49 protein-coding genes and 2 pseudogenes (1 of these 51 running past the window's edge) are annotated in these 57,671 nt (G+C 35.1%); 12 read left to right on the forward strand and 39 right to left on the reverse strand.

What is annotated here, in order from left to right; translation table 11 throughout:
• Positions 1-264 precede the first annotated feature (264 nt).
• The gene (locus tag ACI48O_RS16545) at positions 265-1,917 is read right to left on the reverse strand and encodes a glutamate synthase-related protein (protein ID WP_435562953.1); all 1,653 of its coding nucleotides are present in this window, start codon (positions 1,915-1,917) and stop codon (positions 265-267) included.
• A 174-nt stretch (positions 1,918-2,091) separates the two neighbouring features.
• Positions 2,092-2,877 (reverse strand): enoyl-CoA hydratase-related protein, encoded by a 786-nt coding sequence (locus tag ACI48O_RS16550; RefSeq protein ID WP_435562954.1) that lies wholly within the window; start codon positions 2,875-2,877, stop codon positions 2,092-2,094.
• A 252-nt stretch (positions 2,878-3,129) separates the two neighbouring features.
• On the opposite strand from ACI48O_RS16550, the gene ACI48O_RS16555 reads away from it, so the two are divergent.
• Positions 3,130-3,696 (forward strand): FAD-dependent oxidoreductase, encoded by a 567-nt coding sequence (locus ACI48O_RS16555; protein ID WP_435562955.1) that lies wholly within the window; start codon positions 3,130-3,132, stop codon positions 3,694-3,696.
• Between the two features lie 166 nt (positions 3,697-3,862).
• Here ACI48O_RS16555 and sfsA read toward each other — a convergent pair whose 3' ends face one another.
• Together sfsA and ACI48O_RS16565 are read right to left on the reverse strand one after the other, a co-directional pair.
• Positions 3,863-4,546 carry a DNA/RNA nuclease SfsA gene (sfsA, locus tag ACI48O_RS16560; protein WP_435562956.1) on the reverse strand — a complete coding sequence of 228 codons (684 nt, stop codon included), beginning with the start codon at positions 4,544-4,546 and terminating at the stop codon, positions 3,863-3,865.
• A 58-nt stretch (positions 4,547-4,604) separates the two neighbouring features.
• A complete protein-coding gene (locus ACI48O_RS16565) occupies positions 4,605-5,273 on the reverse strand; it encodes a phosphatase PAP2 family protein (RefSeq protein WP_435562957.1) in 669 nt (222 codons plus the stop codon).
• A 198-nt stretch (positions 5,274-5,471) separates the two neighbouring features.
• Between ACI48O_RS16565 and ACI48O_RS16570 the strand changes: the two genes are divergently transcribed.
• Positions 5,472-6,152, forward strand: coding sequence for an NAD(P)-binding domain-containing protein (locus tag ACI48O_RS16570; protein ID WP_435562958.1), 681 nt, complete (start codon positions 5,472-5,474; stop codon positions 6,150-6,152).
• Between the two features lie 294 nt (positions 6,153-6,446).
• Here the strand turns inward: ACI48O_RS16570 and ACI48O_RS16575 are convergent, their stop codons facing one another.
• From ACI48O_RS16575 to ACI48O_RS16620, 10 genes are all read right to left on the reverse strand, one after another.
• The gene (locus ACI48O_RS16575) at positions 6,447-6,641 is read right to left on the reverse strand and encodes a hypothetical protein (RefSeq protein ID WP_435562959.1); all 195 of its coding nucleotides are present in this window, start codon (positions 6,639-6,641) and stop codon (positions 6,447-6,449) included.
• A 219-nt stretch (positions 6,642-6,860) separates the two neighbouring features.
• Positions 6,861-7,655, reverse strand: a complete 795-nt coding sequence (locus tag ACI48O_RS16580; protein WP_435562960.1) for an XdhC family protein — start codon at positions 7,653-7,655, stop codon at positions 6,861-6,863.
• Between the two features lie 17 nt (positions 7,656-7,672).
• Positions 7,673-8,542, reverse strand: coding sequence for an FAD binding domain-containing protein (locus ACI48O_RS16585; protein ID WP_435562961.1), 870 nt, complete (start codon positions 8,540-8,542; stop codon positions 7,673-7,675).
• The gene (locus ACI48O_RS16590) at positions 8,536-9,003 is read right to left on the reverse strand and encodes a (2Fe-2S)-binding protein (RefSeq protein WP_435562962.1); all 468 of its coding nucleotides are present in this window, start codon (positions 9,001-9,003) and stop codon (positions 8,536-8,538) included. The genes ACI48O_RS16585 and ACI48O_RS16590 overlap by 7 nt, the downstream gene beginning before the upstream one ends.
• Positions 9,000-11,162 (reverse strand): xanthine dehydrogenase family protein molybdopterin-binding subunit, encoded by a 2,163-nt coding sequence (locus ACI48O_RS16595; protein WP_435562963.1) that lies wholly within the window; start codon positions 11,160-11,162, stop codon positions 9,000-9,002. The genes ACI48O_RS16590 and ACI48O_RS16595 overlap by 4 nt, the downstream gene beginning before the upstream one ends.
• Positions 11,163-11,412: 250 nt before the next feature.
• Positions 11,413-12,024: a nucleotidyltransferase family protein gene (locus tag ACI48O_RS16600; RefSeq protein ID WP_435562964.1), complete on the reverse strand. Its 612-nt coding sequence runs from the start codon at positions 12,022-12,024 to the stop codon at positions 11,413-11,415.
• A 100-nt stretch (positions 12,025-12,124) separates the two neighbouring features.
• Positions 12,125-12,922 carry a hypothetical protein gene (locus ACI48O_RS16605; protein ID WP_435562965.1) on the reverse strand — a complete coding sequence of 266 codons (798 nt, stop codon included), beginning with the start codon at positions 12,920-12,922 and terminating at the stop codon, positions 12,125-12,127.
• Positions 12,923-14,765: 1,843 nt separating this feature from the next.
• The gene (locus ACI48O_RS16610; RefSeq protein WP_435562967.1) at positions 14,766-15,791 is read right to left on the reverse strand and encodes a hypothetical protein; all 1,026 of its coding nucleotides are present in this window, start codon (positions 15,789-15,791) and stop codon (positions 14,766-14,768) included.
• Positions 15,792-16,159: 368 nt separating this feature from the next.
• Positions 16,160-16,804 (reverse strand): hypothetical protein, encoded by a 645-nt coding sequence (locus ACI48O_RS16615; RefSeq protein ID WP_435562968.1) that lies wholly within the window; start codon positions 16,802-16,804, stop codon positions 16,160-16,162.
• A 235-nt stretch (positions 16,805-17,039) separates the two neighbouring features.
• Positions 17,040-17,165 carry a hypothetical protein gene (locus tag ACI48O_RS16620; protein ID WP_435563078.1) on the reverse strand — a complete coding sequence of 42 codons (126 nt, stop codon included), beginning with the start codon at positions 17,163-17,165 and terminating at the stop codon, positions 17,040-17,042.
• 182 nt (positions 17,166-17,347) lie between these two features.
• Here ACI48O_RS16620 and sleB point away from each other — a divergent pair, with 182 nt between their 5' ends.
• Positions 17,348-18,082, forward strand: a complete 735-nt coding sequence (gene sleB, locus ACI48O_RS16625; protein ID WP_435562969.1) for a spore cortex-lytic enzyme — start codon at positions 17,348-17,350, stop codon at positions 18,080-18,082.
• A 287-nt stretch (positions 18,083-18,369) separates the two neighbouring features.
• Here sleB and ACI48O_RS16630 read toward each other — a convergent pair whose 3' ends face one another.
• Complete coding sequence (locus tag ACI48O_RS16630) at positions 18,370-19,047, reverse strand: phosphatase PAP2 family protein (RefSeq protein WP_435562970.1); 678 nt, start codon at positions 19,045-19,047, stop codon at positions 18,370-18,372.
• 272 nt (positions 19,048-19,319) lie between these two features.
• The gene (gene yppF, locus ACI48O_RS16635; protein WP_435562971.1) at positions 19,320-19,499 is read right to left on the reverse strand and encodes a YppF family protein; all 180 of its coding nucleotides are present in this window, start codon (positions 19,497-19,499) and stop codon (positions 19,320-19,322) included.
• A gap of 240 nt (positions 19,500-19,739) precedes the next feature.
• Between yppF and ACI48O_RS16640 the strand changes: the two genes are divergently transcribed.
• A complete protein-coding gene (locus tag ACI48O_RS16640) occupies positions 19,740-20,039 on the forward strand; it encodes a putative quinol monooxygenase (RefSeq protein WP_435562972.1) in 300 nt (99 codons plus the stop codon).
• Positions 20,040-20,413: 374 nt separating this feature from the next.
• On the opposite strand, the gene ACI48O_RS16645 is transcribed toward ACI48O_RS16640, so the two are convergent.
• Positions 20,414-22,063 carry an NERD domain-containing protein gene (locus ACI48O_RS16645; protein ID WP_435562973.1) on the reverse strand — a complete coding sequence of 550 codons (1,650 nt, stop codon included), beginning with the start codon at positions 22,061-22,063 and terminating at the stop codon, positions 20,414-20,416.
• A 118-nt stretch (positions 22,064-22,181) separates the two neighbouring features.
• On the opposite strand from ACI48O_RS16645, the pseudogene ACI48O_RS16650 reads away from it, so the two are divergent.
• A pseudogene (locus ACI48O_RS16650) lies at positions 22,182-22,771 on the forward strand (aldehyde dehydrogenase family protein).
• A gap of 291 nt (positions 22,772-23,062) precedes the next feature.
• Here ACI48O_RS16650 and ACI48O_RS16655 read toward each other — a convergent pair.
• From ACI48O_RS16655 to ACI48O_RS16685, 7 genes are all read right to left on the reverse strand, one after another.
• The gene (locus tag ACI48O_RS16655) at positions 23,063-23,707 is read right to left on the reverse strand and encodes a hypothetical protein (RefSeq protein WP_435562974.1); all 645 of its coding nucleotides are present in this window, start codon (positions 23,705-23,707) and stop codon (positions 23,063-23,065) included.
• On the reverse strand, positions 23,704-24,285 hold the full coding sequence (locus tag ACI48O_RS16660; protein WP_435562975.1) for a hypothetical protein: 582 nt from the start codon (positions 24,283-24,285) through the stop codon (positions 23,704-23,706). Before ACI48O_RS16660 ends, ACI48O_RS16655 begins: the two co-directional genes overlap by 4 nt.
• Positions 24,254-25,426: a hypothetical protein gene (locus tag ACI48O_RS16665; protein WP_435562976.1), complete on the reverse strand. Its 1,173-nt coding sequence runs from the start codon at positions 25,424-25,426 to the stop codon at positions 24,254-24,256. The genes ACI48O_RS16660 and ACI48O_RS16665 overlap by 32 nt, the downstream gene beginning before the upstream one ends.
• Before the next feature lie 139 nt (positions 25,427-25,565).
• Complete coding sequence (locus ACI48O_RS16670; protein WP_435562977.1) at positions 25,566-26,354, reverse strand: HNH endonuclease; 789 nt, start codon at positions 26,352-26,354, stop codon at positions 25,566-25,568.
• A complete protein-coding gene (locus ACI48O_RS16675; protein WP_435562978.1) occupies positions 26,347-27,486 on the reverse strand; it encodes an AAA family ATPase in 1,140 nt (379 codons plus the stop codon). The genes ACI48O_RS16670 and ACI48O_RS16675 overlap by 8 nt, the downstream gene beginning before the upstream one ends.
• Before the next feature lie 336 nt (positions 27,487-27,822).
• A complete protein-coding gene (locus ACI48O_RS16680; protein WP_435562979.1) occupies positions 27,823-29,772 on the reverse strand; it encodes a DNA/RNA helicase domain-containing protein in 1,950 nt (649 codons plus the stop codon).
• A 42-nt stretch (positions 29,773-29,814) separates the two neighbouring features.
• The gene (locus tag ACI48O_RS16685; protein WP_435562980.1) at positions 29,815-30,123 is read right to left on the reverse strand and encodes a nucleotide pyrophosphohydrolase; all 309 of its coding nucleotides are present in this window, start codon (positions 30,121-30,123) and stop codon (positions 29,815-29,817) included.
• 294 nt (positions 30,124-30,417) lie between these two features.
• Between ACI48O_RS16685 and ACI48O_RS16690 the strand changes: the two genes are divergently transcribed.
• The gene (locus ACI48O_RS16690) at positions 30,418-30,816 is read left to right on the forward strand and encodes a (deoxy)nucleoside triphosphate pyrophosphohydrolase (RefSeq protein WP_435562981.1); all 399 of its coding nucleotides are present in this window, start codon (positions 30,418-30,420) and stop codon (positions 30,814-30,816) included.
• Positions 30,817-30,835: 19 nt separating this feature from the next.
• Here ACI48O_RS16690 and ACI48O_RS16695 read toward each other — a convergent pair whose 3' ends face one another.
• From ACI48O_RS16695 to ACI48O_RS16735, 9 genes are all read right to left on the reverse strand, one after another.
• Positions 30,836-33,649, reverse strand: a complete 2,814-nt coding sequence (locus tag ACI48O_RS16695; protein ID WP_435562982.1) for a DEAD/DEAH box helicase — start codon at positions 33,647-33,649, stop codon at positions 30,836-30,838.
• 267 nt (positions 33,650-33,916) lie between these two features.
• The gene (locus ACI48O_RS16700; protein ID WP_435562983.1) at positions 33,917-35,347 is read right to left on the reverse strand and encodes an excalibur calcium-binding domain-containing protein; all 1,431 of its coding nucleotides are present in this window, start codon (positions 35,345-35,347) and stop codon (positions 33,917-33,919) included.
• Positions 35,348-35,762: 415 nt separating this feature from the next.
• Positions 35,763-39,521, reverse strand: a complete 3,759-nt coding sequence (locus tag ACI48O_RS16705; RefSeq protein WP_435562984.1) for an AAA domain-containing protein — start codon at positions 39,519-39,521, stop codon at positions 35,763-35,765.
• An 885-nt stretch (positions 39,522-40,406) separates the two neighbouring features.
• Complete coding sequence (locus tag ACI48O_RS16710) at positions 40,407-41,438, reverse strand: McrC family protein (RefSeq protein ID WP_435562985.1); 1,032 nt, start codon at positions 41,436-41,438, stop codon at positions 40,407-40,409.
• Position 41,439: 1 nt separating this feature from the next.
• Entirely contained in the window at positions 41,440-44,016 is a 2,577-nt protein-coding gene (locus tag ACI48O_RS16715) for an AAA family ATPase (RefSeq protein WP_435562986.1), read from the reverse strand.
• Between the two features lie 125 nt (positions 44,017-44,141).
• The gene (locus ACI48O_RS16720; RefSeq protein ID WP_435562987.1) at positions 44,142-45,068 is read right to left on the reverse strand and encodes an exonuclease domain-containing protein; all 927 of its coding nucleotides are present in this window, start codon (positions 45,066-45,068) and stop codon (positions 44,142-44,144) included.
• 14 nt (positions 45,069-45,082) lie between these two features.
• Complete coding sequence (locus ACI48O_RS16725) at positions 45,083-45,514, reverse strand: hypothetical protein (RefSeq protein ID WP_435562988.1); 432 nt, start codon at positions 45,512-45,514, stop codon at positions 45,083-45,085.
• Positions 45,515-45,591: 77 nt separating this feature from the next.
• Complete coding sequence (locus tag ACI48O_RS16730; protein ID WP_435562989.1) at positions 45,592-46,317, reverse strand: restriction endonuclease; 726 nt, start codon at positions 46,315-46,317, stop codon at positions 45,592-45,594.
• 31 nt (positions 46,318-46,348) lie between these two features.
• Entirely contained in the window at positions 46,349-47,590 is a 1,242-nt protein-coding gene (locus ACI48O_RS16735; RefSeq protein ID WP_435562990.1) for a hypothetical protein, read from the reverse strand.
• 454 nt (positions 47,591-48,044) lie between these two features.
• Between ACI48O_RS16735 and ACI48O_RS16740 the strand changes: the two genes are divergently transcribed.
• Both ACI48O_RS16740 and ACI48O_RS16745 read left to right on the forward strand, forming a co-directional pair.
• Positions 48,045-48,170: a DUF4240 domain-containing protein gene (locus tag ACI48O_RS16740; protein ID WP_435563079.1), complete on the forward strand. Its 126-nt coding sequence runs from the start codon at positions 48,045-48,047 to the stop codon at positions 48,168-48,170.
• A 67-nt stretch (positions 48,171-48,237) separates the two neighbouring features.
• On the forward strand, positions 48,238-48,645 hold the full coding sequence (locus ACI48O_RS16745; RefSeq protein WP_435562991.1) for a hypothetical protein: 408 nt from the start codon (positions 48,238-48,240) through the stop codon (positions 48,643-48,645).
• Positions 48,646-48,781: 136 nt separating this feature from the next.
• Here the strand turns inward: ACI48O_RS16745 and ACI48O_RS16750 are convergent, their stop codons facing one another.
• The 5 genes and pseudogenes from ACI48O_RS16750 to arr all read right to left on the reverse strand — a co-directional run bounded on the left by ACI48O_RS16750 (position 48,782) and on the right by arr (position 52,316).
• Positions 48,782-49,042: a hypothetical protein gene (locus tag ACI48O_RS16750; protein ID WP_435562992.1), complete on the reverse strand. Its 261-nt coding sequence runs from the start codon at positions 49,040-49,042 to the stop codon at positions 48,782-48,784.
• A gap of 38 nt (positions 49,043-49,080) precedes the next feature.
• Positions 49,081-49,785, reverse strand: a complete 705-nt coding sequence (locus ACI48O_RS16755; protein ID WP_435562993.1) for a GNAT family N-acetyltransferase — start codon at positions 49,783-49,785, stop codon at positions 49,081-49,083.
• A gap of 341 nt (positions 49,786-50,126) precedes the next feature.
• Positions 50,127-50,825 carry a DUF4230 domain-containing protein gene (locus tag ACI48O_RS16760; protein ID WP_435562994.1) on the reverse strand — a complete coding sequence of 233 codons (699 nt, stop codon included), beginning with the start codon at positions 50,823-50,825 and terminating at the stop codon, positions 50,127-50,129.
• 550 nt (positions 50,826-51,375) lie between these two features.
• A pseudogene (locus ACI48O_RS16765) lies at positions 51,376-51,871 on the reverse strand (P-loop nucleotide/nucleoside kinase family protein).
• Between the two features lie 55 nt (positions 51,872-51,926).
• The gene (gene arr, locus ACI48O_RS16770) at positions 51,927-52,316 is read right to left on the reverse strand and encodes an NAD(+)--rifampin ADP-ribosyltransferase (RefSeq protein ID WP_435562995.1); all 390 of its coding nucleotides are present in this window, start codon (positions 52,314-52,316) and stop codon (positions 51,927-51,929) included.
• Between the two features lie 286 nt (positions 52,317-52,602).
• Between arr and ACI48O_RS16775 the strand changes: the two genes are divergently transcribed.
• From ACI48O_RS16775 to ACI48O_RS16790, 4 genes are all read left to right on the forward strand, one after another.
• On the forward strand, positions 52,603-53,274 hold the full coding sequence (locus tag ACI48O_RS16775) for a response regulator transcription factor (protein ID WP_435562996.1): 672 nt from the start codon (positions 52,603-52,605) through the stop codon (positions 53,272-53,274).
• Position 53,275: 1 nt separating this feature from the next.
• On the forward strand, positions 53,276-54,277 hold the full coding sequence (locus ACI48O_RS16780; RefSeq protein ID WP_435562997.1) for a sensor histidine kinase: 1,002 nt from the start codon (positions 53,276-53,278) through the stop codon (positions 54,275-54,277).
• A 126-nt stretch (positions 54,278-54,403) separates the two neighbouring features.
• A complete protein-coding gene (locus tag ACI48O_RS16785; RefSeq protein ID WP_435562998.1) occupies positions 54,404-55,171 on the forward strand; it encodes an ABC transporter ATP-binding protein in 768 nt (255 codons plus the stop codon).
• The gene (locus ACI48O_RS16790) at positions 55,164-57,140 is read left to right on the forward strand and encodes an FtsX-like permease family protein (protein ID WP_435562999.1); all 1,977 of its coding nucleotides are present in this window, start codon (positions 55,164-55,166) and stop codon (positions 57,138-57,140) included. Before ACI48O_RS16785 ends, ACI48O_RS16790 begins: the two co-directional genes overlap by 8 nt.
• 424 nt (positions 57,141-57,564) lie before the next feature.
• On the opposite strand, the gene ACI48O_RS16795 is transcribed toward ACI48O_RS16790, so the two are convergent.
• Positions 57,565-57,671, reverse strand: partial view of an inorganic phosphate transporter gene (locus ACI48O_RS16795; RefSeq protein ID WP_435563000.1) — the 3' end only. The gene runs 1,072 nt beyond the window's last position; only the last 107 of its 1,179 coding nucleotides appear in the window; its start codon lies off the right edge, out of view — the gene reads right to left on this strand; its stop codon occupies positions 57,565-57,567.

Raw genomic sequence — 57,671 nt, forward strand, 5'->3', positions numbered from 1 at the left:
ATGTAGCTCTGATTTGGTTATTTGTTTTTCCATTAAACAGCCTAACCAAGTTAACCTACGAATTTACGATAAGGAGCCAGTTTTGTTCATGATAACTTATTCATATAAAAACCACTGAATAATGCCTATTTTTAATCAAAAAACGGATCTGATGTCCGCATAACTGCTCAAAACAACACTTTTTGTGAAAATAAGGGATCTGATGTCCTCTCACCGCAAAACTTCAATCAAAATGCAGGTCAATGCAATACTTTTTAAAAAAATTTACGAAATCAAAACCCTCTGGTCCTTTATTTCATACTTTGGTAAATCCGCAACATTCATAGCACGAAAATTGCTATCTACATAAACAACATGCTTTGGTTTGAATTGCTTCGGTGAAGTTAGACCGGCAGACGCAGATAATGCAAACAATTCTTCCCGTAAAGTCGTTACATAATTAGTGACACGATAGCGCTTTTCCTCTACCACTAACGCTTTTTGAAGCTTTGGATTGGTTGTCGCGACTCCAACCGGGCAGTTGCCAGATGCACATACACCAGCACTTATACAGCCGGCCGATATCATTAATCCTCTGGCGATAACGACGACATCCGCTCCCATCGCTAAGGCAATCGCGATTCTGTCAGGAGAAAACAATTTTCCGCTGGCAAATATTTTGATTTGATCACGGATATGGTAACCGGTTAACACTTCTTGGGCAATCATCAATGCAGGCTTAATTGGTAAGCCTACAGAATCGGCCATTGCTTGATAAGTGGCTCCCGTTCCCCCTTCACCGCCATCAATGGCAATGTAATCAGGATATCGTTTGTGATAAGCCATATATTGGACGAACTCTTCAAACGTCTCCTGGCTGCCAATCACCATTTTTATTCCTACTGGCTTGCCCGTTACGTTGCGAATTTTTTCGATAAAATCAAACATTGTATCAAAATCATAAAATTCATCAAAGCGGTTTGCTGAATTAATCGTTTTCCATGGCTCCACACCGCGGATTTCAGCAATCAATGGTGTTACTTTTGAACCCTCCAAATGGCCGCCGCGGATTTTTGCACCCTGTCCTAATTTTAATTCAAAGGCTCTAACTTGAGGAATTTCCGCTTTCTTTTGCAGTTCCTCCCAAGAGAAAGTTCCGTCTGGATTTCGAAAACCAAACTTTGCAGGGCCAATTTGGGCGATGAGGTCGACTCCGCTTTTTAAATGATAGGGAGAAATTCCGCCCTCCCCTGTATTCATAAACGATTTTGCATCGTTCAATCCAAATCCGAGTGCTTCAATCGCATTTTCTCCAAGTGCACCATAAGACATTCCCGACATGCCGATTGGACTTTTCAGCACAAAAGGATATCTACATGTCTTCTCCCCAATGACAATCGCCTCATCATCTTTGTATAACCAAGGCTTCATCTCTGATTCTATAAATTTTTCATTTTTTGGAAAAAATAACTCTTGATATTCGGTCAGTTTATTGTGCTTATTGGTAGGTGCATCAATATACACCTTTGTATGAATCGATTCTGCATTATCTGCTTCCAAATCGGTGAGCTGCTTGGCGAAAAATGCATTTCGAAGATAAAATTGATTCGGTTGATCGAAATCCCGTTTGCTGCCAAAGGAAATAATGTTTTTCCCGTATTTCGCCAGTTTCACAATTTGTTGAAAATCAAGGCGGGAAAACGGTTTGCCTTCGTGATCCTCATCAAGTATGTACTGCTTAATTTCAGGGGCAATTTGCTCCATAAAATAACGAATCCTGCTGATAACAGGATAATTTCTTCTAATCGCATGTTGCTGCTGGTTAATGTCCATCCGGTGCGTTTTTCGATACAAAATAAAAAAATAGCCAATAATACCAATCACCAAAGCTAGTAGAACAGCTAAAACAATGATAACAATTGAGCTTAATATATTCATATTCATATCGCCTCTTTTCACATTCAATTTTACCATATAATGTGATTTTTCTCAGTTTGTGAGCACGGGGACGGTTCTAGTGTTTCTGTCTGGAGAGGTAGGCAATTTTCAGTTTTCTTAGGGGCGCGTTTTAAAAATAAAATGGAGACAGTAGAACCGTCCCCATGTGTTTTTCTATAAAACTGGTTTTTTTGTATCATTCCAGACTGGTGGTCTTTTTTCGAGGAAGGCTCGAATTCCCTCTTGGGCATCGGGATGTTTGGTGTTAAGAGCAATGACTTCGGTTGAATAATTGAGTGCTTGGAAATCTTCCATATTAATTTGCTGGTAAAATTGTCGCTTGCCTAGTTCAATAATATTTAAGCTTTGTTTTGTAACCTGTTTCGCTAATCTATCTGTTTCTTCATCTAATAGTTCCACAGGAACCACTTTATTCACCAAACCATGCTGCAATGCTTCCTCTGCAGACATAAAGTTTCCGGTGAATAATAGTTCTACCGCCTTTTTACGCCCGATATTTCTGCTTAAAAATACAGCAGGTGTACTGCAAAATAACCCGCTATTAATACCAGGAGTGGCAAATTTCGCTTCATTACTGGCAATCGCCATATCACTGGCAGCTACTAGTTGACATCCAGCTGCAACAGCCGCTTTTCGAACCTTTGAAATCACAAGCTGAGGAATGTCTCTCATCGTCCGCATGACAAGCTGGCACGTTTGAAATAACTTTAATACTTCATTTTCCGTTTTCGCTTCAATCTCTCTTAGACTATGCCCTGCACAAAATACTTTTTCCGAACCTTCAATGACAACTACTTTGACTTCCCTTTTCGCACCTATTTCTTTCAACAGCTCGTCCATTTCCTGAAGCAGTTGCATTGATAAAGTGTTAAATTCAGCCGGATTTTCTAAAGTGATAAAAGCAATATCCTCAGTCTGCCTAAATGATAAAAATTCCATTTCCCCACTCCTCACCATTTTTAATTGCACTAATTATAGTTTGAATGTTCAGTCAATTGTCGTCAACCAGAAAAAAAAACTATTTTTTGATACATGGGGACGGTTCTAGTGAATCTCAAATTTTTATGTTTTTATCAAAATCCTATGTAAATCTTTAATTTTTTAAAAATTTTGTCAAAAATGCTCGATTTCTGAAAACGTTGCTATATACTTTAATTTGAGAGAAGTAAATTGTATGGGAGTGTTTATTTAATGAAATACGATGTAGCCATTATTGGTGGAGGAATCGGCGGTTTGTCGGCAGCTCTTTTTACTGGTCATGCAGGATTAAAAACGGTTGTCTTTGACAATGGTTCCTCACAGATTAAACAAGTATCTTGTCTAAATAATAATTTAGGGACACCAGGAATTTCTGGTGAAAAGTTACTTGAACAATATCGTGATCAACTAAAAGATTATGCTGAGCTTAAGAGTATAGAAGTAGAATTGCTTCAAAAAGAGGGCTCGGACTTTATTATTCAAGCCAATGGTGAAACATATGAAGCGAAATGGGTAGTGGTCGCAACCAATTTACAAACTAAACTATTAGAATCGTTAGGATTTCAAATCGGAGTCAATGAAAATATCAAAAGCGGAAAGATTAAAAAGGTAATTGGCGTAAACTATGAAGGTGTCACGCCAATTACAAATCTGTATATTGCCGGATTATTAGCCGGTGTACCTAGCCAAGTAATGATTGTTGCCGGACAAGGTGCAGCAGTGGGTGTTCGGATTGCCCAGGAAGCAACTGAGACTAAATATATGTGGCATGATCAATGATTTCAACTAAAAGAGCGGCTCAATGGGGTGATTGTTCTTCTCCCTTAAACTTGAGCCGATCTTTTATATTGGATTTGGGATTTAATGTGAAGTAAATGGAGTCAGCAGAACCGTCCCCTTGCGTTCCCTTGCGTTCATTCGAAAAAATGATACGGGAGAACCGTCCCTATGTAACCGGAATAGGCACGCCGAGAATTAATTCATTCTCTTTCACAATACAATCATATACCAGGATCTCCACACCTTGTTGTGATGCTTGTGATAAGGCATCGGCGAAAGCGCCGTCCATTTCTCTGTTAGGGGCAAAACCGGTGCAGCCTTTCATTTGTACGACAAACAAAATCACACCTCTGTACCCTTCTTGGGCTGCTTTAGCTAACTCTAAAACGTGTTTCGTCCCTCTCGAAGTTGGTGCATCCGGAAACAATGCCATTCCATTGTTCTCAAGGGTTACTCCTTTTACTTCGATAAACCCTTTTTGATGGTCTTTTTCAAAATAAAGATCGAACCTCGAGTCACCATACGTCACTTCTCTCCTTACCGTGTCCACCAAACCAAACTCGGCTATTTTTCCCGACTTGAGCGCCTCAAAAGCAACAGTATTCGTAGCTTGCGAATCAATATTTACCCAACGGCCATTTTTAAGCGCTGCAACCAACGAGTATTTCGTCTTCCGGTTCGGATTATCACTAAATTCCAACAGAACTTCCGCATCCGGTTGAAGCAACTCTTTTAGGCGGCCGGTATTTTTGATGTGTACCTTTTCTGTTGTGCCGTTTATCAGGACCTCTGCAATAAACCTGTTTATCTTTTTTACCAATCGGCCATGTACGACTTTCCCATACTTCATGAGTTCACCCTTCATTTTATCTAATCATTTTGGCTTTCAATTGCCCAATAGATTAATTTTATACATACCCTTTTGATACAGACTTTCTTTCGAACGACTTTTCTTTATACTTCTGGAAAAACCAAATAACACTACAGAGCCAAAATCCACTAGCAAAATATCCAGCGATTATATCGCTTGGATAATGAACACCTAAATAAATCCGACTAATACCAATCATAAGGATGAATACGCTGCTCATTACAATCAGAACAGTTCGCCCCAATCGATTGGGGATGTGACGCCACAATAAGAATGCTATTATTCCATAAACAGCTAACGCATTCATCGCGTGACCGCTTGGAAAACTGTATCCACCAATTTCAACGAGACGATGTAAATCTGGACGCGCCCGTTCAAAAAAGTTTTTTAAAATCCTGTTCAGAATAGGTGTCCCTATAATCACAACCGTGAATAAAACAAGTTCTGAGCGACTTTTCAGCACCTTATATAAAAAGAATAGAACAAATATGCCAATTACCATAATGGAGTCTGTATTTCCAATAAAAGTGAAAAATTTCATAATAGCGGTTAGGGTCAAAGTCTCAAAACCCTGAACGAAAGCTATCACGGTTTTATCAAAAATCAAAATATGATGTGTGTTTATTGCTAAAGCCATTATACTGAAGCCAATAAGTGAACCTACACTTAGTAGAAAAGCCCATAGCAGCTGTATCTTTAAATTCATAGAAAGCCTTACCTCGCATTTTTCATACTTCACTTCAAACATACTCGTCCTTTATTATACCTGATAAGAACTTTAGGAATGTATTGCTTTGTTTTTTCCGTAAAAAAAACAATAATCCCAATCCCGTGATATTGCCGATAAGCTCTAATCATATATATGATAGGGTTAGTAAAAAACTCTGAAATGAGGTGTTCATCAATGTTGCAGTTAAAAGTAGGGTTAGTTGGCATCGGAAAATTAGGTACTGCGATGATGAAGCATTGGATTAAAACCAATATTAAAATAGGCATCTATCATCCTAATGTGGAAAAAGCGCAATGTTTTGCGGAGAAATTCCCAAATAGTTATTGCCTGACAGAAAGTGCACTAAGGCAATTGGATGTTTTGATTTTAGCTTTACCGGCCGTAAGTGTTATTCCTTTTGTCTCGTCTATTTATGAACCAAATTCGCCTTCCCATCCCCTGTTGATTAATATGGCAACCGCTCTTGATACAAAAAAGATTAAAGGAAAGTTTCCAGCGCTAACTGTTTTCGGGGTGAAATATATGGGCCACTCGAAAGACTTAATGGAACAGGGCAATGGCTTGTTTATAACTGAGGCTCCTTTACCAAAAGATATTGAGGAACTTTATCGGGAACTTGGAGAGATAAAAATTGATACTGAACAGGCATTATCTGAAGTGAACAAATTAGCAACCTATCTTGCTATTAAAGCTGCGATTGATATCGAGAGGGAATTTGCAAAAAGAGGATTCCCGCCTGAATATGTGAAAAGAGCTCTTACCTCTTTAGCACCCGAAGTGATACGAGGGTATTGTGAAGGGAATCTAGGACACTTTGCTCAGGAAATCGTTAAAGAAATTAAAGGGGAAGATTAAGATACGACGTTTCCTTTCTTCCTTCATTTTCCTTTAATACCATTTTCTACATTTCACCACAAATACATTAGTCTTAAGTTATTACTGACAAATCGCCGTTTTTTATCCCAATTTTTGAAATTAACGGATATTTAAAAAACTGTTGGTCTTTTGTTTCAAAAACCGTTTTTCTTTTAATGCCTTTTCTTTGTTATCTTCCGGATTAAAAGAGAATATTCCCCAGAGAAACTCTTCCCATTCCGGGCACACAAGCTAGAAAAGGCGGCTTAAACAGCCACCTTTTCACTATAATTATTATTGAGCCGGTTCTTCTTCATTTCCTTCTTCAGTGCTGTCATCTTCAGTGGTGTTATCATCTGTTTCTGCATCTTGATTTTCTTCAGTGTTAGGTTCTTCGTTTTCTTCATCATTATTGGTACATCCAGTTGCAAGTCCTACTAACATCATAGCTGTCATTAATGCCAGTATCCATTTTTTCAATCCACTCATTTCCAAATGCCTCCTTGAATGACGATTTTTGAATTACAGTCTTATCATACAAAAAAATTTTGAAAATAAGAGTGGATTGTCTGTTTTTTTACAATAGTTTGCAAATTATTAATCTTCTGAAGAAATAATTTACGCAGCTTTAAATTTTTTCAAAACCTTAGTCCCATTTCATTTTCTCTTATCCTTCACAAGTCCTATTGATTCAGACGTCCCTTGTTTCTAACTATTTAATTGTTTCACTTTCACAGGCTTTTTTTCTTTGCTTTCTTTTATTATTTCAGCGATAATACTTATCGCAATTTCCTGTGAAGTTTCTGAGCCAACTTCTAAGCCGATTGGGGAATGGACTTGATCCAGCTGTTCCTGGCTTACACCCTCGCCTTTTAATTTTTCAAATATGTTTATGACCTTGCGTTTACTGGCGACCATCCCGACATAGGCAACAGGAAATTGCAGGGCCGTTTTTAAGGCAATTTCATCGCTATCTTTTGTAAAAATAGTAACATAGGATTTTCCATTTAGGTTTGCTGCCATCAGCGCCTTTCCAATATTCTCGTTCACAAAAAGGTTTGTGGCATTCGGAAAGCGTTCCTTCGTGCAATAATCAACACGATCATCGACAACGCAATATGGATATTCAAGGAAATCGGCAAGCTTGGCCATTGCATAGCCTAGATGACCAGCTCCAACGAGAACGAGTTCTGGCCTGGGAGTATAGACTTCAATAAAGACCCGCAACGTGCCGCCGCAATTCATGTGAATTCCATCTTTAGCATGTTTATTCAATTTATATTCAACCGTTTTTGATTGGCCCTTTTGAATCGCCTTTACACTTTCTTCGATGATATAGTGTTCAGCCAAACCCCCGCCGACGGTTCCTTCAATCGAACCGTCACGGTATACAATCATTTTGCCAACATGCCTGGGAGTCGAACCCTTTGATTCTATAATCATTGCTAACGCAAAGGTTTCGTTTTGCCGTTCCAACAGGGCCACTTTTTCCATCAAAAGCATTAATATTTCCCCCCTTTTTAATTCAGTTGATACCGCTTCAAGCTAAGGAAATAACGTAATAGATTTAAGGCGACGGTTCTTCTATATACCGCTGTGGACCGCTGGTCGTCGATCGGTTTAATGATTTTATCAAAGTCCGACACAATCATAGCAATATCCGCATCAGCTAATGGGATCGTTTTTCCAATCAACTTCTTCTCAATATCAATAGAACGCACCATCGTTGGTCCAACTGCTCCGAAAGCAAAGCGTATGTCCTCGATGCGATCGTTGCTGATCTGGATCAAACCTGCAAACGATACTTTGGCAATGGCATCTGCGTTTCGGTTGCCTACTTTTTCAAAAACAACACGAGAACCTTCTTCTAATACGGACGGCAAAATAATTTCAACTAAAATTTCGTTTGGCATCCGTTGAACCCGCCGTGGACCTTGGATAAAATCACTTATCGCAACCACTCGATCACCATCAACTGAGCGTAACAGAAGCTTTGTATTGTATACATATAATAAAGGCAGGGTATCTCCGGCCGGGGAGGCGTTGCAAATATTACCGCCTAATGTCCCTCTGTTTCTGGTCGCCGGTGCGGCAATCGTTTTGATCGCTCGCTTTAATGGCTCAGGTATCAACGGATTTTCAAGTAGTTCACTATAGGTGCAACAGGACCCAATATGGAGATCCTTGTTTTTTTGAACCACCTGCTTAAGTTCAGATAGATGATCTATAAAAACAATCGGTTTGATGATTTTTGGAGGTACTCCCCGTCGACTTTTATGAAGGACCATGACATCCGTACCACCAGCCATAATTAAACAGTCTTCTTGATTTAACTGGCTCAAGGTTTGTTCTAAACGATCGAAACGGTATGCGGTTATTTTCTCTACCATAAGCCGTCCCCTTTTTTCGCTGCTAGGTTAATTGCCTCAACGATCATATTGTAGCCTGTACAGCGGCACAGATTTCCGGAAATGCCTTCGCGAATCTCAGCCTCTGATGGTTGAGGATTTTTCGATAATAACGCAGCACTTGCCATAATCATCCCCGGAATACAATAGCCGCACTGTACTCCCCCGGCAATGGAATAGCTCTCATCCAAAATCTTAAACTGTTCGGTCTCACTTAAACCTTCGATGGTTTGAATATCAGCGCCGGCAATCGAGCCAATTGGAATCAGGCAGCTGTTTTGCAGAAGGTTATTCACAAACACACTGCAGGCTCCGCACTCCCCTTCGCCACAACCTTCCTTTGTGCCGATTAACTCAAACTCATCTCTTAATAAGTCTAGTAATCTTGCTGTGGCAGGAGCGTCCGTTTCGACCAATCTTCCATTTAGATTAAATTTAATCAACCCGCTTCACCTTCTCTCGTCCAAAGACTTTCAATAACGACTTCCGGTGTGATCGGTATTTGCTGAAAAGATGTTTGCAGGGCATCCTCAATCGCTGCTTGGACTGCCGGAGCTCCGCCGATCAAGGTCAATTCACCGGCCCCCTTTGCCCCATATGGACCATCTGCATAAGGATTATCAAACACCTTGCTTTCAATCGTGACAACATCCATGGAGGTTGGCGGTCCATAATCGGTAATACTTTTTTGTTGAATTCGGCCTTCTTTTGAGGTCATTTTTTCGAGATAACCGTACGCCAATCCTTGAGCCAATCCCCCATCAATTTGGCCTTTCATAATCCGTTCATCGATTACCTTGCCGACTTCATAATTACCATATACATTTTCTAGCTTTACATTTCCGGTTAACGTATCCACTTCGATTTCAACAAAATTCACGCCCCAGGAATAAGCAGGATAAGCATCGCCAGTAAAGTTCTTTTCGTCCCAAGGAATCATTTCACGGTGAACATAATGCTCCACCACTTCTTGTTCTACCCCTGATTTCCACTGGGCTTTTAGGTTTTTGGCTGCCCGTTCAAGCAGTTTCCCAACAATCATCGTCGTCCGGGAAGCAACAGTCGGACCGGAATCGGGAACCTCTTTCGTATCGGGATCAGGGTAGAAAATGTCCTCATACGGGAGGTCGAGTTCTTGGGCGACAATTTTACTCAACGTCGTATATATGCCTTGTCCCATATCAGAATTGGAGATTTTCAGCATAACCTTGTGGTCCTTTGATTTAACTAGCTTCACGGTTGCTTTAATATGATCTCGTTCGCCGCTGCCTGTAAATCCACAGCCATGAAGGAACAGCGACGTACCGATCCCTTTTTTATACCGCCCGTTTTGTTGATTAAAGAGCTGAAACTCTTCCTTTTTCTTTTTATAATTTGTCGTGTTAACTAGGTCCTCTATCATTTCTTCCATTAAAATAGGGTCTCGGAATTGACCTTTAGTGATGGTGGGGTCTCCTTGTTTGACGAGGTATTTACGTTTATATTCAAGCGGGTCTATTTTTGCCAGTTTGCTAAGATGTCCGATATGGCTTTCAATTCCGGCAAAACTTTGCGGAGCACCGAAGCCTCTAAAGGCACCGTTCGGAACCGTATTGGTTTTTAAAACATAGCCTTTGGCATGAAAATGAGGAATTTTATAAACACCGGCGCTGTTGATTAAGGCTCGCTGCAGCACGACAGAGCTTAATCCTACATTCGCCCCGCCATCGAGAAAAATCTCAACCTGCATGCTTAAAATATTTCCTTCCTTATCGAGCGCCGTTTTATAGTTGATTTTAGCCGGATGCCTTTTTGTCGTGACAACCATGTCTTCAGAACGATCAAACACGAGCATCACTGATTTTTTGACCACTTTTGCAGCCACCGCTACATGACAAGCCATCATCGAAGGATAATCTTCCTTGCCGCCAAACCCACCGCCGGTTGGACTTTGGACAACTCTAACCTCATCATCACCACAGGCTAACGCGTTTAGCAAGGCATTTTTTATATAATAGAGACATTGCATCGAGCCTTGGACGACAATTTCATCATCCTTATATATGCCAAGCATCCCTTGTGGCTCAAGATAGACATGCTCCTGATAGCCTGTTTCATATTCTTCTTCAATGATTTGGTATGCTCCCTGCTCGATGGCGGAAATGACCTCTAAGCTTTCCCCGAATTCATAGCTTGCCATCGTAACCCCAGGGGCTGATTTTTGCTTGATCGCTTCGTCAAGTGTATAAATAGCTTCGTGTTCTTCGAATTCGACTTTTACGTCATCTAACAATCGGTACAGTACAGCCAAGTCTTTTCCTACAATCATCAGAATTGGCTCACCAATATAATTGACCCATTCATTAGCAAAAATGGGCTGATCTTCTTTGATAATTTTTACATAATTTGGTCCGGGAATATGCTCTGCTCCAATCGCTTCATATCCTTCAGGAAGGTCTGGCATTTGAATCGAAATGATTTTTCCATAAGCAATTGGTGACCGATACAAAACACCATAAACCATATTTTCCACTTTTACATCACTAATATAGGGCAGCTGCCCCGATACTTTCCCTTTATGGTCCTTTTTGGGGACGGAGGTGCTTATGTCTTTGGGATTCATTGCCACAACACCCTTCGACTCATTTTTAAGGAGACATAGATAAATAGACGCCTCTTTCTTCGATTTTATAAATGAGGATGATATTTTATGATTAATTTTTGTTCTTAAATTGGATTGTTTTTCATTATATTTTTATTTGGCAATCATTTACACCTTTATGTGAAAAAATCTGACTGCTTTTTTTGTGTTCATAAAAAAACGCAACTTGGTTCGACTAGGCATTAATCGAATCAAGTTGCGCATTTAAAAATTAATCAGAAATACAATTGTTATAATAGTCTACTGCTTTTTGATAGTCTTCCGGCGTATCAACATCCAGTAGGAATCCCGGATCATCTACATTAAAGTATTTCTTTTCAAAGTTGTTTAATACCACACGCAAATTACTTTCCGGACTCTTCTCAAGAATTTTTTGCTTCACTTCATTTGATAATTTAATAGGATGACCACCTTTATAATTAAAACTAGGAATGACCACTTTCCCCTGTTCTTTAGCTAAAAGCTGAACAGTACTTTTTTTAACAAGAGGACAATCCCCGGGGGTTATAAAGAAGGTAGATTCATTAAGTTTTGAACATCCCTTTTGAATGGAACTAAACATTCCCTGGTTAAAGTTTTCATTATAAACAAACTCTATTTGAAAGGAATAGACATTTTTTTTTCGGATTTTCGTTACTTCCTCCTGAATGATGTCTGCCTGATACCCACCTACTACAATGACCCTGTTGCAAATTCCTTCAAATTTGGAGATGGTTTGCTCCAAAACGGTTATTTGACCTAGTGGCAAAGTCATTTTAAACGCATTTGCCCGACTGGAATAGCCGGCTGCTAGGATGATTGCTTCCAGGTTGGTCACCTCCATGGATAGTTCTTGTCTTGCGTTTTTTCTTGACAGTTCGAAGGGACGGTTCTCGTGTTCAAGTTAATCATGGGATTCATAGTCGCAAAACAAGTTTTCAGAATCACTCGTATCTCACTACACTACCTATTCCCTCTAATAGCTCTTGCCATTCCTTTGTCGAACCTAATGTAATATGTACCGGTGTCGATGGATGATCTGTGTACTCTATTATCCATACGCCATTTACCGAAGGAAGGAAAAAGACAATATTTTCAAGTGAAGGGTCTTCTTCATAACTAGGAATATGAAAAAAAGAAATATTATACAGTGACCAATCCTGTTTGTCTAAATCTTCAACAAACTGGTGAAAGCTGTGTTCCTGCTTAGGTGAGAATCGACACATTTTCTGAAATTTTTTAAGTCTTCCCTTATGACTTAGTAAATCAAAGGCTTTATCAGATAGATTAAAGGCTTCCATATCATCAAACCGATTTGTTGAAAAAGAATAATAATCTTTTATTATGTTCGGAATTTCATCGCTAGAAACATAGGCAAATTCATGGATAATATCGCGCTCAATCACATGTGTAAGCCAAGTGTTCTTCTCAACATGGTGGAACATTAATAGATTTTGGTTCGGTATATTCGTGCAGCGAAGGATCCAATTGGATTGAATATATTGAGTGATAAATTGTTGCATTTCTTCACTTAAGGGGATTTCATCTCTTCGTTCTTTTTCATAATCCCATAGTCGTTTTAGCTGAAGTTGATGAATCGTCCCTTCCATCATTGACGTCCATTCAGCAGGACTTTTTTCTCCGACCGCAGCTTCTTCTATTCCCTTAGCCACACTAGGATAACCACACAAAGTAACCAAAAGAGCTAGTTCCTCTGTAGTGCATGTCAGGACATGGTCCATTTTAAAAACCTTCCTTCTATAAATATGTATGATCAACTGAAATCTCAGCACAAATTATTAATTTAAAAAATTTTAAGTAAGACAAAATCCAACACGAATTTAATTATGTAGTAAATTGGGATACTAATTATTGTGATGCCAATTGAAGCTATTAACATATATAATTTTCTTAAAATCCAGGGAAACTTTAACAATTTCCGATAAATGTACGGAGCAATTCCAAAATAGAGTTTCACAATAAAATTTAACATCTTTTGAAATATATTAGTAGAATTTTGAAAAACACTCATTTCATAATAGTCATAAATAATATTGCCTAATATAAGAATAAGATAACAATAGGCTACCTGAACTCCTATAATACCCATGATTAGTCCATGGATGGTTTCTAATGTATCTGTTGTCAATTTGATAACCTCTTTTAGTAAGCTTGCTTTCAAGTAGATTAATTAAGCTGATGACAATATCAAAATATAAGATGCAAAAGATATTTTATACTGTAATAAATTGGAATAGTTAAAAGAAACATTAAAAAAGTAGCTACTAGCATATAGAGTTTCTTTAATAACCATGGATATCTCTCTAATTTTCTGTATATAAAAGGACCAGATCCTAAAAAAAAGTTGGTAAAAAAATTAACTATTTTTTGAAAGATGTTTGTTGGGCTTCTAAATATCCCTAGTTCATAATAGTCAACCATTATATTTCCTAATAGGAAAATTAGCGCACTATAAATTACATGTATACCCAAGTAATAGACAACTAGACCTTGAATTAGCTCTAATGTTTCTGATGTCATCTTATCCACACATTTCCGCACGAAATTTTTCAATTAAATACTTAAAAGTACCTGTACCGTTTAAATACCCATTACCATGTATATCCTTTCAAATGTATCTAGTTGCCGAATTTTTTAACCTCTTCAAATTTTATATTTCATATTAAAATCAGAATGAAGATCTTGAACTAAACTTCCTGCTTTTCACCAGATTTATATTTAAAATACAAGATGTAATAAAAATTTAAAACTAAAATAGATTATTATCGCAAACAGCAACAACAACAGAGTTGAAATGAACATATAAATCTTTCTAAGAAACCAGGGATACCGACTTAATTTTTTATAAATTATAGGTCCTGCACCAAATAAAATATTTGTAAATAAGGTTAATATTTTATAAAACAAGTTGCTCGGGTTTTTAAAGATACATAAGTCATAATACTCAATCGTGACATTCCCCAATAGGATTATTAGAAAACTATATACTACTTGAACTACAAGTATCGTTGCCACGAACCCCTGTAAAATCAGTAATGTTTCAGTTGTCATTTTTATCTCCGATTAATTAAAAAGTTGATTAAAATATAACTATGAACCAATTTGAAAAAACCTTCAAAATAATATTGCTTAAATAGTTGTTTAAGTTGATCGTTAGATACTCACATTACATCCTGCCAATTCATTAAGTATTTAAATCTAAAATATTAGATGTAATAAGAATCTAATAGTGAAATATACTATGATGGTTATTATTAACAATAATATTGTTACAATAAGCATATAGATTTTCCTTAACACCCATGGGTAGCGATTTAGTTTTAAATATATAATTGGACCTATTCCGAAAAATAAATTTATAAAATAGGTAAGCGTTTTATCGAACAAATTTTTTGGATTTCTAAACACACATAGTTCATAGTAGTCAATTATGATATTTCCTAATAATAATATGAGAACACTAAATGCAACTTGTGCTCCCAATACCGCTGCAACTAATCCTTGTATTAACTCTAATGTTTCTGATGACATTTTTATCCTCTTTCTCCAAATAATTATTGTTTATTATCTAAACCATCCTTCAACAGATTTTAAGCCATTAGCTAATTTTGTAATACCATTTTCAGAGACGGAAACTATACTTTCACCAACGTCTTTAATCTGGTCGCCTACAACAGTACTTGCAACTCCCCCTACTAGACCACCAACTGCTCCACCTACGATTATTCCAACGGGTCCCCCAAAAGACCCAATTGTAGCACCAACTTTCACCCCAACTGCAATTGATGCCGCATCTGTTACAATCCCAGCAATAAATCGACCCGTTTTTTCAGCAACACTTTTCCCTTCGTTCTTTGGATCTACATACTCTGTTAGGTTAGCACCAATAGAAATCGCAGTACCTACCATTGGTATCCTCTTCCCAACTCCAGTCCATCCTTTCATATTAGCAAGTGCTTGTGCCGCTTCTTTAGAACCGAAAGTTGCCCGAATATGGATACGTTCTGAAAGAGTTGCCGCTTTCATTACACCATTAACATTTTTCGGAAATCCAGCTGCATGTTTGAGAATCGCTGACGGACTAGTATATGAGGAAACTACATTATGAATCTTTCTAGTAATTAGATTAGTGGGGGATGATTTTGAAAAATCATAAAGTATTTTAGCTATTTTATTACTGTATCTCCCCCTACTTGTCCATGAAGGATCTGCCTGGATGGTAAACTTATATCCACCTTTTACTTTTTGAAGTAAAGAAGGTTTACCATCAATATAATTAACTCTTAGTCTACTTGTGGAAATTGCTGTACCAAAGGCTGACATTGTCAATGAACCGACCAGTCCAATATCGCCCCAGCTCATTGCTTTATTAATAGTGTCAAAATAACCCAAAATCTCATTAAGCTTTAAGGTGATCCTTTTCTTTTTTGAATGAATTATCTCAGCCTCTTGGACAATTTTGTCCTCTGTCCTACTATATGTATCCATTGAAGAATCAATAAAACGCTTGATCTTTTTAACCTGCACCTCTAGTTCTTCGACAGACTGACAAGCTCGATAAATTCTTTGGTTAATATTTCTACGCTCCAAGATTTTATAATCGATATTTTTTCTTAACGAAAATAAATCATCTGTTACAGATGACAAGTTATTTGCAATTTTGGATAAATCACTATTCGATTTTTTTACTTCATCGATTTGTATTTTAATTAGCCCCAGTGAAACACACCTCCGGAAGTGACATAAATCACTTCTTGTGATTACTAAACTATATTTTACCAAATTTCGCTAATTACAAATATATTTCTACGGAATTTTTCAAAAATAAAAAGAGGGAGCTTCCCAAAGAGAAGCTCCCCCTTTTTGACGCAAATCGTTTTATAAACATATTCAGCTTTAATATTTCCTCACGTAAACATTCATCGTTGTTGAAGAAAACATAAAAATTTCCGTTTTACTCACTCAGAAATCTTCATAATTAATTTTGTGTATGGCAAATACTTAACGGTTACCTTTTCTCCCTCTTTAAATTCCATATCCGTTTCAGCTGTTAGTGTCAAATCATCAATATAAATCAATTTATATGGAATATTCTTTCTTGGTGATCTTATTTCTTCACCCTTTATGATGCCCGTTTTCGTTTCGTACTGATGAAAAATATAATAGGGTAAATCTGGTATATAAGTTCCCCCCATTGACAAGCCGACGACCGAAAGAGCAATAATCATACATGTAATAAGTATGTAACCAAAAAAATTACCAATTATCCCACCAATTCTTTCTAATATAGACATTTTCTTTAACTTAAATTGTCGTTCTTTTTCTTTCCGTTTTTCAGAAGCGTCCCAATTACGACGATAGCGCTTACTCTCTTGATATCTCTTTTTATGTTCTATTTTGTGTCTTATTTTCTTATATATTACTTTATAAAAAAATAGTCCGCCCATTCCAAAAATAAGTAATATAGAAAGCAACAAATAAAAAAGATAATAGGATGTCGATCCGAGAATAAAAGGGATCCCAACTACAATTAAAAATGTCCATATTGGATGGTCTGACACAAAGTCATTTAATTTATTTTGTAGCTTTTCAAACCTAGTCATTATTAAAAAAATCGCCCCACTGTGTTTATTTTTCAAAATTAATTGAAATTACTGTAATATATGTCAATAATAACTAAACAATAATTTTATTACCAGAATAAATTCAGGTTTATTTAAATTTATCCGCGGTTTTTATCCCAAAAAAATTACTATTTTTAATTGATATTAATTAACAGCAAAGCAGTACTAGCAAACAAAAAAACGGGCTGAGTAAAAATATTAATTGTTTCTTTTCCTACATATTAGTTTCCTCCAATATTTTTCTTGCATCTTCGCACCATTCCAGGTAAGTTTCATATACCCTTTTCCCAAACATGCCGGTTAGCAAATAATATTTATGAGCTAAATCCTCATCCTGGATTTTGGCAAGTTGATGAACTGGACCTTGAAGTTAATTTGTACAAAGTTTTACTCAACAGATTTTTCGATTGATGTTTCACTTGTTTGTGAATGAAAGGACAAAACAAACTACGAATAAAAATGCCATTTTTATAAAAAATAGGATACTGAGAAGGTTTTTACATAGGGGGTTGTGTAGTTATTATGTTACAGAAGAATATTATTTTTAAATCTGTTTTCGTTATCTCCCTTTTGATTGTGTTTCTATCTTTAATAAAACCCAATGAGGCCAGTTCTTTTTCGAACAGGATCATTCAGCGTGGAGCGACAGGTAGTGATGTAATAGAACTACAATCAAGACTTAAACATGTAGGCTTCTTTACGGGTAAAATCGATGGAGTGTTCGGATGGAAAACGTACTGGGCATTGAGAAATTTTCAATATGAATTCGGTCTTCCAATTGATGGTGTAGCGGGTTCTGCAACGAAAAACAAGCTTGTTAAGGCAACTAAAAACTATAAACCGGCAACTGCCGGGGCCAAAAATCCGACTAAAGCAACATCAACAAACACACCAAATGGCTTTTCGCAAAATGATATTAAGTTAATGGCAAATGCTGTTCATGGTGAAGCTAGAGGAGAACCGTATGTTGGTCAGGTTGCCGTTGCTGCAGTCATACTAAACAGAGTGAATAGCCAATCGTTCCCGAATACAGTTTCTGGGGTTATTTTTGAACCTGGGGCTTTCACGGCCGTGGCTGATGGCCAAATTTGGCTTACCCCGAATGCAACCTCTAAGAAGGCCGTTCAGGATGCTCTTAATGGCTGGGATCCAACCGGTGAAGCGATATACTATTTTAATCCCGCTACTGCAACGAGTAAATGGATTTGGGGCAGACCCCAAATTAAAAAAATCGGGAAGCATATATTTTGTAAGTGAGTATACGCCTTCCACATAGGTATCTAAACAAAAACGAAAATGAAGACAACTTTACAAACGGTCCCATTACGAGACAATATTAAAAGCATTGGAAATTCCAATTAGAATCGCAATAGAAATGCAAAAAAACGCATGGAATTCATGCGTTTTTTGTACATTTAGCCCACTATTTCATTACTTTTTTCCGGGCATTGAGTTCGTTATTTTTATAAAAACGCATACGATATCCCCTACCCTAGATGTTGCTTGGAACCCATTTTTCCAATTGACCAGAAATCTACTTCTCTCTAATCCAATTTCGTTACTCCACTGACCCTATTTGCCTGTATAGACGGCATAAGGTGTCGGACAAATATTCCTTTGTCTAGTTTAGCCATTAAATACGTCATTACTTCTGCTACTACGATCGCTCCTAAGATATCCAAAAGCACATGCTGTTTAATAAATTGAGTGGAAGCAATAATTAAAACAGACATCACTGTAACTGCAACCTTATAGACACGAGGTATGTCTTCAGCACCCAGATAAGCTTTCATAATCAAATAGGACGTCAAAACATGGATACTTGGAAAACAATTAAACGGTTCATCTGAGCGATAAACAAATTGAACTAAATCAATCAGCCAATCATCCCCAGTTAACTCCGGCCGAGGGACATGAGTTTGATAGACAATATAAACACCATAGCAAATCAAACGACCAATATTAAACTGCAACAACGTTTGAAAATATAATTTTCGATTCTTATAGGCCAAATATAGTAAACCAATAAATATAAAAACATACCAAAATACATATGGAATCACAAATATCTTAATCAATGGTATTTGACGATCTAAATCGGTGACAAGACTATGTACCTTAGGCCCGGGATGATTGAGATAAACATACATTAGACCTAGCAATGGGATGGATATAAGAGAGCTTACTGTCAGTAAATATGATTTTACCGTTTCCTTCTTCATACAATTCCCTCCTAATCTCAAAGAGCAAGGAAATGGGCCATATTCTTTGGCAAAATACCTTTTCTCTGTTCCTTTTCATCATATTCTAAATTTCTTAAGAAACAGTTAACGAAAATCTTAAGATATTGTGAATGTGCTCAATCATTTGAAAAAAAAATGAAGAAATTACAAAAACGGCAGTGGAATAATCCACTACCGTTTTATGATTTATATATTTGATTTTAAGACTTGATTTTTGTCCATTTGAAAAATAAAAAATTATAATTCAGTGTTTAATTTAGCAGATAATCGGGGGTGCGTTTGTCTAGTTCAGAAAAAAGATTTTTATACTGTACAATACATAATTCTCCTAAAATATAACATTTTTTAATGTAATTATGTAATTCACTAACATGTAATGGATTCCGTTTCATTTCTACTATAAAACGTTGTATTAAATCTTCTAATAACATATAAATCAGCCCCTCTTCCCCTAATTCTATAAGATTTATATCTATAAAAAGTATAACACGTGATATATGTCACACAGAATTTTTTAATAATTCAAACTTACGACGATTTTCTACAATAATTTTATTTCTTTATTGCTCCGTTATGTGAGTAAACTGGAATCAAATCTTTACTATTAATAAATAAGTTGAGTCGGTCTTAATAAAGTGACTATAATGATAAAAAGTGAAGGAGTGACGGTCTTGATTAAAATTATTGCGAAAAGTAAATTAAAATCCGATGTAAACATTGAAGCATATTTAAAGCTTGCAAATGAATTGGTTATTGAAAGTAGAAAAGAAAAAGGATGTATCGCTTATTCTCTCTATGAAGATATTAATGACCCAACTACCTTTACCATGATTGAGGAATGGGAGGATGAGAATGCTATTGAGGAGCATAACAATAGTGAGCATTTCTTAAAAATTGTTCCTGAATTAAGGAAGCTAAGAGAAGCTGGCGAAATTAATCTTTATAGAGAAGTGAAACAGGAATTCTCATAAAAAATGGTTTTCCCTTTTGCACTGATCATATACAGTGCCTATTTAACTTGGACCACAAAAGAAAGGTGCCAGGCACTAGCCTGTTTCTAGTAGCTTGGCACCAAATTTCCCTCCTTCTCCCCTTTAAGTTCCATGTTAAGTGTTAATTACATATTTGAGAAACAGTGTAGCTGCTGGTGAAGTAACTCAGTAACAAACGTTTCATTTAGGTCGTAGCAAAGTGACATTTCCATGCACAAATTATTTGATACTTTTTAAAGGTCGAACATTTTCTGTACCATTATTTGAAAAAAACCAGCCACGCAAAATGACCGGATTTTTTAAGAATGAATAGGCTTGTATTTAAAACAAAAAATAATTAAGTTTCAAAATTATTACTTCCCCACATCCTCCATCGACCAATCCTCATGATGGAAAATCTTCAAGAGAAACCGGGCTCGTGTTCCGCCGACATAAATATCCGCTGGGGTGCAAACCGGGCTGTTTCTCTTAACCCCAATAATAAACACCACGTCTGATTCCAACCCTTTAAAGGCGCGGATAGTGCTGAACTTTATACCATACTCGTTTGACCGTTCTAATTGAACGATCGGCCATTGCCCAGAACCAATTTTGTTTATATCTTTTAAACTGCTTTTTTCTTTTCTGTGTGTTGAAAGGATAGAAATTTTTTGTGGTGAAAGACCTTGGCTGATTAGCTTGTTTAATTCTTTTTCAACCAGCCGCTTTTCATCCTGATAATCTTTCCAGCCAAAATACTCAACGGGCATTCCGCCTGAGAGGCGGTAACGCAGCTTGGAGTTTTCAATTAACGGCTGGCACCATTCATTTATTTTTTGAGTGTTTCTTAGATTAATTGTTAGCTTATGCTTCGACATTTGAAAATCCTTAAGTGAGTCTAACCCATTTCCAAACAGATTCTGATGCCGATCAGCAAATATATAAAAATGACCATCTTGTTTGACCATTTGATCCAAACAAAGATACCAATTCTCTTTAAAATCCTGGCCCTCATCTACAATGATGGCATCAAATTTTTCATTTTCTTCTTTTAAAGAAAACAAATCATACATTAGATTAGGCAGCGTTTCTCCATAAAACTCATTCCAATCATCGGGTTCATCTAAACTATATCCATTGGTCCTTAACGTTTCCGTCAAAAAATCATGGAAATTCTTCCCGATAATATTTTCATGTGAAGCGTACTTGTTAAATACTGTAACCAAATGTTTGTTGTAACAAGTGAGCAGAACCTTTTTCCCTTGTTCAGCCAAGTCGAGAGCCTTTTTCATACCAATAAATGTTTTTCCTGTCCCAGCTGCACCGAAGAAAATTTTACGATGATCCTCTTCTGTTTCTTCGAGGATCCGTTCCTGCTCCTCGGTCAGAATAATGGCAGCTTGATTTGTTAATTTATCGAGTTGATCATCTAGGGTTGAAAACATTCTAAATGAGGGAGAAAGAACCTTTGTAATCAGTTGTTTCGTCGCATCAATCGGACTTCTTTTATCATAAGCTGCAAATAAAGCTTTTACTTTTCCTTCAAGGTCCTCCATATCTGAAGAGGTCCAGCAGCTTTCTTCATGCAAATCTTCAGGAGTTATCCCAGTTTTCCGTGTCGTATCAGGGAAACAAAGAGCATATCGGAACCGGAGTGGAAATTCATGGTCGTGGCTCACTGCTCGATAGCGGTTTAATATGGCAAACATTGAATCACGTGCTTGTTTCAAGGGGTCTTTTGACAGTTGCCGATACGTACCACCCTTAAATTCCTGCCAGATTCCATTCGAATACTGGACTTCCCCCTCTTTCACCTCTACTACAACAAATCCAAAGTTAGGGTGAACAATGACAAAGTCAGCTTCCCGAAGGCCATAAGGATCGGTTCGGTCATTATCTATAGAATATTTATAAGAATAAAAAACAGTATAAGTTTCTGGAAGTTCTCGTGCTTTTTGATAAAAATACCGCTCACCAGCATTTTCAATTGTACTGGGGATCAGGTCAGGAATCATTTTTGCCATATCACACGCTCCTTTCCTTACAGGTATTCTAGGTTTTTCCACTAAATACCTACTGAATAGGTAAATTTAATAATTTGGACAAAATATTCGGACATTTATCAAGCGGAAAAATATAATAGTGGTTGGTGGCGTAGAAACGAGTCAGGTCCTCCTAAACGAAAAATTCGATTATATATTTTTCACAGAAAGTGTACCGTCGGAAAAATCATCATGGAGGCGGCGGCAAAAAAAATTAACACCTGTGCCATTGGAGTTAGGGGGAAAGAGTCCTTGTATTGTTCATGAAGATGCCCATTTAAAAATGACTGCCAGGCGGATTACATGGGGGAAATTTATTAACGCCGGCCAAATATGTGTGGCACCTGATTATTTATACGTTCACGAAAAAATAAAAAATGATTTTTTGCAGGAGCTTAAATCGAAATCAAAGAGTTGTACGGTGATAACCTTCTTGAGAATAAAGAATATCCTCTCATTTTTAGTGAAAAGCATTATAAAAGACTCTGTTCTTTTTTAGATAATGGAAAGACTTTCGTTGGTGGAAAAGTAAGGAATGAAGAGCTAGTGATCGAGCCGACTGTCCTTACTGAATTTAACTGGGAGGATCCTATTATGGAGGATGAAGTTTTCGGTCCGATCCTTGCGTTTCTTGAATACCGCATGTTTTCAGAAGTAATAGAAAGAATTCAGGACCCTTCCAATGAGTAACAAATTCAGGTAGATAAGCCCAATGGTAACCGTGATTTCTATATTGATTTGCCTTGAGAAAGTTAAGCAGCCATCATTTCAGGTTCGTAACTCGTAAGGCGTTTGAAAGACCATTAGATAAACCTCCCGTTATGATTGTGTTTTGGTCGACTTAATCATACAGGTTTATCTATGGATTTTCATGTATTAGCTGTTGCATTCAATTTTACAACAGGCCAAATTATTATTTTCTATGATCTATAGAGCCTTTCATTGTCATGCATAGCTTTGTTGTGAGAGATATACACTATTCTAATTTCTATGACTTAGTAATTCCCGGATTTCACGGAAAGATAACTCTATTAATGTTTCAATATTGTCCTTTTGTGTTAGTTCATTTGTACATTTATTTAAATACGTAGCAATTCTTTTAATTCTTCTCCATCTATTAATATTATTTATGTAATTTTCAAATGAAATTTCATCTTTTTTTGAATCAAAAATAGTGAATTCCATTTTGCTAATAAATATATTTAGTAACTCTTTAACCTCGGTTGTTTTCTCACCATTATTATTGGCAGAAATAAGAATAGTTGCAATTTCACTAGTCGTAAAAATCTGTAAAGACTCATATAAATCATTTACTTCTTTTAAGTTTAATTGATATTCATTTTCTATAAGATTATAGTATTTTTCCTGCTTTTCATCTTTCTCTTTCTTTTGGTTTCGAAATTGTAAGGAAAAGACTAATAAAGCGACAAGACCTGACAAGGTGCTCCCCATCAGGGTAAATGATGTTTGAAATATTAATTTAAGTAAGTCTATATCCTTAGTATTAAATAAAATTTTTTTATTTATTAAAAAAAGGATTATTGAAAATGCAGATGTACTAGCTAAAAATAATACTATAATAGAAATAATAAAAATTGGTTTATAAATAATATTAGTAGATTTCACTTTAGTCTAGACCTCATACTATTTGTAAGTTGATTCAGTTTTTCTGCAAAATAGAAATTTGAAGTTTCACCAATTTGATTAATGTTCATATACTCTTGAATTGTATAATCCTCCTCTAGTGATTTATCAATTTTTTTCATCGGTCTAGAGGAGGCTGGTTCTTTTAAATGGTCTTTCACATCCTCTAATAGAGTTTCGTTTATTTCAAATATCAACTTTATGTCGTCCATATAATTGATATTTGATAAATCATCAATTTCTTCGCAACCAGCGTAACATATAAAATTTCTAAGCTCCTCCCACTCCAAAATATAGAGTTTACCACAATTTGTGCATTCAACCTTGTATAGTTGATTAAGAATACCATTACGGTCAGATAAAGCTAGAAAAAATCTTAGTATAGCAGGGAGATTATATCCAAAAGCCAATGAAAATCTATAAGGATTTAAATATATCGCGCCTTCCCTAACTTCACTGATTAAAAACTGTTTTAATTGTGGATAAAATTCTTCAAAAGGGAATTCAAAATCTAAGAACCGTTTTTCTTTATAAATATTTTTTAATTCTTTGTATAACATACTTTTCTTTGATTCCCCTTTCCTCTTTTAATGTATGATAATAGTGGATTTCTAAAACTGAATGGACTACCTTTAATCCAACCTCAACAAATAAAACTTTATCTTGATCTTGTAATGAGGAATCTGAAAAATTATCTCGATTAAATCTCCAGTAAACTGATAAATCAGATACTTCTTTGTATTTATGTATTAATCCTTTTAAATTCCAGTAGAATTCAGAAGTGTATATAGATTTTTTCTTTGGGTCCCGAGTAGTTGAGTTAATTAACTGTCGGTCTCTAAAACAAATACCGAAAATATAACCCTGTCTATAGTCTTTTGCTTTTAATTTCTTAGCAATCTCTTGAAAATAAATATATTTAACTCTATCGAAATACTCACTTGGGTCTGAGATTAATAGCTGGTTTTTTAAAAATGAGTTAATTTCATTTTCCAACTGTTTTTCAGACTTCTCATTTTTTTTCTCGATTATTTTTTCCACTGATTCTGATTCTTCATTAAATATATTATACAGAATTTCTTCAAGTTTCCCTTCTTGAAACCTAGAAATAGAAACGTCATTTTCAAAAATATTTGTTAAATTGCTAACAATCTCGTTTATTATTGTTGGAAGTTTGAAATTTGAACGCGTTCGATTATGCTTGTTAAGTCTAATAGTTAATAATTTATCTTCCAAATTTATTATTGCAGATACTAAAAATAAACATTTATCATTTCTATCTAAGCCTAAAGAACATGTCCCGAATCTATATAAGACTGAAATTATATTTTTTTCACTTCTAATTGAGATTAATTTTTCTTCTGTTTTAATTGTTTGAGCTATATGTCTATTTAAATAATTACTAGGAACCTTAGACATAAGATAATTAACATTAAAAGATGAATCAAATTTTAATAAATATATATGATCATGGATATCTTCAGTTGCCCATCTGTAAAGTATTTTTTCTATTAAGTTATCATTAAATCCATTATTATTTTCCTCATTTAAAACCGCTGCAATTTTTGACCATCCATTTCCGTCTGAAATCATATTTAATTTTTTTCCAAAATCCGGAACGTAATTTTTCAATAATGGCTTTAAATCTTGAATTTCAAAATTACGTAATAATGGTTTTGTATAAGCTTTCAAAATGTTCAATAATTATTTCTCCTTATTTGCTTTTAAATTAATAGTAAACTAATTTTTTAATTTTTTCCACAAAGTAATAGTGTATTGAATTGAGCAGTTTTTTGTTTTAATCCTACCAATCATACCTTATTAAATAATCATTTTTTACTTAAACAGAAACACTCTTCATGTAATCAAGAGTTTTTTTGATATTTGTATCTAAACTTAATGTTTGAATTTGTTTGAGTAAGCAATCTAGTGTATCATTCCATAATTTCTCTTGAATTAATATATCTACAATAATAATAAATTTTGAATTATTAACTAAAGCTGTTGCAACTGTTGCAGAATACGGAGAACTAGGTAATGCTTCAGACAAAAGACTTTCTAAACAGGATAAAATCCGTTTCTTGTTACGATTATGTTTACGGACGCCAGTTTTATATTCTAAAGTATCCGTGTATATATTTTCAAGTTGGAATATAACTGCTTCTGTAATTTCAAACCGTTGTACTACTAACCTCTTTGAATCATTTAGTAATAATTCTTCTATAGTATTTTCTCCCGCTTTGGTAAGTGGATAAAATCTAAAAGAGTTAAGTATTAAATGATTTTTTGGATCCATTGTGGTAGGGTTGATAAATGGATTAACCTTTGTGTCAAATGTGGATTTATGGCCATTACATCTTTTACAACTAGGTAAAAGATTTTCCCAATTAATTACTTCTTCTGGGTAGGTCTTTTTGTCATGAAAATGTTCAACTTCCATGTATTTCGACTCTCTATCTACTTTGCATTCACAATACGCACATTTACCATAAGAGCTTTCTAATAGAGCTTCTTCTATAAACTTAAGTTTCCATATCGAACTTCCATCTAAAGCAAATTTCTCTGTTAACTTCTTTTTTAATTCTTCTGTAAGCTCTTTAGGACATTCTTTTTTTGAAATTTTAATCATTGGTAATCTCTCCTAAAGAAGCCATTTGAATTTTCAGGATTTTCCTTAAATGATTTTGTGGATGAAGCATCTTATCAATTTTATTATATAAAGACATTGTTTTTTCAACATCAAGTTTTGAAAGTGATTCATCAAATTCACTAAGTGCATTAGTAAAAAATTTAGAGTGAGTATTTTCTAACCCCATTACATCTCTTAATACTTCTTCAATAGTCCAACCCTGGAAACCGTATTCCTTGTATAAAATCCCCTTATTAATTTTAATTCCGTTTTCCATAAAACCCAGAGGTATAACTTCATCTGGTTGTGCTACCTGAATAATATGGGGGCTATGTGTAGCTGCTATAATCTGAGCATTAGGTACAAGCCATTTTAATATACTAATTAATTTCCCTTGCCACTCTGGATGTAAATGTAAATCCAATTCATCAATCAATATAACACCATCAAAAGAGTGTACATCATTATATGCACCTGTTACTTCTGTTTTTTTAATAATTCCCAGTAACATCGATAAACAAGAACGATAACCTGATGACAAATAATTTAACGGTATTTTCCCGCTAGGAGTTTCTAGGTATATATCTGCAAAAGTCCTTTCTATGTTATTTTCATATATTCTTTTTCTTTCTTTTACTGTACTAAAATAAATCTTTGGGTCTAACATTGTAAAACACTTTTGGGCTACCATTAAGTTATAATACTTTTTTTCTGATAACCTTTTCTCTTCATAATAATTTTTTAAAAACCATTGTTGAATCATTTCTAATTGATTACCATAGAAAATATTATTATAAGAAGTTCTATTTATGGAAAAATTAATAATTTCCTTTGATCTAATAGTATTTTTATATCTACTTTTATTTGTTAAATCGTTATCATTCACATAAAAGTTTTCGTAAAATTCTCCATTTTTGTTTTCCCCAAAAATAGACCAGTTTCCTTGATCAAACTGAACATTTCTTCTAACAGTTCTTGTATTCCTATTAAAAGAACTTGCAATACAATCTAAAATTGTAGTTTTCCCAATCCCATTTCCACCACAAATAAAATTAAATCCTTGATGAAAATTAAGACTTAATTTTGAAATTCCATTTACTCCTTCTATTGACAGATGTTTAATTTTCAGCATTAATTCAACTCCCTTATAAAAATTTTAAAAAGTTTTTATTTTAATAAATATTTAAACAGTAATACTGTTACCAATATAAATTTCCATACAGATGCACCCATAGGCAATTTTAATAGGGTGATTTTATTTTCAACTATTATTCCTGTTTAATATAAATCTATAAAAAGTATGAATAGAATTTATATGTTTAGATTTATCAAAAGAAGTTTATAAAGTTGAATTATTATCCATACTAATTCAATTCAATTTTCTTTATTTACGTTCTACTAATTAACAACTAAATAACAGTACTCCTGTAAAAATATCTGTTTTGATTAACAAACTTTTTTAGGGAAACTATTCATTATATTCTTCAATATTTTCTGCTATTTTTGGAAGAACTTTAAAGGAATTATATATTTCATAAGTACTACCTATTTTTTGAAAGCGAATTTTCAAGTAGGTATTCAGATGTATATCCCTAGAATAAACAAAACACCCCTTCTGTCCACGAGTCATCAAGGTACGATATGTATTCCGAATAATCTCATCAGCAATCTGAGATGCTTTTTCCGGTTCATTTTTCAACATTTTTTTCAAACCTTTTAACGAATTATCAGTTTTCGCACGTTTGGTATAATCCGTGATTACTTTACCGTCCTCATATCTTAAATCCTCGCCGATTATAACCCCAACATAGTCAAATTCAAGTCCCTGGCAGGTATGGATGCAGCCGGCTTCTTGTACTGAGTTTACGTCAATGGCCCAGGTGGCAGAGTTTCCTAGATTCCAACTCATTTTAAAATTAAACTCAGGTAGAACAATGTCATAATAATCTGGATTGCTTTGCCCAACCTTGTCCCAATTCCAACAGTAGCCAGCTACAATCCGTGATTTGTTGTTAGTTTTATTGAATCTTTCTATCTCTTTTCTTAAATCATTAGGGTTATCAAAAACTCTAAAATCATATTGACTGCACAGAAAATCTGCATTGGCTGTTTCACGAATTTGCAGAACATCATCGATCCATGCCAAGTATCCATCGGATCCATTACAACGGAACTGGGATTCTAGGTTCATGAAACTCAGGTCAGCTTTATATTCCGAGGCAAATTTTTGAATATCAGCAATGCTCCCTGCATCCTTTAAGGTTACCCGCTGCCGGTCATCAATGAAGAAGATCGAAAACTTTGATGCTTGAATTATTTCTTTTGTTTGATTTTCTCCTAGATTAGAGAACATTCCGGATTTCTCATTAAGTCTATGGGCTTCATCTACAATGAGAGCATCAAATTCATCAAGCGGTGCATCAATGTAGCTTCCCGATCCTTTAAATAAATTATCAATATGTCCTTTTCTGAAATCCTGTTTAAGCTTGGCTGCATAGATATTTCTTGGTGCGGCATTTTTGGTGACATATTGACACACCATACTTTGTTTAGTTAACTCAACCAATAAATTAATTGCCAGAACAGATTTCCCTGTCCCAGGTCCACCGGTAACCACTAGTACCTGTTTTGTATTTGTTCGTAATGCTTTCTTAGCCAAGTAAATCGCTTGCTCGTAGACAACCTTTTGGTCATCAATCATGACAAACTCTTGGTTCCCTTTCAGCATATTGTTTAAAGAATCCTGTAACGATTTTGATGGTCTAATTCGGCCATTTTCAATCTTGTAGAGGTTCTCTTTGTTATCGCCATACTGTATGTATTTTTTAATAAAATCCCGAAGTTGCCTCGCTTGGCCCTTAACAAAAACCGGGGCTTGCTCAATATAATATTGGTACACTCTATCTGTTAAAGGATCCTTTTCACCTTGGTCGATATAATTATGCAGGTAAGCACATGGTTTCAATTCGATTTTTTCATTCTGGGCATTTTCATTGTAGTCCGCAATTAAGGCAGCATACGACCATGCTTGGTAGGAAGGATGAGTTGTTTCTACTAACCCACGATTAATGAAAGTCTTAACAATAGCTTCCTTCCCTCTGATTACCTCTACCGATTTCCACTGTTTAAGCTCAACAATGACAACGGAATTTTTTTCTTCTCGTTTACCAGATATTAAAAAATCAACCCGTTTAGAGGTATAGGGAATCTTAAATTCGATGGCAACCCCTGCATCCTTAGGAATCTCATTATCACTTAACACCCGATACATGTATTGCATCGAATTATCCCATGCACGAACTTCCCGCTCATTAATACGGCCAATTTTGGCTGTATAGTTTTTGGTAATATTGTTCACTAGCTCATCGTGAAAAACATCTTCAAGAAATTCCGCTTTTGTTGCTTCATATACTATCATTGTGTCTCAGTCCTTATGATAATAGATTGATATTGGTTTAAATTAAAAATCATTGTTTTGGTTCAATGGATATTTAACCGCATTTTTTTCAAGTTTTTTTAATATTTCCTCTTCTAGATCTATTTCCATTTTATCTGCAAGTTGCACGAGATAAATTAAAATATCAGCCATTTCTTCTTTAATGTTTTGCTTTGACTTAGCAACTGCTACTTCACTATTACGCCATTGGAAATTTTCAAGTAGTTCACTCGCTTCTAAGGAAATTGAAATGGCTAAGTCCTTTTCATTGTGGTACTTTTTCCAGTCGCGTTGGTCACGGAATTCTAAGATTTTTTGTTTAATCTTTTTCAATATAACTTCCCCTGTCCTATATCACTTTTTACACTCTTACCTTATTTTAACATTTCAAAAATTTAAAGCATTATAGTAATTTCTTTTTCCGTTACATTTTAATGACTTTGAATTTATTGATTAGCCCTCTTTTTTATTTTATAAGGGTACCCTTTATTCCTAATTTCATTTCATTTAAATAGTCATGCTGTTTTCGCTGGTCTTTAAACTTGTTTAAAAATGCTAAATAGCAAGCACCAAGTATTTGTAAAAAATGTTATGATAATAATACTTATTTAATTTTTGGAGGAAAACATGAAGAAGCAAGTAAAAGTTGTAGCAGCAATCATTGAAAATGATCAAAATGAAATCTTATGTGCACTTAGATCACCTGAGATGGCTATTCCAAACATGTGGGAATTTCCTGGCGGCAAGGTTGAAAAAAATGAAGATATTTATACCGCTCTTGAGCGCGAAATTACTGAAGAATTAGGTTGTACTATTGAAACAATAAAAGAAGTTTTTAATGATAACACACACGAATATGATACCTTTCTTATTAACCTAATTTCGATTAAATGTAGAGTAGTTCAAGGTACTCCGACAGCAAGTGAACATTCAAAGCTTATTTGGCTGAAGAGAGAAAACTTAGATTCACTAAAATGGGCACCAGCGGATATTCCGGCAGTTGAACAATTAATCCAAGAAAAATAGTCTTCTCCCAAAGAGAAGACTATACTTTTTCAGTAAATTCCGTATATAAACTTGCTGGTACTTCATTTTCGAGCTCCATTTTTACCGTAATCGGCTTGTTCCCTTCGAAATGAACGACATTTCCTTTTCCGATATAGATGTATGGTTCAGTCTTTCCATCAATCTCTTTGTACTTTCGGATAAATAAATGCAGATTGATTCCTCTTTGTTTATTAAAAATAATATCCTTCCCTCTATTAGACTCTTGAGTTGTATTATTTACTGACTGCCACTGAAATTCTCTTGGATTAAAAAATTTATCTTTATAATTGATACTTTCCTTAACATCGGCCTCTTTATGTAAATCCACAAATAAGAAATACTCGTTGCTATTTGTAAGTAATCCCGAACCTCTAAACGAGCTATGAATTTTCCGGTAGTTTGAAAGAAGTGCAGCATCAATCATTTGGTATTGCTCATATAGTTTAAAATGAGGAACACCGTAGTACTCATGTTGGAATTCCTTTTCATATCGAAAAATTCCGTAGGTAATGATATCATCTATATATTTAAAATAATCCTCATTCTCTAAAATGCCTGAGAATAGCTGTGTTTTAATTAATTGTCCTTCTTGATATTGAAATAATTTAGGCTTAGACTTCTTCTGCATACTATCATAATAGTTTTGATTCAAACACTCAAAAGCATGAATTATGCTGTCGTCATCTACATTATCTAGTTCTTTCAATATTTTTTGTTTAGCAATTTGAAGGTCTATTTTTTTATGTTCTAACAAATAGCGAATAATTAAAAACTCATAAACCCTTTTTATTGGTAGCTTACTCGATAATTCCTTAATGGTGCTTTCAAAATCTTCATTTTCCAATAATCTTTTAAGGTCCTCATCTTTTTCAACCTTTGCAACAAATTGAATATAAGATTTTTCCCGATCAATAAATTTTACAGGATCTGGTGAACCGTCATACTTCAAATAATCTAGTAATAAATATGGAATTCGGCCTTGGTTGAGTTTTTTAAATTCGTTATACTCTTCCTTCAGATATTTCATGGAATTGAAATTTTCTTTATCAATTTGGGACAATATTCTATCTTGAGAAATCTTATCCATTTGTATATGTGTAGCTCCAGGAATATTCGCAAAACCGGTAGCTACTGCAACTTTAAGACTTTCCTTATCATAATATCGACTACCATTTAAAGCTAATGCTATTAGGAAGGTTTTATTATGATTACCAATGAAATCTAATACGGTTAAAAAGCTCTTTCCACCGAATTTACGCAGTCCTCTACCCAATTGTTGAATAAACACAATTGGTGAGTTAGTCGGCCTTAGCATTAATACTGTATTAACGGAAGGGATATCAACACCTTCATTAAAGATATCGACAGTAAAAATAAATTCCAATTCATCCTGATCATTTTCTAATTTATTAATAAACGTTTCACGTGTGGTTGGTGAATCCTCACCCGTTAAACAAATGCTGTTATAACCCCTTTTATTGAATTCACTGGTCATATACTGTGCATGTTCGACACTTGCACAGAAACCTAAGGCCTTTCTTTTCTCACCATCATGGCCATAGAATTCCATCTTCTCAATAATAAAATCAACCCGTTCATTTACCTTTAATCTTTTGGTAATTTCAGCAATATCATCTATGTCTACATCACTTAAATCAATTCCTTCAATGTCTGTTATACCAAAGTAATGAAAAGGAATGACGAGCTCATCTTCAAGTGCCTCATGCAATCGAACCTCAATCGCTACATTGTTATCAAAAAGATCAAATACATTACGTCCATCCGTACGTTCCGGTGTTGCGGTCATACCTAAGGTAAAATTTGGAGTAAAATAATCAAGGATGGTTTGATAAGTTGGACTTGTTGCATGATGGGCTTCATCTATAATCAGATAATCAAATTCGTCTTTCTCATATTCTTGATAACACTTTGAGATCGTTTGAATCGTGGCAAAAACATATTCTGCCGTTTTATGCTTATGGTTTCCGGTCAACAATCCAAAGGTAATTCCTTCATTAGGAAGAAGGGTTTCGAATGTTTCTTTGGCCTTTTTCAAGATTTCTTCCCTATGTACGATAAATAGAAGCTTCTTTGGTTCATATTTTTTAACATCAAATGCAGACATATAAGTCTTGCCTGTTCCGGTTGCTGCAATAACTAGAGCTTTTCTTTCTCCAAAGCTTCGAAGTCGTTCTAGGTTCTCCATTGCACGCATTTGCATTCGGTTGGGAACTATATATTTTTTATGTTCATAAATCACTTTCTGAGCGACCTGAGAACTTTTTAAACTCTCTAGGAATTCTTGATATTGTCGAATGAAATCTTCATCTGCTTCAACGGTCATATTCCAGATTTTTTGGTATTCCTTTAATACATCTTTTATAAATGAAGCATCCTGTTTTGAAATAACTTCAACGTTCCACTCAATATTACTTTTTAACGCACTTTGAGTGATATTAGATGAACCGATAATAACCTTATATCTATCTTGATACTCAAAGATGTACGCCTTTGTATGGAAACCAATCTCTCTATCTGTTATAAACACTTTTAAATCAACATTTTGAAATTGCTTTAATTTCTCTAAAGCCTTTGCATCGGTAAAATTTAAATATGTAGATGTAATGATTTTCCCGAAAATACCCTTCTCCTGAGCTTCTTTTATTGGGTCAAGTAATAGTTGGAGGCCGCTGAAATTAATAAAAGCGACACTAAAATAAAACCGCTCACATTCTTTTATTGATCTTATTAATTCGTTTAGTAGATTGCCCTTATCGGAGTTAACGATTAACTTTTTTTCTATAGTGTCCATTAATTTTCTCCTGACGTACAAAGTCATTAAACTAATATAAGAAAATTTTACTCTTAATTGGATACAATTAAAAGATCGCATTTAAAGCAGACTCAAGATTGTTAATTATTTATACAGTTTTTATCAATAGTTTTTTTCAAACATTTATATACTGGCATGAGCTCTTTTTTACTAAGAAAAAGAAGAAGGAATTACGTAAAAACAACATACAGAAAAAACGCACTAGCGATAGAGCTCTAGTACGTTTAAAAGAAATTATTATTTTATTTATCTATCACAACCAATCCCATCACCATCACGGTCAAGATGCGTGGCATAGCCTGGCTCTCCTCTATAAATAGGTGCGGCTCCAGCAGCACGTGCTTCTGAACAATTTTGATAGTATATATTAGTCTGTTGCTGTGCTTGTTGTGCTGCAAGCTGAGCGGCTTCTTCCTGTTTTCTCTGTTCCTCTGCTAACCTTGCAGCTTCTTCTTGTTTTCTCTGCTCCTCTGCTAAGCGAGCGGCTTCTTCTTGTTGTCTCTGTTCCTCTGCTAAGCGAGCGGCTTCTTCGTGTTTTTTCTGTTCCTTTGCTAAACGTTCGGTTTCTTCTTGCTTTCGTTTTTCTTCAGCAAGGCGAGCTTCTTCCTCTTGTTTACGTTTCTCCTCTGCTAAGCGGGCAGAATCATCATTCTTTTCGGAATTAGATTTCGTTACTTCAGTCGCCGGTTTGATTGAGTTTTTTTCTGTAGTTTCTTCCCCAAATGCTACTGAAAAAATGATCAATAAAGTGAATAAGTAAACAAGCGAGGCAATGGACTTTTTCCACCACTTTCCACTTCGGAAACCAAGAATCTTTTGATGCCATTTCCTTTTTATTATTTTAAAAGGAATACTAGCCTTGGATAAAATATCATCAAATATTTTACCTGAACTATTTAATACTAATTTGCCTTCATGATGACTAACGACCGTTTTAATTGCAAAGTGGTCAATCATAGCATTTGAAAAGAAAGTATAAGGCCAAATAGTTATTTTTCTCGCTTTGCGTTCTTTATTATTGTATTCATATAAAAGTACACCGTTATCAATGACAATAAAGTTTCCCTTTTTTTGTTTTTCTTGATAGAAGCCTTCTACAATCAGTTTTGCATCTTTATGCTTTTCATGTAATAGTCTTTCACCATTTTTTGTATGTCCTAAATCATCTCGTTTCATAAGAAATGAAGTAATTTTTATATTACTAGTTCGTAAATCTTCTAGTTTTTCAGCATGTAGAAAATAGTTAAAATCATGGGTAACTGTTGTAATTATATCCTGTGTATGATGAACAATTTTATATTCTAGAATCTCAATAAACTCTTGGCTATCCTCATTTTTCTTAATATCATCAAATCTACGCTTTGAGCGACCAATCTTAAGTGTTAATTGCCACTCATTTTTGTCCTTTCCATCGGTTCTTACATCAAGATCACTAATTTTCGTATATTTGTATATAATGTGTTCACTTTTGGATAGAAATAGGAAAGATTCTGTTGTTAATACTAGGACTCCATCTAATTCCCGACCACTATTTTTATCACATTCTGCCTCTATTATTTTTAGAATTTTTTCGGTAGAGGTTAATAATGTATTTTGTGCCTGGTTTAATAATTTTTCATATTTTGATAATAATGCCTTCTGATTCATTGTAGGTCTATTGCCGATCCACTTCTCCATGATAGCCCTCCATAAAGCGAAATTTTTTTTTAAAATTTTTCCGCCTGATTTGTCATACGATCTAATCTCGAAAATTATTATACTATTTATTAATATCGTTATTTCATTTTCGACAAAATAAGACATACAAGGATGCAAAAACAAAAAAGGCATCTTCTTGGACAAAACTGAACAAGAAGGTGCCTATTTATTACCAACTAACATAATTAATTTAAATAAGAATCCTCTAAACGAAGTTTTTCTGTAGACTCGTTCAATACAGAGATTATCTTTATAACATGGTCAGACTTTATTAAAAATGCATTTACAAGTGTACATTGTTAATTTAATTGGAGATTCTTTTTCCATCTTTTATTAAGCAAAGGTACATATAATTAGTATAGTTAAATGTAAATTCAAAGGTCAAAGCCATAAACTAGTATACCACTTTTTCCCGAACTTCTTCACTCTTTAACAACTCTTTTAATTTCTGGTCAATTCTTTCAATTTCTGCTGAAGGGTTCTTCCACCAGTTACGGCTCCAAATTCTCTCGATGCTCCAGCCCCTGCTTTCTAAGAATCGTTGACGATAAACATCTCTTTCTTTTGCATTAGCAGAACTATGGTACATAGCTCCATCACACTCAATGCCCAAAATATACTTGGAAGAATCCTTAGGATGAACAACCGCTAAATCTATCCGATATCCAGACATACCAACTTGAGTAGTTACTTCATAGCCTAAATTTCTCAGTTGATAATACACTTGTTCTTCAAATGGGGAATCAAAGTGTAATTCTTGTAACTGGACATGCGTGTTTACATTTTCATTGATTTCTTGAACTACTGCCTGGATATGTTCTACCTGGGCTTTTGAAACAGCCTTTACATATTTTAAATAAGCCTTCAGTAATTTTGGCCCTAATTGAGATGTGTTAGCAACATTCAGCTCTTCAGGCTCAACACTTGTTACGACAGTGATTGCTTCCTTTGCTCTTGTTACTGCTACGTTAAGCCGGTTTTCTCCACCTTTTTGATTAAGCATTCCAAAACGATTATAAATCTTACCTTCTTCATTTTTGGCATATCCAATTGAGAATATAATGATGTCTCTTTCATCACCTTGAACATTTTCAATATTCTTCACGAAAACTCTTTCATCTAAATCTCTTGTCATCATTTGATTATATACTGCATTAAATTCTTCATCTTCTCCAGCTGTTTTTTCAATTAGATCCAATATTTTCGTTTGCTGTTTAGCGTTAAAAGTAATGATTCCTACTGTTTTATTTGGTTTATGAATAAGGATTTCCTTAAGAGTATTTATTACTTCTCTAGCTTCAATTTCATTTGATTGGTTATTCCATCTTCCCTCAACCTTTTTCCATTTTAAAGCAGGAGGATTTTTAAACGGAACAACGTTAGGTGCTATTTGGACATGTCCATTATAAAAGGCATGATTCGAGTAGTTGATTAGTTCTTCATATTTTGAACGATAATGCCATTGAAGGATTTTCTCTGGGAATCTTCTTTTAGCCAAATTTAACAAACTGATTGATTCATCTGTATCGTATTGCTCATCCTCATCCTCGTCATTAACAAAGCTAGCTTGAAACATATTAAAAGGAGGAAGCTGCTTTTCGTCACCCGCAATGATTACTTGCTTAGCTCTATAAACGGCAGGAATTCCACTTTCAACTGTACATTGTGATGCTTCATCAAAAATAACTAAGTCAAATAGACCCTCCTCCAATGGAAATATGGAAGAAACAATTTCCGGAGAGGCTAACCATACCGGCATGATCTCCACTAACCCCTTATTGGCAAATTGATTTACCAACTTACGAAGTGGCCATATCTGTCTTTTTTTACCGACCTGATGTTTTAACTCACGTACACTCCTAGAGTAGGTTGTTTGGACTGTTTCAACATTCTTGTTTAGCGAATGGATTAAGTATTGGTTCGCTGCATTTCTTTTTTCCTCTATTAGGTTAGCAAATGCTTCCCGAATTCTTGAGAATTCATTAGTTGAAATCTTTTGTACTTGTGGGTTTTGTTTTTCCGATTTATCGATCCAATGAATATACGCCGAATTTCTCACTAAATCAAGCCAATAGTCTGGCAGTGAGGCATAGTCATCATTCATTAAAGTTTTTTTCGATAATTTGGCAATAATCTTTTTTGTCTCTTCCGAACAATAATTCCAATAAACATCCATTTGTTGTAGATCTTCAAAATCACGATGCAAATATTCCAGAATTTTGTCTAAGTCATTTATTGGGATATCCCCTTCAGAAATACGTTGTTTAAAAACGTCTATCTTTTCATTTGCAAAATATTTTTTTAGTTTTTCAACTTCATCAGCCATCTTTTTCGTCTCTTTACCTAACTGATGCATTAATATTAATGATTTTTTTACCTTTAGCCATTCAGGAGAATTCGTTCCCTTAAATTTTTCTCCCTCGATTAATTCTTCTATAATTGATTTTCCTGAGAAAGAGGTCCACCACCATAATCTCAACCCATGTAGTGTTCGTTTTTCCCCCTCTAAATCAGGAAAAATTTTATCCAACTTATTTTCGATCAACCATGTATATGCTGGCGTTATTTTTTCATGGTCCAATGAATTAATGTATTCCACTGATTTTGTTGCTTGTCCAATTATTTGATTTAATAATTCTATTGCTTGGAGCTTTTCCTTCATATCAAAACTTGCGAAGGATTTACGATCTTTCAATGAGTAATCGTCATCACCAAATCGTTCATACCATTCCGCATAGGTATATACGCTTTCTAACACGTTTTCTAAGATATCTTTATTTAATGAAGATAAAACTTCATTTAAATCGATGATTTGATTTGTTTCACTGACAGGCTTTGCGAGTCCATATAAATCATATAATCTGTATCCGTATTCCTGATATTTATACAGCGCATCTGCAATGCTATTCAACATTTCTTCCTGCTCCGCTAACTTCTTAGTCGTTGAAGTTAGAACATTAATTGTTTGTTCATTTGTCAACGGATTATGATTGAATAACGATTCGATTTTGGAATAAAGTTTTTTACGATCATTTTTTTCGTCATGAACAAGAGCAATATTATTCGTTAACCCTAAACTATCTAGCCTTTGGTAAACTACATCTAATGCAGCTCGTTTTTGACATACAACTAATATTTTTTTGCCTTGGTTAAGGCCATCAGTTACTAAGTTAACTATGACTTGGGACTTTCCTGTTCCAGGTGGACCGTGAACAACTATTCCTTTTTTATAACGAGCTTCTTTTAGAATTTCTTCTTGTGATCCATCCGTCTGTAAGAGGTTTAATATATCCGATTTAGTGATGTCCTTAATAACATCTTTTTCTTGGTCAAGATCTTCAGCTTCGGAATATTCCTGGTCTTGTGTAGCAATTAATTGGCCAGCCAAAGCTAAATCACTCTCATTTGAGAGCTCGATTAGAAATTCATAATCTTTAACAAGGGATGATCCTCCCTGTGGAAAATTGCCTATTATTGCATTTTCAATCAAGGTTAAATTCGTAACAGCGGGAATTTCATTTGATTTGTATTCTTTTAGTTTCGTGATACCTTTCGGACTAAATGATATATTTAAATCAAATTGTTTTAGAAACGATACCCATTCATCAAAATTAAATTTTGAAGCACACTCAGCAGCTTGTTCATAAAATTCTTCCGAAAAATTAAGATTATTAAGCTTTTTAAATGCCAAAAATAAAGTTCGATTGATTTGAGGTTCACCCTCATCTAATTGTAAGATCCATTTTTGAGAGTTAACGTTATTCTTTTCAAGTCTTAAAGGATATAAAAATAGTGGGGCTTGGAAAAACGTTCCGTCTGAAAAGGTTCCTGATAAAAAAGGAAATCCTAAATAAAAATCATGAACCCCTGTTTCTTCTTCTATTCCTTTTATATTCCTTAGCAGATCTGTAAGTTTCTTTGATATCAACATTGAATCTTCATTATCTAATTTGGGTTTCAAAATGGTAATATCACTTTTTGTTTTCTTGATAATTTTCTCTACGATTGTTTTACTTTCAATTTCATTTTGTAATTTATCTAACTCAGTTAGGTCAAAACTCCACTTGTTATATATCTTAAGTAATCGAATGGAGCGATTTCGACGGCTAATATCATTTAGCTTATCCCTCATATGTATCAATTTGTCTTTCATAATTGTAAACCTCTTTCAATGGTTTCTTGCACTACTCCTAAACATAGGAGTGTAAAACATTTATCCTGGGTATTCAAAAAATATTATTTCTTGAGTAGTTCTTTTTACATATGATATTATATCAAATAATTAAATAAGCACCTTTAAAAAGTGGTTTTTGTCATATTATTGGTATAATTCCCAAAAATAATGATACTAATATTTCAGCTTCTATTATAAAAGAAAAACCTCATCATATTACGACTAGTGAGGTTATTGAATATTTTAACGGAATATATTAACTAATAAACATTTTTGATTTTATTTTAACATTTACAATTGGATTTCTGAACACAGGTTATTTAACATGAAGCAATTACCTTTCTTTTGGTTGCTATAAAGTCGAATAATCATAATTTAGTCAGTGCTGCTTTGGTTTGGTTTAATAGAGTAAAACATAAATACTATTTATCCCTTTTTATTTAAATGAATCTTTAGTTTTTGTAACAATATCCCTTAACTCTTTAGCCTTAAAATCTTTTACAGCTAATGATCCATCTTGGATAATATGTCTTTGAATTCAGGTATTTGTTTTCCATATACATAACCATTTCCTGATGAAACAAACTCCTTAGAAACTATTTCCTTTTGGGTTAGCAATTTAGTGATAAAACCGGTGTTTAATTGTTGATGATTTAATGAAGGATGCAAAAGAATAGAGCAATTTTGAGAGTGTAAATAATAAAATAGCTGGGATCCCTTTACCATCCACATACATAGGGATCAACCAGCTATTTTTTGGAACCGAACTTGGCACCAAAACACCACTATTTTTCATATTGCACAATTAATAAGCTATTCAATTTACCTAATAAGAAGCCAGCATAATTTACATAGCCACAACTTTCATTCTTTATTTAAAACACTTAAAAGATGATCGTAAATATTTGTCCAGGAATCCTCGAGATTAATCGTCATAACCGCCATTTTAATCCGCTCATCCCACTGATATACTTCATTCACTTCTATCCCGTTATAAGGGTAGATTAGAATGCCTCTGACGCTTAGGCTGGATGGCTGATGCATGAGGTATGTATAAAGCTGGTACATATTATGGCTGTGAAAGGACGATTTCCCAAAATTCTCCTGAAAGATGTTTTTATAAAACTTTGCATCGATAACAATCTTTTCCGGGCTGTTTTTATTCGTTAATGAAACATCCGTTTTCATAGTTGGTAAAAGCGACTGTTTACCGATGAGTCTCCATTGCATAATTTCTGACGACACACGATACTCGTTTTGTTCAATCCTGTAAAAATGGAATAGGAATTTCTCAAACAACTGATTAAGAGTTTTCTCATCAATCTCAGCTGAAAAGAGACTCCAGTTACCACGTTTGTGCGAAAGGAAAGTTAGTTCGTGGAGAAGCCTAGCGATATGAACCATCCGCTTGTAATGAACCGTGTGCCTACCAAACTGAATCCTATTAAACATATCCTTAGTAAGCTTCTGGCACTCTATTTCAGGCATCGCTTCCATCAGTACAAAACTCTTTTTCCTTATTTCTTCCTTAATAAAGCGATTACTACTAATTGCACTTAATGTGGACTTCATCACCTGGTTAAGCAAAATTTCGGATGAATAATTGTCCTTCACACAAACCACCATTGGCAGCTTGGCAATGAGAAAGGGCATTGATTCATTCATCAACATGCGACCACCTAGGTTTTTCGTTGGCTCGACCCGGGTAACATAATTTTTTACTAACCGGTGCTGAATTATATTTTCTGCTTCCCGCAAAAATTGAGTTGCCATAAAATCATAGGTGATAAGATCTTCGTCAAAATCGTTCAAGCTTTTTACAAGCTCCGGCATCTCATTGGCATAACTTAAAAGACAGAACAGATTCCGAATTGGTACCTTGAAAATTCCATCCATTTTAAATCCCTTCCAGTAAGCCCCTTGCTACTTCAGGGCGATCATAATAATACTCTTCAAGGAGAGGTCTAATTTCATATGTTATTATTCCTTCGAACCAATCTGTTTCATCTATTTCACCCGGCTTTGAAGAGAAAAACGAATGTCCGATAGCATAGCCACTCCCCAATTGGTAATCACTTACTATTTCTCTATTCACTTTTTCAACAACATATAAAATCTTGTCTACCATTTGAGCAGTTACTCCCTGATGATAAAGCGAAAGCTTCCATTTTTCGTTAAAAGCTGGTTCAACCGATACAAACGCAAATCGACGTCTAAGAGCCACTTCAAGCTGTGCAAGAGACCGATCTGCTGTATTCATTGTCCCAATCAAATACACATTAGATGGGACGGTAAACTTTTTTTTCGAATATCCCATTGTTACGTATTCATCACGTTTATCCCTCTCAATCAGCAAAAACAATTCACCAAATATTTTGGAAAGGTTTCCTCGATTGATTTCATCAATGATAAAGTAGTAGGAATTCTCCGGGTTTTCTATAGCCTTTTGACAAAAATCATAGAATATTCCAGTTTGCAAGGAAAAGCCTGTTTCATCGGGTCTAAATCCCATTACAAAATCCTCATAAGCGTAGTTTTGATGAAACTGCACCATCTCAACCCTTGCATCATCTCTTTCTCCTATTAGGGAATATGCAAGTCGTTTGGACACAAATGTTTTTCCTACTCCCGGCGGCCCTTGGAGAATTATGTTTTTCTTATAATGAAGTAAATTGGCAATTGTTTCATATTTTTCCTCATCAATAAAGACTTCCCCCAAAAAGTCTTCTTTGGTATATGGAACTAATGTGGGCACTCTAGGTTTTTCCATTACAAAATCGGCTATAGCTTCCTTCAAAGCCGGCTTCAGAATCCATTTAAAATGATTATCCTCAGTATACTCCCCATCAAAAGGTACGCACCAATACCAATCCTCCCCGCTCACTTTTGTAGGTGTTGGGATACCGGTAGCAGCAATTATCCGTTTTGCAAGCTGGACAACTGGTGTGGTAAATGAGGTAGGATGTCTATCCAATGCATTAGCCAATTGGGATGCAGTTGCTCCGCCACCAAATTCAAACATTTTCAAAAGGTATTCCAAATCGCTTTTTTTAATTACAGATTCATCTCCGAGTAGCTTTGCCCATGTTTCAGTTGTTATTGGTGAAGGAAAAATATATGAATTTTTTTGTTCCTTAACTCCTTCAAGGGCCGTTTCGTTAAGTGTTTCCTTATACTGATTAATCACCGAGCCCATATTGTATTGGAATTCTTCGTATGTAAATGATTCGTAATCTGTGGTGAATAGTGTATCTTTACCCCTCTCCGGATGCTGATCACCATACAAGAGTCCATAACGGATTCCATTCTCATCAATTGAGACGAAAAATTGAGGTGCTGTCCTGTGAGTGGAATGACCTTTTTCATACACTGCAAGCCAGCATTCCGATCCGCCAAAATTCTGGTTCCAACTATATCCATTAAGAACTTTATCCTCAACAAATACTAGCCCCTGTGTTTCGTTTAGTTGGCGAATAGCTTCGTGAATTTTCCTTTGCTCCTCGGTGACCTTCTTTTTCTTATCAAAATAGTATAACTGAAACAAAATAGAGAAATTGTTCCATGATTGCAAAATGTTTGTTTCGTAACGTTGCTTCACTTCGTCCTTAATTTCCTCTAATTCTTCCAAAGATATCTGGCCAATTTCAATGATTTTTTCGATTACCTTAAATTTTATTAAATTAATCTTTTCGGAATTCTGGTACATTTTTCGTAAGGTTTGAAGAGTATCAAATTCCATTTTTGAAATAGCCTCAAGCATGAGATCTGGGCTTTGTTTGAACAAAGCAAGTTCAGCTGCACTCTTATAAAGATATTCAATTGCACTTTCTACCTTAATTTTGTGGTATTGGGTACTGCAGAAGAAAAAATCTTGAATGTCGAGCATAGTCAACTCCGGATAATCAGACAGAAGATGTTCAAGGGTTATTTCACATATATTAAAATATGTTTCATAATTACTACCTACAGTTCCGAGCTTAAGATCAATCCCGTAGGATCTCTTAATATCTGTAAATACTTCCTGCTTATATAGGGGATATTTAGCGTAATCATATGCTGCCAATAAATAGCCAAACAATGGCGCCCCAAGTGATATTTGGGGGTTGAAGGCTTTCCCTGCTTCACGGAAAGCCTCTATTCGTTCTTCAATGGGTAAGTTCGACTTATATAGTTGAATCCAGAGTTCTGCCACTTCAACCGGGCACTCCTCGGCAAATTTAACCAAATCTCCTGTATTGCTCCAATGAACAAAACTCCCTGAGTTCGGGTTCTCCTTTTGGATTTTTCTGGCCAAGTCGGTTACGGTCCGTTCCGTAATTTCCTGCTGGTTCATAAATTCATTCAACCTCGATAGTATTTCCAACTTATAGGCCTCGTCATATTGGTCAGTTTCTTTAAAGTCCAAGTATTTCTTGAAGGAAATATCTATGTATTTGTCTTTTAAAAGAGCTTTTTCTAATTCATCGTAAGTCATAACTTCTCCCCCTCGTACTGGATAGCATTTTTGGCAATTACTCTTCGATATTTATCCCTAAACAATCCACTTTTGTAAAACTGATTCCATCAACAAATATAAAATTTTTGATATTCAGTAATGTTTTATAGTAATTTTACAAATTCTTCTTCGGTCAAAATCTTGATATCCACCCCTTTTTCAATTAATTCATAGGCTTTTTCCTCTTTTGTACTCAATCCATCTTCTCCAACTAATGATTTATCTTGTTTACCTACAACTAAATAATTTACTTTTTTACTGACGCCTGACTTTAAAGTCCCCCCTAAATCGGCTATTTTTTGCATAGCTGTTTTCCGTTCCATAGTTTGAAGTTCTCCGGTAAAAACGAACGTCTTACCATAAAAAACATGCGTTTCATCAAATATTTCAACACTAGCTGCTATTTCATTTACGTTTACATTATTGAATTTTTTTCTTTTTCCAAATGATTTATTTGGCTTTAATTCGGAGAAACTTTTTATTGGAATATCCCAATATGAACGACAATAATTCTCAAGTGATTTTTTATTTTTTAACTTAACGCAATGAACTACTAATTTAGCAGTTGCTATAGCATCCTCCAGGGCGTCATGATGATTTTCCAAAGGAATCCCAAAATAATCTAATCTATCTTTTAAAGAATTTCCAACACCTGCATTTCTGCAAACTCTTGTACTTATGGGAATACTATCTATGTATGTGAAATCCGGAAAATCTAAATTATATTCCTTCAAACAAGCATACAGCACACTCATATCAAATTGCGCATTGTGTGCTACAAATACATTAGTACCATTAAATAAATTACTTATTTCCTCCCAAACTCCAATAAAATTCTTTGAATCTTTTACGTGATTCGGTGTGATTCCATGAATTTCCACCATTTCTGGATTGAAATCTAATGTTGGCGGTTGGATAAGAAAATGTTTTTTATCTATGATTTCATTATTTTCAACAAGCACCAATCCCATTGAGCAAGCACTATTATATTCATGATTAGCTATTTCGAAATCTATTGCAATAAAATCCATCTCTATCCCTCCTATCAATAAGCATGATTATAATTATATTTATCTAGCAAATATTGATCCAATTCAGATTTATTTTCAAACAACAAAGAGGTATGTTCCGTTAAAAAATGATAATGATCACTATATGTACTTTTTCTGATTTTAAATGTAAGGGAGGCATTATTTCCTTTTTCATCTTTAAATTTAACCAAATCTCTTAATACGGGTTTATACTGATATCTGTTAATTTCTTCACCATTTTCTCTAACAATGAAAAGTGCGTTATCTTGTATATTATGAAACTCTAGAGATTGAAAATCGTATAATCCCTGTGAATACCAGTTTCCTATTTCTTTTTCTAAATGAGATAGCAACATTTCTTCCCGTGTGAATCCCCAAACTTGAACTTTATCATCAACAATATTTACAATACCGCTTTTTAATTCATTAATCCTATTCTGTAGCACAAAAAATCACCTCTCCTATCTCATTGAAATAGCTTATAACCTAATTTTTCATCTTGGTTAATAAATCCATATTTTTACTAACTACCTACATTTCTTGTATACCGACATTTGGGAAAATTGATACATCCATAAAACTCTCCTCTTTTGCCTTTTCGGAGAACCATCTCAGAACCGCACTTTATACACAGTTCTTTGGGCTTATAATTAATTGATTCCTTTACAGCCTCTTCTGGTGAACTACCATTTAACTGAGAAATCATATTTATCAATTCATCACGTTCAATTAATCTAATTCCATTAGAATTTGCTAATTCGATTGCAGCATCTGTGAATTCATTATTTGTAATTGCCCAGCCTTCTGTTGCTTTATAAAACGCTATTGATGATACTACTTCTTGAATGGCTTTTATCCCTACTCTATTACTATACCGTTTAACTTGAACAACAATTTTTTTGCCATCCTTAGTCATAACTAGATCAGCACCATAATCTCCTGTAACTTTTGTAGTTTCAACTTTATAACCTTGACGGATAAATAATAACTTTAAAAAGTACTCAAATTGTGTCCCAGTCATAGAATCTACATCATTAATTCTGGATTTTCTAACTTTATCCTTATAATTTTTACTTCTAACTATGAGAAAAATTATCGAAACAATAAATCCGATTAATCCAAAAATAAAAGCTGTTTTCAATGATTTAGTCATTAACAATACAATCGCAAAAACACCTATACTAGACATTTTTAATACCGCATCAATAAATTCACTTTCTCGCTTTGCTGCACTTTTTCTCCTTGCCATTGAACATTCTCCTTACGTTGTAGGGTTCGATCTATCGTCTTTTGAGTGACTTATATTGGTTAGCAAATCCTATTACTATGTTTATTTCTGCTCCAAACTTGTCCGGGTTGTCTAGCATAAACCCAATCTGCCAAAAAAACATATCGACTAATTTCATTGTTGTATAGCTAACCCCATCATTGCTGAATAAATCTTTATTTTTTTCAAATCCATGTTGATGGAGGTTATAAAAATCTACCAGTTCCTTTAGTGATAATTTGTCAAATTGAGTTCTAATCCCAAATAATGTTAAAGCATCTTTAAAATACCTGTCATAGGCCGGTACATTTCCATATACACCAAGTAATATTTTGGATGCTAGAGTGTCCGTAACCTTGATTCTAGCTTTTATTCCGTTTACTTCGTATATGTTTTCTTGATAGGCTCTTTTGGTTTCACTAATGAGCCTGTCCATGTCTTGGATGTCAACTAAACAAGTCGGATTTTCACCAAAAAACTTATGATTTGCAGGGTTCATCACAACACTTTTAAGAAAATAACTATGGATCTTATAGTCTTTTTGCAGTAGAAAAGAACTACCTCGTAACATACCCCAACTTGCCAGGTAAAAGGCTAATTGTAAGCATCCATGGTCAAAAACATCATCGTTCTCAAGTTTTAAATAATTTTTGTAAAAAAAGGAATGGCAATGTTCCCATGACTTAAATCGATGATGATTATCCTTAATAGATAAAGAGTGATATTTAGATAAAATTTCTCCTATAAAGTTGTCGGTGTTAATAAACCGATGTTCTTTTTCTATTTTGGGAGTTGGTTCTTTTATTTTAGTAATCTGTTGGTCCGGTATATGCACTTGTTCTTGATGAAACTCCCCTGTAATCCAACTCTTAAAAAAGTCCCAATCTCTGACGGTTCCATCGTTATTTAGCAAACCAAGGAACACTCCGTCCCCCTTTCCTACCTGCCAAATCGCTTGAGCAGTATTCTCTTTATCTGAAATTCCACTATCCTTTATGTAATCGAAAAATGAATCCTTTCCAGGACTATAATTTTCAGCAACAAATGCCACTAAATAGATATCGATGCAACTAGCTCCAAAATCTTTTGGGTCGCCATTTAGAATGTGTTGTTTTATAATACTGTTCCATATTTCAGGGGAGCTTGATAAGATTTTGTTCTGAATTTTGTCTATTTGATAGGCTTGATAGCTTCTTTTTTCCCATTGTTTTAACTGAGAGTAGTCACCTTTAAGTAAGACCAGCTTATTAAGCATATTTTTCAAATTGCATACGGTTGGAATTATGTTGGTATGTATACTTCTTCCACGTAGTTTTCTTGGTAACTTAAGAGATTCATTGCTTTGGCTTCCATAAACTCTGTTCCCTCCATTCAATTACCAATAATTATACTTCTAAAATTTTTGTAAAAATCATCCATTTATTGAACAATTAGAATCATTTTTAAATGTTGAGAATGGCTTGCCTGGGCCCCAATGGGGAAAATACACCTAGAACAAGGCTGTGAATTATGTTTTTTCTTTAAAAGAAATCCTGTTAATTCAAATTGAGTAGGTCTCAAAATATGAGTAGGGTGTTTACAATGGAAAAGAAAGAATTTTGGAGACTAATGAAAAAGCCAAGGAATTTGATTAATCCAAATGGCTACCAGAGTAATTAGCTCGAAAGAATTGGAAGATGTATTAGTCTTTGAATTTTTTTCAAGAATTCATGAACGCTAGTTATCAATCTCGTTTATGGGGAGCTGAATATGTGCTGAAGGACGGCTATTCGGACGATGCGTTTGATAATTTTGAGGCTGGTAAAACCGGGGTGGGTTCCGGCGTATCAAGGTGAAACGTTGGAACCGTCCCTCTGATCTTACCTCTGTTCTTAAAAATATTGAGGAAAAGGAGATGATGTGATGAGTTTTAAAGACGAATTTATTCCGAAAGTGCACGAGGTATTTAAGGAAGAATTAACGATCAGTAGGACGATAGACGAAACGTTTTCAATGATTAGAAATTATTTTCTTGATTTAGAAAATAGGTTGAGGGATGTATCGGAAGTTGCTCAAAAAAAATACGAAGTAGATATCCAAGATTACTTTTGCAAGGTTCGACTGTTTAATAATAGATTGGAAGTAAAATTCTCAAATAAAAAAATTGAAATAGAAAATATTCACAAGCGTTCTGGATATGGCCATGAATTTTATTTCAACGAAAACACATACAGTTTTATCGGGCCAGATGAAAAAGTTTTTGATGAAAGTGTATTAGATTCATTTTTAAAGGAAACATTTGAAGCTTCAATAAGTAGTTTACTTAGATAAAAAATATTTGCAGGACAAGGCACTCTGTTTATTGAGTGCCTTGTCTTTTGTCCAAAACAAACTGTAACGTTTCAACCTAAGTAGAAACGCATTATTAAAGTTTCTTCTTTCACTAGAACTGAAGGTTCAAGTTCTATTACCAATCGTTTTTTCTAATTCTTTTATCCATCAGGATTGCGAATAAATAAGACGGAGCCTGAAGTTGTTGCAAAGGAACTGTATTATCCAGTGGTACATACTCTAGTGCTTTTTCTAATGTTTTTTTTGATACGGACCGATTAGTGCGGCTTAGTTTAATAAGATTCCCTTTAACGATATACGAAAATTCTCCACCTTTAATTTGAAGAAACACTTGTCCCTCACATTCTTTTATTCTCTCCCACAGAACTTCAATCATTTTTACCCGCTTTCCCTAATTTTTATAAATACCACATTCTAAATAACTCTCACCATATAATCATAACTATGTCCATTTATTTGGATGACTTTTTCTACACGATAACCTAGTTTTGTATAAAGAATTTTAGCTGTAGGATTGTCATGAGCTACATTAAGTGAAACTCTCCTGTATCCATTCCTTTGCGCAGCTTTTTCTGCAGCTTTTATTAAAGCTGTTCCTATTCCATATCCTTGATATTTTGGACTAACAGAAATAGTGTCTATGTAATAATCGCCTGGTTCCGCTTCTTTATCCAAATAAATATCCTGTTTGCGACTTTTCTTTCTTAATCTACTTAAGATTGGCTCATCCAAGACAGGTGCATTCTCTCCTGGATAAGATATAACAATTCCTACTACTTCATCTAAAACTTCAGCGACAATAGTATTTTGAAAGCTAAGACGGTTGTTTTTTTCACGAAAAAAGTACGCCAATGTTTCGCGGATATTTTCAGATTTCGTTTGCCCTGTTAACTGTTCGGCAATATCGGTAATAGCAAGATGAATTAGTTCGGCAGCTTTCTTTGAATCTTTTTTCTCTGCCAACCTGAGATTTAATTCTTGAGACACAATTTCCTCCCATGTTATTCCATACGGTACACCTCCTGATGTTTCCCCTGCGAAAAAGTAGAATGTTTCATCAGAATCTTGCTCTAAATAATTAATTGTTTTACTTTTTTGTGACTTTGATTTTATTCTCAAAATATGCTCTCTCCGTTTATTATGAATTTTCTTATAGAGCCGTTTGCCATTATAAGGTCCCTTTGTTGAAACTCTAATAACTATTATATTAAAGAACAATTACTAACGTTGATCACAGACCGGCAAAGGGTGATTCATGTGCCTAGTCTTCTGCATAAGTACCGCCCCTCTATTCTTTTTTACAATTACTTTAACATACCTATCCTTTAGATTAATTTCAAAAATTGACTAAAGAAACCAAGGAATTGATCTAATAAACAAAACCGTACTTTTGCAATTCACAGTACGGTTTTTGTGCGGATGTAAAAATCTATTTCTATAGGGAATAAAAATCAACGATTCTATTTAAATGATATTTTCACTGAGTAGCCAAGGTTCCTAAAAAACTCTTTTAATACTTTTTCCGCATTTTTTTCTGCTTTATTTAATAGTCCTGTTTCTTTTACTTCTTCCTTGATTTGCTTTTGTGCTTGTGCAGCAAGGTCATACCCTTCATCCCATTTAGGTTCTTGTCGAAGTAATCCCTCGTCAGAGTATGTTATTACTTGATTCATCTGAAGTGCGGGTTCCTGAATAAAGTCAGCTGGCGGCAGAACAATCTCAATTACTTTTTCTTTGTCATTTACTTTAATATCGCTTGGGGACACCTTCTTTAAGTCGACTCCTGCAATTACAGTGGCAGGCACAATCAATAATAATTCCCGTTTGGTTCCAGGGAGATCCAGCTTGATATCTTTTCCAAATAATTTATTGTCCTTTTGCTTAATTACGGTCTTAACCTGCGCTTCAGCGGTTGCTAGAGTCGCTAACTCCTGAACATGTTCAACAAAAATTGTAGTTTTTTGATTAAAAGTTCTTCCTGAAAATAACCATATATTTACTAATACAGAAACCAAAAACCCTGTAATTAGAATTATAATTATTATTCTCCCAAATTTAAAATTAGGCCTAAAAAATGGCAATGAAAGACTTGTCCCTTTACCTCTATGTCCAATTGTGGCAGAAGTAGCGCTTTCTACCCTACTTTCTTTTAACCCCATCAATACTCTCTCCTCACACATTTGTTTTCTGCACTCATTCTTTTGAATGAAATAAAAAATTACTATTTTCTAATCCTTATATTAAACTATTAATCTAATATTTTTGAAGTATAATATTAAAAATACCAGGAACTTTAAACAAACACGGGGATAGTTTAACTCTTGATTATTTTTAATAAGATATTGCACATTTATAAATGAACTGAAAAAAATAGCACAGTATTTCAGATTATTCCCCGGTTAAAGTGAATAACAGGGGTCGGAAATACTGTGCTTATTTTCAACATTAGAATTATGGAGGAAGATGATTTGGTGCGTTATTTCCGTTTTTATGGGAAAGGTTTGGGGAAGAACCTCTGGGGTAAAAGGTTGGTGTGAGTGAATGGGGGTTAATCCTCCCTCCCACATATAAGCTTCATGGTAAATCACCGTAACCGCCCCTCTGTTCTTAAATCACACAGAAAAACGCAGAGGTTTTAGCATCCTCTGCGTTTTTTATAATCTAATGACCTGTTCTTTCTGGTTCTACAACGCTGTGTTGAACTCCTTGTTATTCTTTTCCACTAAACTCTAAAATATTTAAACCCTCAGAGGCTTCTGGTGCTTCAAAAAATCTAGTAACATGAATAAACACCGCTTCCGTGTCAAAAGCTGCTCTTTCGGGTTGTTCACTCCGCCTTTGTGCAATTTGACGTAAGCATTGGTTGTTATTTAGACTAAGGAAAATTAATTGATGGCTTGCATTGACCTCTGCCGCAATATCCAAAACCACTTTCGCAGTTTTTGAGTGTTATCTGGAAAATCCATCACTCATCTGTTCCGACACTTAATATGTTTTGGACATGCTTTTTCACCAACGGCTTGAGCTGTGCTGAGTATTTTAGATAGTCCTCAAATGACCCGACTTGATTGGGATAAAGAGATGACAGCCATTCATCCTCAGACAACAGTACTGCATGTTTATCTATCGCCAATTGTTTTGATTTAGTTGATTTTCCTGCGCCCATTTTTCCACAGAAAAAGTATAACGTCCCCAATTGTTTCATATTTTTTAACTCCCGTGCTTTTTTAAGCGGTTGTTACGCCACCGGATTTTAAGGATTAATCGTATATTACATTTTTTCCTTCTTCACTTAATTTTTTTAAAGAAGCAAGCATTTGATTTATTTCTTCGTCGGAATGTCTTTCCCATGAACCTAATTCGGCTACTATTTTCAAAGGAGATTTAGATCGATAAGAACGTGTTGGGTTTCCAGGAAATCTTTTGTCAGTTAAGTTCGGATCATTTTCAAAATCTCCTAGTGGCTCTACAATATAAATTCTTTCTTTTGCTGTAGATCTTGCTAATTCCGCACCCCTTTTAGCAGCATTCAAGGTTGCAGTAAAATAAATATAGTTAGATTTTTTATCTTGGTAATTTGATAAGTATTGTGGTTCTAATAAATCCCCTATTTTTAGTTCTGCTTTTGTACCATGAAAAAAAAGGTCCATTATCTATGACATCTTGTGTGTTTCATATTGATACAACCCCCAATTTTTCGATTTATATAACAGTATAGTATGTGAATTTTAGGAAGAGTAGTCTATTAATGAAGCAAAAGCAGGAACATTGGAATTTAGATAAGATATCTAAGGTATTGTAAAAGTTGTTCAATCTGTATTTCCCAACTCCAAGCCCCCCAACCTCCCCCCTACAAAAATAAAAATTGTTCCAACCCTTTCCAATAAGCTAAAATAAATATACAATCCACCCCACTCAATGAACGGAGGTTTGACCATGCACAAACTACTAATCATCGAGGACGACATGACCATCGCCAAAACTCTCAAAAATCACCTCCAATCATGGGGATTTGAGGTCGAATACATATCCGATTTCCAAAACGTAATGACTCAATTTGTTTCCTTTGATCCACAATTGGTTTTATTAGATATCTCCCTCCCCTTTATGAATGGGTTTACCCTATGCAGTGAGATTCGCAAATTATCCAAGGTGCCGATTATCTTTATCTCTTCTGCATCCGATAATATGAATATTGTTATGGCGATGAATATGGGTGGGGATGACTTTATTGCCAAACCTTTTGACTTAAACGTTCTTACTTCCAAAGTCCAGGCTTTACTTCGGCGCACCTATGATTTCACCGGACAAACCAATTTGCTGGAACACCGCGGGGCTATTTTGAACACAAGTGACGGGACGCTCACCTTTAATGGGCAAAGGGTTGAATTAACCAAAAATGATCAAAAAATCCTGCACGTTCTGCTTGAAAATAAGGACAAGACTGTGTCAAGAGATGTCCTGATGACCCGGCTGTGGGAAACGGATAGTTTTATTGATGATAATACACTGACAGTAAATATCAATCGGCTCCGTAAAAAGTTAGAAGTAATTGGACTGAACGATTTTATTAAAACAAAGAAAGGGCTCGGCTATTTGGTGGACTGAGATGAAAAATTATAAAGAAAACGTATTCCTCCTATATATACATAAAAACTGGAAACCGGTAGCCCTTATCGCTCTTTTTGCGCTCTGTTTTCTCATCGTTTTTTCACTAAGTCATCTCCCTCTCGCACCGATCCTCTACAGTACCCTTTTATGTCTGTACATTGGCCTCATCTTTTTTGTTGTGGATTTTTTAAAATTTAGAAAGCGATACAGGCTGCTAAAAACCGCCCAAAAAACGATTATGCTGCAAATCGGTCAATTGCCTGCCCCAACGAATGTGATTGAACGCCAATATCAAGAACTGCTGCAAATTTTATCAAAAAATAAGCACGATTTGATCGTCCAAGCTGACAATAAACAGAAGGATTTAGTCGAGTATTTTACCCTATGGACCCATCAAATCAAAACACCGATTGCAGCAATGCGGCTGCTTCTCCAATCGGAACAAACGGAACAAACCTCGGAGCTTGAAATGGAATTATTTAAAATAGAACAATATGTTCAATTTGTCCTGCAATATCTTCGTTTAGAAAACATGTCCAATGATCTTGTTTTTAAAAAATATGAAGTCGATGACACCATCAAGCAGGCAATCCGAAAAAATGCCAAAATGTTTATCCGAAAAAAAATCACCCTAAACTATTCGGATGTAAACTGTACCGCGTTAACAGATGAAAAATGGCTGCTCTTTGTTATTGAGCAGATTCTATCCAATGCGTTGAAATATACAAACGAAGGCACTATTTCGATTTTCATGAAAAATAAACGATTGATTATTGAAGATACCGGTATCGGCATTCGCGCAGAAGATTTGCCACGGGTATTTGATAAGGGTTTTACCGGATACAATGGACGCGAGTTAAAACAATCGACAGGAATTGGCTTGTATTTATGCAAACAAATATTGACCAAGCTATCCCACGGCATCGCCATTGAATCGGAAGTAGGAAAAGGAACAAAGGTCATCATTGATTTGGAGACAAAGGAAATCGGAGTGGAATGAGACCACGAGCTTCAATCTTACAATAATGTAAGTTTGAGTGCATATTTGTAAGACAAAGCAATGTCTGTGCATATCGCCCATTGCTATACTGAACATGCAAATAAACGTGAGACGGAGGAATTTTTCATGACATTACTAGAGGTGAAAAATCTAAAAAAAGTGTACACAACCCGTTTTGGCGGAAATCATGTTCAAGCACTTACAGATGTTTGCTTTTCAGTTGAAGCAGGGGAATATGTTGCGATTATGGGCGAATCCGGTTCCGGAAAGACAACGCTTTTAAATATTTTAGCAGCACTTGATAAACCGACCAGCGGTGAGGTTTTCCTTAATGGAAACGATATCGTTTCTATCAGCGAAAAAGAAATTTCAGCCTTTCGCCGGCAGAATCTCGGTTTTGTTTTTCAAGACTTTAACTTGCTCGACACCTTTTCACTGCAGGACAATATCTTTTTACCGCTCGTCTTATCCGATACATCCTACAGTGAAATGAGCAAGCGCTTAAAGCCGCTTGCCGAAAAATTGAGGATCATGGACATCTTAACAAAATTCCCATATGAGGTTTCCGGCGGTCAAAAGCAGCGGGCAGCGGTTGCAAGAGCCTTAATTACGAATCCGAAGCTCGTTCTTGCCGATGAGCCGACCGGAGCCTTGGATTCACGTGCCTCTGATGATCTACTGCAGATTTTTTCACAAATTAACCAAGAAGGGCAAACAGTTCTGATGGTTACCCACAGTACAAAGGCTGCAAGCCACGCCAACCGCGTTCTGTTTATCAAAGATGGAGCGGTGTTCCATCAAATTTATAAAGGGTCCTTATCCAATGAAGCGATGTATCAAAAAATTTCGGATACATTAAATATCATTGCAACGGGCGGTGGCAGAAATGAGTAAATTTTTCTATCCCAAACTGGCCCTAACCAATATCAATAAACAGCGGAAGACATATATCCCTTATATTCTTACCTGTATCTGTACGATTGCGATGTTTTATATCATGCATTTTATATCTGGAAATCCGGGTCTGAAAGAGATGTCCGGCGGTGATTCTTTAATGCAGATTTTATTTTTAGGCAACATTGTCATTGGGATTTTTTCAGTCATTTTTTTGTTTTATACTAACAGCTTTTTAATCAAGCGACGGAAAAAGGAATTTGGGCTATTTAACATTCTTGGAATGGAGAAAAAGCACATCGCTAGAGTGGTTATATGGGAGACTTTTTTCGTCACTGTCATCAGTATGATCCCGGGGTTAGTAAGCGGAATGGTCCTGAGCAAGTTAATGTTTCTGCTTTTAAATAACATCTTACGTTTTGAAGTGCCGCTCACGCATTTTGTTTCGGTAAAATCTATCGGAATGACCTTGGTCCTTTTTTTGGGCATTTTCACCCTATCGCTTCTCAATAATTTACGGTATATCCATCTGGCAAAACCGATTGAATTGCTGCGTGGCGGTCAGGTCGGTGAAAAAGAACCAAAAACGAAATGGATTCTCATCTTCATCGGTGTGGCAACACTATCATCCGGATACTACATCGCACTGGTAACCGAATCACCTTTAGCTGCGTTAACTAAATTTTTCTTTGCCGTATTGCTCGTCATTATCGGAACATACGCCTTGTATACGGCCGGCACGATCGCCTTGTTAAAATTATTACGAAAAAACAAAAACTTCTATTATCAAACAAAGCATTTCATTAGTGTATCAGGCATGATTTATCGGATGAAACAAAACGCAGTAGGCCTAGCCAATATTTGTATTCTATCAACCATGGTATTGGTCATGTTGTCAACCACCTTGTCCCTCTATATTGGGATGGAAGATCTATTGAAAAATCGCTTTCCAAAAGAGATTGATATTACAGCTAATAATTTTTCTGAAGAACAGGAACTGGCTGTGGAAAAAATGGTTCAGGAGGAAGCTGGAAAATATCAAATCAAATTAAAGGACCAAGTGTCATATCGCTCTGCAGCCTTTCCTACACTAAAAGTGGGAAACACATTTAAAACAGATCGCACAACCAAAAAGTCAATTTCAAAAATTACGATGATTGAACTACTCCCGCTTGATGAGTACAACCAGTTGGAGAATCTCTCCACTCCCCTGAAAGACAACGAGGTACTTCTGTACACTTTTAGGGGCGACCCTGTTAAAAATAACATAACAATCGCAGGACATGAATTTCAAATTAAAGAACAGATAAAAGACTTATCAATCAATGGCGATGCATCAGCAATGTTGACAGACTGTTATTTTGTTGTTGTAAAAGATGTAGAAACAATTAAAGACCTATACCCTGTTGGGGAGTGGAATGCGGTGGAATGGAAGGATTTATCCTTCTATTACGGCTTTGACGCTGAAGGAAGCCCTGAAAACGAGATTGCCTTAACAAAAGCTTTATCGCAAAAGTTGAATCAATTGTCCATCGATGGTTCTGCGGAAGGAAGAGAAGAATCAAGGGAATCTTTTTATTCCTTATACGGAGGTTTATTCTTCCTCGGTCTTTTTCTTGGCACCTTATTCATCATGGCAACCGTCTTGATTATGTACTATAAGCAAATATCAGAAGGCTATGATGACAAAGAACGATTTGCGATTATGCAAAAAGTCGGTTTAAGTAGAGAAGAAATTAAAAAGTCAATTATGAGCCAGGTGCTGATTGTATTTTTCCTTCCGCTTGTTTCAGCAGTTATTCACATCGCCTTTGCCTTCAAGGTCATTACAAAACTACTGGCATTGTTAAACTTAACAAATATTAATCTCTTTGTCTTATGTACAGCAGCAACCATTTTCATCTTTGCCGCGTTTTATGCATTGGTTTATACATTAACAGCAAGAGAATATTATAAGATCGTTAGTTAGGGGCGGAGCCTGATAAGGCTTTGCCCTCTTTTTTATTTTGGCGAGGGCATTTTTTCGCGCGGGTCCTGAGAATAATAAGCGGAGATTTTCCGTCTAATTTAAAAATGTGAACATAAATGGGGAAAATAAGCGGAGATTTTCCCTCTAACTGCTCAAAATAAGCCAAAATCCAAGGACTTGGATGAGATAAGCGGAAAAACTCCCTTTATTTTTAAGGAAATATCGATATTTCCCAATTTAACGGGAATTTCTCCGTCTATTTTCAAAACACAGTGAAAATCAACCTTCAGTAATACCCGAGCCTTTATAGAACCTGCCCAGTGTTTAATGATTAATGTATGTAAACTCTCTAAAAGTAAAAAACATCTGCCGCATCCTTGCAATACAGATGTTTTCTGATATTTATGTATCGCCAATTCCCGTTTTAAAAAACCCATATGAACAGCTTAGCCATCAAGTACCCAACTAACCCACAGAATGGGAATGTCAGCACCCAGGTCAGTACCATTTCACGGACAACGCCAAAATTGA

Origin of the sequence: Neobacillus terrisolis (assembly GCF_051233475.1) — a bacterium.
GTDB lineage: Bacteria > Bacillota > Bacilli > Bacillales > Cytobacillaceae > Bacillus_BU.

Bases quoted from the DNA above. Each gene is read 5' to 3' on its own strand.
- ACI48O_RS16545 (WP_435562953.1), bottom strand. From the start codon at position 1,917: ATGAATATATTAAGCTCAATTGTTATCATTGTTTTAGCTGTTCTACTA.
- ACI48O_RS16550 (WP_435562954.1), bottom strand. From the start codon at position 2,877: ATGGAATTTTTATCATTTAGGCAGACTGAGGATATTGCTTTTATCACT.
- ACI48O_RS16555 (WP_435562955.1), top strand. From the start codon at position 3,130: ATGAAATACGATGTAGCCATTATTGGTGGAGGAATCGGCGGTTTGTCG.
- sfsA (WP_435562956.1), bottom strand. From the start codon at position 4,546: ATGAAGTATGGGAAAGTCGTACATGGCCGATTGGTAAAAAAGATAAAC.
- ACI48O_RS16565 (WP_435562957.1), bottom strand. From the start codon at position 5,273: ATGAATTTAAAGATACAGCTGCTATGGGCTTTTCTACTAAGTGTAGGT.
- ACI48O_RS16570 (WP_435562958.1), top strand. From the start codon at position 5,472: ATGTTGCAGTTAAAAGTAGGGTTAGTTGGCATCGGAAAATTAGGTACT.
- ACI48O_RS16575 (WP_435562959.1), bottom strand. From the start codon at position 6,641: ATGAGTGGATTGAAAAAATGGATACTGGCATTAATGACAGCTATGATG.
- ACI48O_RS16580 (WP_435562960.1), bottom strand. From the start codon at position 7,655: ATGCTTTTGATGGAAAAAGTGGCCCTGTTGGAACGGCAAAACGAAACC.
- ACI48O_RS16585 (WP_435562961.1), bottom strand. From the start codon at position 8,542: ATGGTAGAGAAAATAACCGCATACCGTTTCGATCGTTTAGAACAAACC.
- ACI48O_RS16595 (WP_435562963.1), bottom strand. From the start codon at position 11,162: ATGAATCCCAAAGACATAAGCACCTCCGTCCCCAAAAAGGACCATAAA.
- ACI48O_RS16600 (WP_435562964.1), bottom strand. From the start codon at position 12,024: ATGGAGGTGACCAACCTGGAAGCAATCATCCTAGCAGCCGGCTATTCC.
- ACI48O_RS16605 (WP_435562965.1), bottom strand. From the start codon at position 12,922: ATGGACCATGTCCTGACATGCACTACAGAGGAACTAGCTCTTTTGGTT.
- ACI48O_RS16615 (WP_435562968.1), bottom strand. From the start codon at position 16,804: ATGACTAGGTTTGAAAAGCTACAAAATAAATTAAATGACTTTGTGTCA.
- sleB (WP_435562969.1), top strand. From the start codon at position 17,348: ATGTTACAGAAGAATATTATTTTTAAATCTGTTTTCGTTATCTCCCTT.
- ACI48O_RS16630 (WP_435562970.1), bottom strand. From the start codon at position 19,047: ATGAAGAAGGAAACGGTAAAATCATATTTACTGACAGTAAGCTCTCTT.
- yppF (WP_435562971.1), bottom strand. From the start codon at position 19,499: ATGTTATTAGAAGATTTAATACAACGTTTTATAGTAGAAATGAAACGG.
- ACI48O_RS16645 (WP_435562973.1), bottom strand. From the start codon at position 22,063: ATGGCAAAAATGATTCCTGACCTGATCCCCAGTACAATTGAAAATGCT.
- ACI48O_RS16660 (WP_435562975.1), bottom strand. From the start codon at position 24,285: ATGTTATACAAAGAATTAAAAAATATTTATAAAGAAAAACGGTTCTTA.
- ACI48O_RS16670 (WP_435562977.1), bottom strand. From the start codon at position 26,354: ATGATTAAAATTTCAAAAAAAGAATGTCCTAAAGAGCTTACAGAAGAA.
- ACI48O_RS16675 (WP_435562978.1), bottom strand. From the start codon at position 27,486: ATGCTGAAAATTAAACATCTGTCAATAGAAGGAGTAAATGGAATTTCA.
- ACI48O_RS16680 (WP_435562979.1), bottom strand. From the start codon at position 29,772: ATGATAGTATATGAAGCAACAAAAGCGGAATTTCTTGAAGATGTTTTT.
- ACI48O_RS16690 (WP_435562981.1), top strand. From the start codon at position 30,418: ATGAAGAAGCAAGTAAAAGTTGTAGCAGCAATCATTGAAAATGATCAA.
- ACI48O_RS16695 (WP_435562982.1), bottom strand. From the start codon at position 33,649: ATGGACACTATAGAAAAAAAGTTAATCGTTAACTCCGATAAGGGCAAT.
- ACI48O_RS16700 (WP_435562983.1), bottom strand. From the start codon at position 35,347: ATGGAGAAGTGGATCGGCAATAGACCTACAATGAATCAGAAGGCATTA.
- ACI48O_RS16705 (WP_435562984.1), bottom strand. From the start codon at position 39,521: ATGAAAGACAAATTGATACATATGAGGGATAAGCTAAATGATATTAGC.
- ACI48O_RS16710 (WP_435562985.1), bottom strand. From the start codon at position 41,438: ATGGATGGAATTTTCAAGGTACCAATTCGGAATCTGTTCTGTCTTTTA.
- ACI48O_RS16715 (WP_435562986.1), bottom strand. From the start codon at position 44,016: ATGACTTACGATGAATTAGAAAAAGCTCTTTTAAAAGACAAATACATA.
- ACI48O_RS16720 (WP_435562987.1), bottom strand. From the start codon at position 45,068: ATGGATTTTATTGCAATAGATTTCGAAATAGCTAATCATGAATATAAT.
- ACI48O_RS16730 (WP_435562989.1), bottom strand. From the start codon at position 46,317: ATGGCAAGGAGAAAAAGTGCAGCAAAGCGAGAAAGTGAATTTATTGAT.
- ACI48O_RS16735 (WP_435562990.1), bottom strand. From the start codon at position 47,590: ATGCTTAATAAGCTGGTCTTACTTAAAGGTGACTACTCTCAGTTAAAA.
- ACI48O_RS16740 (WP_435563079.1), top strand. From the start codon at position 48,045: ATGAACGCTAGTTATCAATCTCGTTTATGGGGAGCTGAATATGTGCTG.
- ACI48O_RS16745 (WP_435562991.1), top strand. From the start codon at position 48,238: ATGAGTTTTAAAGACGAATTTATTCCGAAAGTGCACGAGGTATTTAAG.
- ACI48O_RS16750 (WP_435562992.1), bottom strand. From the start codon at position 49,042: ATGATTGAAGTTCTGTGGGAGAGAATAAAAGAATGTGAGGGACAAGTG.
- ACI48O_RS16760 (WP_435562994.1), bottom strand. From the start codon at position 50,825: ATGGGGTTAAAAGAAAGTAGGGTAGAAAGCGCTACTTCTGCCACAATT.
- arr (WP_435562995.1), bottom strand. From the start codon at position 52,316: ATGGACCTTTTTTTTCATGGTACAAAAGCAGAACTAAAAATAGGGGAT.
- ACI48O_RS16775 (WP_435562996.1), top strand. From the start codon at position 52,603: ATGCACAAACTACTAATCATCGAGGACGACATGACCATCGCCAAAACT.
- ACI48O_RS16780 (WP_435562997.1), top strand. From the start codon at position 53,276: ATGAAAAATTATAAAGAAAACGTATTCCTCCTATATATACATAAAAAC.
- ACI48O_RS16785 (WP_435562998.1), top strand. From the start codon at position 54,404: ATGACATTACTAGAGGTGAAAAATCTAAAAAAAGTGTACACAACCCGT.
- ACI48O_RS16790 (WP_435562999.1), top strand. From the start codon at position 55,164: ATGAGTAAATTTTTCTATCCCAAACTGGCCCTAACCAATATCAATAAA.